This window comes from Pigmentiphaga daeguensis (assembly GCF_039523035.1).
Classification (GTDB): Bacteria; Pseudomonadota; Gammaproteobacteria; order Burkholderiales; family Burkholderiaceae_B; genus Pigmentiphaga; species Pigmentiphaga daeguensis.
The window spans coordinates 1-56,487 of the sequence record NZ_BAAAEN010000010.1 but is presented as its reverse complement, the minus strand read 5'-3'; the positions used below and the strand labels follow the sequence as shown (position 1 = coordinate 56,487).

At 67.3% G+C, this 56,487-nt stretch carries 50 protein-coding genes and 1 pseudogene; 29 read left to right on the top strand and 22 right to left on the bottom strand.

Annotated elements, in window-relative coordinates:
• Positions 1–88 precede the first annotated feature (88 nt).
• Complete coding sequence (locus ABD104_RS14240) at positions 89–1,306, bottom strand: MFS transporter (RefSeq protein ID WP_279817047.1); 1,218 nt, start codon at positions 1,304–1,306, stop codon at positions 89–91.
• 98 nt (positions 1,307–1,404) lie between these two features.
• On the opposite strand from ABD104_RS14240, the gene ABD104_RS14235 reads away from it, so the two are divergent.
• Positions 1,405–2,346: a LysR family transcriptional regulator gene (locus ABD104_RS14235; protein ID WP_087840476.1), complete on the top strand. Its 942-nt coding sequence runs from the start codon at positions 1,405–1,407 to the stop codon at positions 2,344–2,346.
• Positions 2,347–2,408: 62 nt separating this feature from the next.
• Here ABD104_RS14235 and ABD104_RS14230 read toward each other — a convergent pair whose 3' ends face one another.
• From ABD104_RS14230 to ABD104_RS14205, 6 genes and pseudogenes are all read right to left on the bottom strand, one after another.
• A complete protein-coding gene (locus tag ABD104_RS14230) occupies positions 2,409–3,551 on the bottom strand; it encodes a hypothetical protein (protein WP_132980181.1) in 1,143 nt (380 codons plus the stop codon).
• A gap of 808 nt (positions 3,552–4,359) precedes the next feature.
• Complete coding sequence (locus ABD104_RS14225; RefSeq protein ID WP_087840472.1) at positions 4,360–5,325, bottom strand: Bug family tripartite tricarboxylate transporter substrate binding protein; 966 nt, start codon at positions 5,323–5,325, stop codon at positions 4,360–4,362.
• A 32-nt stretch (positions 5,326–5,357) separates the two neighbouring features.
• Positions 5,358–6,401 (bottom strand): CobW family GTP-binding protein, encoded by a 1,044-nt coding sequence (locus tag ABD104_RS14220; RefSeq protein ID WP_087840470.1) that lies wholly within the window; start codon positions 6,399–6,401, stop codon positions 5,358–5,360.
• The gene (locus tag ABD104_RS14215; RefSeq protein ID WP_371695952.1) at positions 6,398–6,724 is read right to left on the bottom strand and encodes a hypothetical protein; all 327 of its coding nucleotides are present in this window, start codon (positions 6,722–6,724) and stop codon (positions 6,398–6,400) included. Before ABD104_RS14215 ends, ABD104_RS14220 begins: the two co-directional genes overlap by 4 nt.
• 18 nt (positions 6,725–6,742) lie before the next feature.
• Positions 6,743–8,519: pseudogene (locus ABD104_RS14210) on the bottom strand (hydantoinase B/oxoprolinase family protein); the annotation flags it as partial.
• Complete coding sequence (locus tag ABD104_RS14205; protein WP_087840464.1) at positions 8,519–10,612, bottom strand: hydantoinase/oxoprolinase family protein; 2,094 nt, start codon at positions 10,610–10,612, stop codon at positions 8,519–8,521. The pseudogene ABD104_RS14210 and the gene ABD104_RS14205, both read right to left, overlap by 1 nt.
• Before the next feature lie 129 nt (positions 10,613–10,741).
• Here ABD104_RS14205 and ABD104_RS14200 point away from each other — a divergent pair, with 129 nt between their 5' ends.
• From ABD104_RS14200 to ABD104_RS14190, 3 genes are all read left to right on the top strand, one after another.
• On the top strand, positions 10,742–11,707 hold the full coding sequence (locus tag ABD104_RS14200; protein ID WP_279817030.1) for a LysR family transcriptional regulator: 966 nt from the start codon (positions 10,742–10,744) through the stop codon (positions 11,705–11,707).
• Between the two features lie 54 nt (positions 11,708–11,761).
• Positions 11,762–13,273 carry a helix-turn-helix transcriptional regulator gene (locus tag ABD104_RS14195; protein WP_343927700.1) on the top strand — a complete coding sequence of 504 codons (1,512 nt, stop codon included), beginning with the start codon at positions 11,762–11,764 and terminating at the stop codon, positions 13,271–13,273.
• 289 nt (positions 13,274–13,562) lie between these two features.
• On the top strand, positions 13,563–14,240 hold the full coding sequence (locus ABD104_RS14190) for a sensor histidine kinase (protein ID WP_087840459.1): 678 nt from the start codon (positions 13,563–13,565) through the stop codon (positions 14,238–14,240).
• On the opposite strand, the gene ABD104_RS14185 is transcribed toward ABD104_RS14190, so the two are convergent.
• The gene (locus ABD104_RS14185; protein ID WP_087840458.1) at positions 14,237–15,157 is read right to left on the bottom strand and encodes a LysR family transcriptional regulator; all 921 of its coding nucleotides are present in this window, start codon (positions 15,155–15,157) and stop codon (positions 14,237–14,239) included. The two genes, ABD104_RS14190 and ABD104_RS14185, sit on opposite strands and share 4 nt — an antisense overlap.
• Before the next feature lie 174 nt (positions 15,158–15,331).
• Here ABD104_RS14185 and ABD104_RS14180 point away from each other — a divergent pair, with 174 nt between their 5' ends.
• Complete coding sequence (locus ABD104_RS14180) at positions 15,332–16,753, top strand: amidohydrolase family protein (RefSeq protein WP_343927699.1); 1,422 nt, start codon at positions 15,332–15,334, stop codon at positions 16,751–16,753.
• Positions 16,750–17,136: a tripartite tricarboxylate transporter substrate-binding protein gene (locus tag ABD104_RS14175; protein WP_279817024.1), complete on the top strand. Its 387-nt coding sequence runs from the start codon at positions 16,750–16,752 to the stop codon at positions 17,134–17,136. The genes ABD104_RS14180 and ABD104_RS14175 overlap by 4 nt, the downstream gene beginning before the upstream one ends.
• A gap of 115 nt (positions 17,137–17,251) precedes the next feature.
• Here the strand turns inward: ABD104_RS14175 and nudC are convergent, their stop codons facing one another.
• The 7 genes from nudC to ABD104_RS14140 form a co-directional block, all read right to left on the bottom strand.
• Positions 17,252–18,199 carry an NAD(+) diphosphatase gene (gene nudC, locus ABD104_RS14170; RefSeq protein ID WP_087840453.1) on the bottom strand — a complete coding sequence of 316 codons (948 nt, stop codon included), beginning with the start codon at positions 18,197–18,199 and terminating at the stop codon, positions 17,252–17,254.
• A gap of 70 nt (positions 18,200–18,269) precedes the next feature.
• Positions 18,270–19,052 carry a sulfate/molybdate ABC transporter ATP-binding protein gene (locus ABD104_RS14165; protein ID WP_087840452.1) on the bottom strand — a complete coding sequence of 261 codons (783 nt, stop codon included), beginning with the start codon at positions 19,050–19,052 and terminating at the stop codon, positions 18,270–18,272.
• On the bottom strand, positions 19,049–19,798 hold the full coding sequence (gene modA / locus ABD104_RS14160) for a molybdate ABC transporter substrate-binding protein (RefSeq protein WP_087840451.1): 750 nt from the start codon (positions 19,796–19,798) through the stop codon (positions 19,049–19,051). Before modA ends, ABD104_RS14165 begins: the two co-directional genes overlap by 4 nt.
• Before the next feature lie 9 nt (positions 19,799–19,807).
• Positions 19,808–20,485: a molybdate ABC transporter permease subunit gene (modB, locus tag ABD104_RS14155; RefSeq protein ID WP_087840450.1), complete on the bottom strand. Its 678-nt coding sequence runs from the start codon at positions 20,483–20,485 to the stop codon at positions 19,808–19,810.
• 71 nt (positions 20,486–20,556) lie between these two features.
• Complete coding sequence (locus tag ABD104_RS14150) at positions 20,557–20,916, bottom strand: winged helix-turn-helix domain-containing protein (RefSeq protein WP_087840449.1); 360 nt, start codon at positions 20,914–20,916, stop codon at positions 20,557–20,559.
• 80 nt (positions 20,917–20,996) lie between these two features.
• Positions 20,997–22,460, bottom strand: coding sequence for a sensor histidine kinase (locus tag ABD104_RS14145; protein ID WP_087840448.1), 1,464 nt, complete (start codon positions 22,458–22,460; stop codon positions 20,997–20,999).
• Complete coding sequence (locus tag ABD104_RS14140; RefSeq protein WP_087840447.1) at positions 22,457–23,185, bottom strand: response regulator transcription factor; 729 nt, start codon at positions 23,183–23,185, stop codon at positions 22,457–22,459. The genes ABD104_RS14145 and ABD104_RS14140 overlap by 4 nt, the downstream gene beginning before the upstream one ends.
• Before the next feature lie 139 nt (positions 23,186–23,324).
• Between ABD104_RS14140 and ABD104_RS14135 the strand changes: the two genes are divergently transcribed.
• The 3 genes from ABD104_RS14135 to ABD104_RS14125 all read left to right on the top strand — a co-directional run bounded on the left by ABD104_RS14135 (position 23,325) and on the right by ABD104_RS14125 (position 25,081).
• Complete coding sequence (locus ABD104_RS14135) at positions 23,325–23,954, top strand: cytochrome b/b6 domain-containing protein (RefSeq protein WP_087840445.1); 630 nt, start codon at positions 23,325–23,327, stop codon at positions 23,952–23,954.
• 9 nt (positions 23,955–23,963) lie between these two features.
• Positions 23,964–24,749: a molybdopterin-dependent oxidoreductase gene (locus ABD104_RS14130; protein ID WP_087840443.1), complete on the top strand. Its 786-nt coding sequence runs from the start codon at positions 23,964–23,966 to the stop codon at positions 24,747–24,749.
• Between the two features lie 65 nt (positions 24,750–24,814).
• Complete coding sequence (locus ABD104_RS14125) at positions 24,815–25,081, top strand: pentapeptide MXKDX repeat protein (RefSeq protein ID WP_087840442.1); 267 nt, start codon at positions 24,815–24,817, stop codon at positions 25,079–25,081.
• Between the two features lie 10 nt (positions 25,082–25,091).
• Here ABD104_RS14125 and ABD104_RS14120 read toward each other — a convergent pair whose 3' ends face one another.
• The gene (locus tag ABD104_RS14120) at positions 25,092–27,020 is read right to left on the bottom strand and encodes an aconitase family protein (protein WP_087840440.1); all 1,929 of its coding nucleotides are present in this window, start codon (positions 27,018–27,020) and stop codon (positions 25,092–25,094) included.
• Positions 27,021–27,213: 193 nt separating this feature from the next.
• On the opposite strand from ABD104_RS14120, the gene leuC reads away from it, so the two are divergent.
• From leuC to ABD104_RS14105, 3 genes are read left to right on the top strand one after another with little or no spacing between them, the layout of a single operon-like run.
• Entirely contained in the window at positions 27,214–28,614 is a 1,401-nt protein-coding gene (gene leuC / locus ABD104_RS14115) for a 3-isopropylmalate dehydratase large subunit (protein ID WP_087840439.1), read from the top strand.
• A gap of 10 nt (positions 28,615–28,624) precedes the next feature.
• Positions 28,625–29,281, top strand: coding sequence for a 3-isopropylmalate dehydratase small subunit (leuD, locus tag ABD104_RS14110; protein ID WP_087840438.1), 657 nt, complete (start codon positions 28,625–28,627; stop codon positions 29,279–29,281).
• 60 nt (positions 29,282–29,341) lie between these two features.
• Entirely contained in the window at positions 29,342–30,241 is a 900-nt protein-coding gene (locus tag ABD104_RS14105; protein WP_087840437.1) for a LysR family transcriptional regulator, read from the top strand.
• A gap of 95 nt (positions 30,242–30,336) precedes the next feature.
• Here the strand turns inward: ABD104_RS14105 and ABD104_RS14100 are convergent, their stop codons facing one another.
• Positions 30,337–31,845 carry a CoA-acylating methylmalonate-semialdehyde dehydrogenase gene (locus ABD104_RS14100; RefSeq protein ID WP_087840490.1) on the bottom strand — a complete coding sequence of 503 codons (1,509 nt, stop codon included), beginning with the start codon at positions 31,843–31,845 and terminating at the stop codon, positions 30,337–30,339.
• A gap of 117 nt (positions 31,846–31,962) precedes the next feature.
• Between ABD104_RS14100 and ABD104_RS14095 the strand changes: the two genes are divergently transcribed.
• Positions 31,963–32,898 carry a LysR family transcriptional regulator gene (locus tag ABD104_RS14095; protein WP_087840435.1) on the top strand — a complete coding sequence of 312 codons (936 nt, stop codon included), beginning with the start codon at positions 31,963–31,965 and terminating at the stop codon, positions 32,896–32,898.
• Positions 32,899–32,909: 11 nt separating this feature from the next.
• On the opposite strand, the gene ABD104_RS14090 is transcribed toward ABD104_RS14095, so the two are convergent.
• Complete coding sequence (locus ABD104_RS14090) at positions 32,910–33,377, bottom strand: winged helix-turn-helix transcriptional regulator (protein ID WP_087840433.1); 468 nt, start codon at positions 33,375–33,377, stop codon at positions 32,910–32,912.
• Between the two features lie 132 nt (positions 33,378–33,509).
• Between ABD104_RS14090 and ABD104_RS14085 the strand changes: the two genes are divergently transcribed.
• Together ABD104_RS14085 and alr are read left to right on the top strand one after the other, a co-directional pair.
• Positions 33,510–34,814: a D-amino acid dehydrogenase gene (locus ABD104_RS14085; protein WP_087840432.1), complete on the top strand. Its 1,305-nt coding sequence runs from the start codon at positions 33,510–33,512 to the stop codon at positions 34,812–34,814.
• The gene (gene alr, locus ABD104_RS14080) at positions 34,811–35,878 is read left to right on the top strand and encodes an alanine racemase (RefSeq protein ID WP_087840431.1); all 1,068 of its coding nucleotides are present in this window, start codon (positions 34,811–34,813) and stop codon (positions 35,876–35,878) included. Before ABD104_RS14085 ends, alr begins: the two co-directional genes overlap by 4 nt.
• 13 nt (positions 35,879–35,891) lie before the next feature.
• Here alr and ABD104_RS14075 read toward each other — a convergent pair whose 3' ends face one another.
• On the bottom strand, positions 35,892–36,728 hold the full coding sequence (locus tag ABD104_RS14075) for an NAD-dependent protein deacetylase (RefSeq protein WP_087840429.1): 837 nt from the start codon (positions 36,726–36,728) through the stop codon (positions 35,892–35,894).
• 432 nt (positions 36,729–37,160) lie between these two features.
• On the opposite strand from ABD104_RS14075, the gene ABD104_RS14070 reads away from it, so the two are divergent.
• The 5 genes from ABD104_RS14070 to ABD104_RS14050 all read left to right on the top strand — a co-directional run bounded on the left by ABD104_RS14070 (position 37,161) and on the right by ABD104_RS14050 (position 42,379).
• Positions 37,161–37,829, top strand: coding sequence for a response regulator (locus ABD104_RS14070; protein WP_087840427.1), 669 nt, complete (start codon positions 37,161–37,163; stop codon positions 37,827–37,829).
• 74 nt (positions 37,830–37,903) lie between these two features.
• Entirely contained in the window at positions 37,904–39,277 is a 1,374-nt protein-coding gene (locus tag ABD104_RS14065) for a sensor histidine kinase (RefSeq protein ID WP_243724607.1), read from the top strand.
• Positions 39,278–39,396: 119 nt separating this feature from the next.
• Positions 39,397–40,392 (top strand): tripartite tricarboxylate transporter substrate binding protein, encoded by a 996-nt coding sequence (locus tag ABD104_RS14060; protein WP_087840425.1) that lies wholly within the window; start codon positions 39,397–39,399, stop codon positions 40,390–40,392.
• Between the two features lie 17 nt (positions 40,393–40,409).
• A complete protein-coding gene (locus ABD104_RS14055) occupies positions 40,410–40,847 on the top strand; it encodes a tripartite tricarboxylate transporter TctB family protein (protein ID WP_087840488.1) in 438 nt (145 codons plus the stop codon).
• Entirely contained in the window at positions 40,844–42,379 is a 1,536-nt protein-coding gene (locus tag ABD104_RS14050) for a tripartite tricarboxylate transporter permease (RefSeq protein WP_087840423.1), read from the top strand. Before ABD104_RS14055 ends, ABD104_RS14050 begins: the two co-directional genes overlap by 4 nt.
• A gap of 38 nt (positions 42,380–42,417) precedes the next feature.
• Here the strand turns inward: ABD104_RS14050 and ABD104_RS14045 are convergent, their stop codons facing one another.
• Positions 42,418–43,584 (bottom strand): methionine aminotransferase, encoded by a 1,167-nt coding sequence (locus ABD104_RS14045; protein WP_087840486.1) that lies wholly within the window; start codon positions 43,582–43,584, stop codon positions 42,418–42,420.
• 96 nt (positions 43,585–43,680) lie between these two features.
• On the opposite strand from ABD104_RS14045, the gene ABD104_RS14040 reads away from it, so the two are divergent.
• Entirely contained in the window at positions 43,681–44,718 is a 1,038-nt protein-coding gene (locus tag ABD104_RS14040; protein WP_087840421.1) for an AbrB family transcriptional regulator, read from the top strand.
• 240 nt (positions 44,719–44,958) lie between these two features.
• Positions 44,959–45,165, top strand: coding sequence for a cold-shock protein (locus ABD104_RS14035; protein ID WP_087840420.1), 207 nt, complete (start codon positions 44,959–44,961; stop codon positions 45,163–45,165).
• A 331-nt stretch (positions 45,166–45,496) separates the two neighbouring features.
• Here the strand turns inward: ABD104_RS14035 and ABD104_RS14030 are convergent, their stop codons facing one another.
• Entirely contained in the window at positions 45,497–46,483 is a 987-nt protein-coding gene (locus ABD104_RS14030; protein ID WP_087840416.1) for a D-2-hydroxyacid dehydrogenase family protein, read from the bottom strand.
• 202 nt (positions 46,484–46,685) lie between these two features.
• On the opposite strand from ABD104_RS14030, the gene ABD104_RS14025 reads away from it, so the two are divergent.
• The 7 genes from ABD104_RS14025 to ABD104_RS13995 all read left to right on the top strand — a co-directional run bounded on the left by ABD104_RS14025 (position 46,686) and on the right by ABD104_RS13995 (position 55,308).
• Positions 46,686–48,551: a phosphoenolpyruvate carboxykinase (GTP) gene (locus ABD104_RS14025; RefSeq protein ID WP_087840414.1), complete on the top strand. Its 1,866-nt coding sequence runs from the start codon at positions 46,686–46,688 to the stop codon at positions 48,549–48,551.
• Positions 48,552–48,776: 225 nt separating this feature from the next.
• Positions 48,777–49,247: a fasciclin domain-containing protein gene (locus ABD104_RS14020; protein WP_087840412.1), complete on the top strand. Its 471-nt coding sequence runs from the start codon at positions 48,777–48,779 to the stop codon at positions 49,245–49,247.
• A gap of 177 nt (positions 49,248–49,424) precedes the next feature.
• Positions 49,425–49,952 (top strand): MarR family winged helix-turn-helix transcriptional regulator, encoded by a 528-nt coding sequence (locus ABD104_RS14015; RefSeq protein ID WP_087840410.1) that lies wholly within the window; start codon positions 49,425–49,427, stop codon positions 49,950–49,952.
• 658 nt (positions 49,953–50,610) lie between these two features.
• A complete protein-coding gene (gene mnmG / locus ABD104_RS14010; RefSeq protein ID WP_087840409.1) occupies positions 50,611–52,551 on the top strand; it encodes a tRNA uridine-5-carboxymethylaminomethyl(34) synthesis enzyme MnmG in 1,941 nt (646 codons plus the stop codon).
• Between the two features lie 184 nt (positions 52,552–52,735).
• Entirely contained in the window at positions 52,736–53,422 is a 687-nt protein-coding gene (rsmG, locus tag ABD104_RS14005; RefSeq protein ID WP_087840407.1) for a 16S rRNA (guanine(527)-N(7))-methyltransferase RsmG, read from the top strand.
• A 57-nt stretch (positions 53,423–53,479) separates the two neighbouring features.
• The gene (locus ABD104_RS14000; RefSeq protein WP_243724594.1) at positions 53,480–54,349 is read left to right on the top strand and encodes a ParA family protein; all 870 of its coding nucleotides are present in this window, start codon (positions 53,480–53,482) and stop codon (positions 54,347–54,349) included.
• A 23-nt stretch (positions 54,350–54,372) separates the two neighbouring features.
• Positions 54,373–55,308, top strand: coding sequence for a ParB/RepB/Spo0J family partition protein (locus ABD104_RS13995; protein ID WP_087840484.1), 936 nt, complete (start codon positions 54,373–54,375; stop codon positions 55,306–55,308).
• A 20-nt stretch (positions 55,309–55,328) separates the two neighbouring features.
• Here ABD104_RS13995 and ABD104_RS13990 read toward each other — a convergent pair whose 3' ends face one another.
• A complete protein-coding gene (locus ABD104_RS13990; RefSeq protein ID WP_087840403.1) occupies positions 55,329–56,363 on the bottom strand; it encodes a CobW family GTP-binding protein in 1,035 nt (344 codons plus the stop codon).
• Positions 56,364–56,487: the final 124 nt, after the last annotated feature.

The window sequence follows — 56,487 nt, the reverse complement described above, 5'->3', positions numbered from 1 at the left end:
AAATAAACTTGCATATGCAAGTTCTTTTACAAGAATATTTTCATTTGATATCGCATAAAAACGGGAGGCCCACAGCCTCCCGCTCCTGCTAGCCCCCCACGCGCGCCATCCTCACCCCCAACGCCCCCAGCGCCGTCGCGGTGGCCAGCCCCACCACGCCCAGCCAGCCCGCATGCGCCCACACCAGGCTGCCCAGCCCCGCGCCGGCGGCCATGCCGATGAACATCCCGGCCACCAGCAGGGCGTTCAGGCGGCTGCGCGCCGCGGGCTCCAGGCCGTAGACCTGGGTCTGGCTGGCAACCAGCGAGGCCTGCACGCCGAAGTCGAAGCCGATGGCGCTGGCCACCAGCAAGGCGAGCTGCGCCTGTGCCGGCAGCACCTCGGTCAGCGCCAGGCTGGCGAACGAGACGGCCGCGATGATGGTGGCGATGCGGGCCACGCCGTCGGAGCCGCGGCGATCGGCCAGCCGGCCCGCGAAGGGCGCGGCCAGGGCGCCCGCCGCGCCGGCCAGGCCGAAGGCGCCGGCGGCCGTGCTGCCCAGGTGGAAGCGGTCGTGCAGCATCACGGCCAGCGTGCACCAGAAGGCGCTGAAGCCCACCGCCAGCAGCCCCTGCGCGTAGACCGCGCGGCGCAACGCGCCGTGGCGGCGCCACAACTGCGCCATGGAAGCCAGCAGCGCGCCGTATCCCAGCTGCGCGGTGGGCGCGAAGCGCGGCAGGCCGCGCGCCGCCACCACGCCCACGCCGGCGATGGACACCGCGGCCACCACGAACATGGCGCGCCAGTTCCAGTATTCGGCCACGAAGCCGCTGATCACGCGCGACAACAGGATGCCCAGCAGCAGGCCGGTCATGACGGTGCCGACGGCCTTCCCGCGCTGCGCATCCGGCGCCAGCGTCGCGGCCGCCGGCACGATGTCCTGGGCCAGCGTGGCCGCCAATCCCACCGCCAGGCTGGCGGCCAGCAGCCAGCCCACGCCCGGCGCCAGGCCGCTCAGCAACAGGGCCAGCGCCAGCACCGCCGACTTGCCGACGATGATGCGGCGGCGGTCGTAGCGGTCGCCCAGCGGCGCCAGCAGCAGGATGCCGGCCGCGTAGCCCAGCTGGGTCAGGGTGGGCACCAGGCCCACCGTGCCTTCACCGGCCCCCAGGTCCTGGCCCAGCAACCCCAGCATGGGCTGGCTGTAGTAGATGGAAGCGACGCTCAGCCCCGCCCCGGCGGCCAGCAGGCCGACCAGCGAGGTGGTCAACCGCGTGGCGGGTGCGGCAGATAGGGACGCACCATGCGCGATTTGTATGGATGACATGCTCGTAAACCCGTAAACAGAAGTGTGGACGGGATTGTGCATGGCGGTAGTTACGTCGTGTAGCCCCTGTAGGCGCAGATTCGTTATACGCTTGACGCATGAAAACCGGCGCCTCCCCGTCCATCGATCGCATCGAACTGATGCAGACCTTCGTTCGCATCGTCGAAGCCGGGAGCCTGTCCGCCGCCGCCGTGCAACTGGGCACCACCCAGCCCACGGTCAGCCGCAGGCTGCAGACGCTGGAACGCCTGCTGGGACTGCGCCTGCTGCAGCGCTCCACCCACGGCATGATGCTGACTAGCGACGGCGAGCGGTGCTACGCCCATGCGAAGGAACTGGGCGAAACCTGGGACGCCATGGAAGCCGACCTGCGCGGCGCCCACGACGAACCGCGCGGCACGCTGCGCGTGCTGGTGCCGCACGCCTTCGGCCAGGACCAGATGATGGCGCCGCTGACCGACTACCTGCGGCGCTATCCCGAGGCCTCGGTCGAATGGCTGCTACAGGACCGCCACGCCGATTTCATCGCCGAAGGGCTGGACTGCGCGATCCAGGTAGGCGCGGTGAACGACCCGGACGTCGTCGCCATCCTGCTGGCCGAGGTACCCCGCATCGTCGTGGCCGCGCCGTCCCTGCTACCGGACGACGCGCCGCCGGACGAGATCACGACCCTGGAAAGGCTGCCCTGGGTCGCGCTGAACATGTACTACCGCAACGAGGTGGTGCTGACGCGCGGCGCGGACGGCCTCAGCCACCGCTTCCCCATCCGCCCGCGCATGAGCACCGACAGCCTGTACGCGCTGCGCGCCGCCATGCTGGACGGCGTGGGCGCCGGCATCACGTCGGCCTGGGTGGTGGCCGACGACCTGCGCCAGGGCCGGCTGCGCCACGTCGCGCCCCAGTGGCGCGCCGCCTCGCTGCCGGTCTACCTGATCTATCCGTACGCCCGCTACTATCCGGCCAAATTGCGCGCGTTCATCGACATGATGCGCGCCGCCATGCCGACCATGGCGGGCGTGGCGCCGGCGGTACCTTCCTAATCCTGGCAGCTGCGCCTTGATGGGTATGGCAGCAACGCTGCCATTTCCTCCCTCATGCCTTGCTATCGCGCCAGCATCTGAACCGCTCGCGCATGCAAGTCATGTTGCCCCACCCCGGGCAGAAGCGAGACCTGCCCGGTGTTGGACAATCGTTGCAACAGTTGCTTGCGCTGGGGCTCCGTGGCCTTCGAAGCAATCGTAGGACCGAACTGCGCCGCCATGACCGCAGCGACCTGCTCTCCGCCGGAAGACGATCCAAGCAACTGGCCGAGCATGAAATCCGGCATGGCGCTATCCGATACGCCAGCCAGGCGCCCCCGGGCCTCCAGCCAATTGTTGTAGTCCACGTAGGGGAATCCTCCGGAGGCCCATCCTGGCGTGCGGCCGGGCTCCTGCGCCAAGAGAAACGCATCGAGCTTCTGCCGGCTGCCTGCGCCGATGGACTCGGTGAACTTTTCGGACTTCAGGTAGGCGCCCAGAAGACGCGTCAGCGTGACGGCTTCCGGTCCATTTGCGCGAAGCCCGCCGAGTACGAGAATGGAATCTATGGTCGCATCCTGGTCGGCAGCAGGCAACGCGGGAATCTGGATGATGGATTCCCGCATGAAATGCTCCGCGCCCAAGGCGCCCCGCTGGTTCGCCTGATGGATCAAAGCCGCCGCGCGCGGCCCGGGAACTGCGCGCGAATAAGCCAGCACCGCTGCGCGGGCAACGTCGCTATCCTGGTCAGCCGCTGCATGTTGGAGAAAAAGTAGGACATCGCTATTCCGGATCTGATCAGCGTCAGTAAGAGCAGGACCGGCCGAGGGCGCACGATAGATGCCAGCGATGGCCTGGACCAACTGTACGCGGTTCTTGCTCGGCGTGTCCTTCCGCGTAAACTCGTCCTTCAGCGCCTGCAGTTGGTCAACTGGCTTGAGAAACCCGATGGCACTTACGGTATAAGCCGCGAGTGTCGGCACTGTGCGATACATCTGATAAGCCTTCCAGAGTGTGTCGAACTTAGCCTGAGTACTCACGCGTTGGTTCTCGATCAAAGCACGCGTCGCGATATCCAGATCACCGATGCTCTGACTCTTGGCCGCCTCGTTTACAGAGCCCAAATAGGTCTCGGCCGGGCTAGCCAAAAGGTCTTGTGCGGCAAGAGCCTGGGACAAGCCGGAAAGGACGATCGCAAGTGCAATATTGCGCATGTTGAATGTCATCTCGGCCTCCCTTACCGAATGCTAAACGCGTAAAACATCGTGTTGGGCAACTGCGTGCCGGGGAAAGAAGCAACGGGGACCGTATTGCCGGTTCTCCACACCTCTCGCACGAAGGTATCGCATCGGAACTGACCCATCGTCGGCCCCTTATAGACCGGCTGGGCCGGGGGACCCCAAGGGGGTGATTCTGGGGTGTACCAGCCTCCAGGTTGTGGATGGGTATAAAACACCGTTGTCGTGTATGTAGCTCCAGCGGCCCACCAGAGGCTTGCCTGCCACTGGAGCGCATAGTCCGGCGCATACGAAATGAGGTTGTCGCAATAGGCAATGTTGTTGCACACCTGAACATTCGGTCGGCTCATTAGCGAGGAGTAATAACTCGCCCCCCAATAGGACGTCCTCGACTTGAAGTTTGCGAGCGTATTCTGTTGAAGCGGTGTCGCTTCATCCAACATCTCAATCACGTAACCAACTGCGCCACTCCAAAGACCGACGTGGCCGATCGAACCAAGCAAAGGCACATTTAGGTCGCGGCCGACCATGTCTGCGTTCTGCCAGGGATCCGCGGCATGAACGAGGGTTGCAGCGCAAGCGATGCTGCAGCTGTGAGCACGCGTTTCATGTTTCCTCCCGCAATATTCTCTGATTGGTGAATAACGAAAATAAGCGATGCTTTTAAATAACGAAACAGGAAAAACCCTAAATAGGTGCTCACATTGGTGAACCCTCGGACCTCCCCCACGTCTGTAATTGAAAATGCGTTGATTCGGGGGCTAGCACTCCAGTCGGTTCGCCACCGCCCCCGCGCTCACTCGACCGTGATGTTCGCCGCCTTGACCAGTCTGCCGTACTTGGCGCTTTCGGCGCGGACATAGTCCGCGAACGCCGGGGGCGACGAGCCCTTGCCGACAAATGCCTGTTCGCTCAGCGTCTGCTTGACCCGCGGCGAGTCGATGGCCTTGCGCACGGCGTCGTGCAGCCTGGCCACCACGTCGGCGGGCAGGCCCGCCGGCCCCCACAGGCCGTACCAGGACACCATCTCGAATCCCTGCAGGCCCGATTCGGCCACGGTGGGCACGTCGGGCAGCGACGGCAGGCGCTGGGCGCTGGTAACGGCCAGGGCCTTGGTGCGGCCGGCCTTGACCGGCGGCAGCGATGACGGCACGGCGTCGATGACGGCGCTGATGTGGCCGCCCATTAGGTCGGTCAGCGCCGGCCCGGTGCCCTTGTACAGCACGACGGGGATGTCGGCCTTGGCCTCGTAGCTGATGGCGGCTTCGGCCAGGTGGCTGGCCGAACCGGCGGCGGACGCGCCGAAGAAGTATTTGCCGGGCGCCTGGTGCGCCAGCGCGATGAACGCCTTGAGGTCTTTGGCAGGCACGCCGGGGTTGGCGGTGACCAGCAGCGGCACCTCGCCCAGGTTGGTGATGGGCGTGAAGTCCTTGTGGATGTCGTAGGGCAGGGACTTGAGCAGCCACGGCCCGGCCGCGAAGGTCGAGGCGTTGACCAGCAGGGTGTAGCCGTCGGCCGGCGCGCGCGCCACGGCTTCGCTGCCTATGGATCCGCTGGCGCCGGCGCGGTTCTCGACCACGAAGGTCTGGCCCAGCTGATGGCCCAGGCTGTCGGCGAACACACGCGCCACCGCGTCCACCGTGCCGCCCGGCGGATAGGGCACGATGACGCGGACGGGCCGCTGGGGATAGGCCTGCGCGCTGGCGGCCATCGTGGCGGCGCAGGCCAGCAGGCCCGCGAGATATCTGATGAAAGGCTTCATGTCGGTCTCCTTGTCGTTGTGATGAGGCGGGGCTAGGGTTGTCGGCGCTCGAAGATCCTGAGCGTGTCGTCGACCAGGTCGCGTTCGACGTCGCGGGTGATGAAGACGATGCGGGTGCGGCGGTCGCCGTCGGGCCAGGCGGGCAGGAAGGAATGGGGATGGAACACGTGCTGCACGCCGTGGATGACCACCGGCGTGCCGGGATGCTCGACCACGTTGAGGATGCCTTTCACACGCAGCAGGTCGGGGCCGCGCAGCGTGGCCAGCATGGCCAGCCAGCGCTGCACGCCGGCCCAAGACACGGGTTCGTCGCGGGTCACCACGTACGAGCGGATGCGGTCGCCGTGGCGGGTGCGGTCGTGATGGTGTTCATGTCCGTGCCCATGATGGGCGAGGTGTCCGTGCGCGTCGCCATGTGCCTCGTGCGCCTCGGCACGCAGCCAGCGCCGCACGTCGCGCGGGCGGCCGTCGGGCGCCGCCAGCCAGTCGCCGTCGTCCTTGCCGGCGCGTACCAGCTCGGCCCCGGGGTTGATCGCCCGCAGCCGGTGCAGCAGGGCCTCGGACTGCGCGGCGGACGCGAGATCGGTCTTGGTCAGCACCAGCAGGTCGGCCACCGCCGCCTGCTTCACGGCTTCCTCCTGCCGGTCCAGCGTATCGATGCCGTTGCAGGCATCGACGGTCGCGGCCACGTGGTCCAGCCGATAACGACGCGCAACCTCCGGCTCGCTCATCAGCGTGTGCAGGATGGGCGCGGGGTCGGCCAGCCCGGTGGTCTCGATCACCACCCGCCGCAGCGGCGCGGCCTGGCCCGCCAGCCGCCGGTCCAGCCGGTCGAAGGCCTCGACCAGGTCGCCGCGTATGGTGCAGCAGATGCAGCCGTTGGCCAGCAGCACCATGTCCTCGGCGCTCTGCTCCAGCAGATGGTGGTCCAGTCCGACCTCGCCGAACTCGTTGATGATGACCGCCGTGTCGCGCAGCGCGGGCCGCGCCAGCAGGCGGTTCAGCAGCGTGGTCTTCCCGCTGCCCAGGAAGCCGGTCAGCACCGTGACCGGTATGCGGTCGTCCGTCTCCGTCATGGCAAGGCTCCGGAACGCGCGCCGCCGTGCAGGCGCGCGAAAGAACTCAGGGTGCGATCCAGGCGGCCCAGCAGCCATGCGGCGCCGGCGGCCGCGGCATCGTTGCCGGGATCGGCCAGCGCCGCCAGCACCGCCGCCACGCCACCCTCCTGCCCGGCCGGGGCGTGGCGTTCGAGCAGGGCATGGGCCTCGGCCTCGCCCAGGCGCCCGGCCTCGTCGCGCAAATAGTCCAGGATGTCGCGCTCGAAATCCTGCAGTCGCAGCGTCACGCCACCCATGCCGCACGCGCAGGCGCCGCCCATGGACACGTGCTGCAGCGCCACGTCGTTCCACAGGCGCAGCAGCGCGGCGGCGCGGGCGGCGGCATCAGGCGGCACGGCGGCCCCGCAGCGCCTCGGTGGCGGCCTGGTCCACCGCGCCTTCCGCGGTCACCGCCACGCCATAGACATCGCGCGCCGCCTGTGCGCTGACATAGCCTTCGCGCACGTCCTCGGCCACGGTCTCGGGATCGCGCCCGCGCGGATCGCCGAAGCCGCCTCCTCCGCCCGACAGCATCTTGTAGGCATCGCCGCGCTCCAGCCGCACGTTGAAGATCTTGGCGTTGGGCATGCCGTCGTCCCATTCGCCCTTGCGGCGGATGGCGATGCCGTTGCCCGCGGCCTCGTGGCCGCCCTCCAGCCCCCAGGGCTTGCAATGCATGCGGTCGATGCGCGTAGTCACCGCGAAGGGGGACAGCGCCTGCACCACCATCTCCGCGCCCAGCCCGCCGCGATAGGTGCCCGCGCCGCCGCTGTCGGTGCGAATGGCGTAGCGTTCGACCAGGACCGGATACTTGGCCTCGAGCTGCTCGGTGGGACTGTTGTGGGTATCGCCGTCGTTGATGCACACCGTGACCGACACGCCGTCCTCGCGCGACTTCGCGCCCCAGCCGCCGCCCAGCGGGCCGATGCCGACGATGAACAGGCGGCCGTCCTCGGGCGAGATGCCGTGGATGTTGGGAAACACCAGGTCGGCATGGTGGCCGGCGATGGCGCGGTCGGGTATGGCCGGCGCCAGCGCCTTGAAGATGGTGTCGATGACGGTCATGGGGAAGGTCATCCAGACCCGCATCGGGAACGGGCGTTCGGCGCTGATGACGGTGCCCATGGGCATGACGACCTTCAGCGGACGGAAGCTGCCGTCGTTGACCGGATAGTCGGTGGGCGTGGTCAGGCACTTGAAGGCCACCTGCGCGCAGGCGATGCCGGTGGTGAAGCCGGAGTTGTAGAAGCCGCGCACCTGCCGGCTCACGTCCGACAGGTCGATGGTCATCTCGTCGCCCTGCTTGATCACCTTGACGCGGATGGGAATGCGCCGTCCCACGTCCACGCCGTCGTCGTCCATGTAGGACTCGGCCTCGTAGACGCCGTCGGGAATGCTGAGCGTGTTCTGCCGCGCCACCGCCTCGGACTGGTCCATGATCTGCGCGATCGAGCCGTGCACGGCGTCGGCGCCGTAGCGCTGGACCAGCTCCAGGAAGCGCCGCTCGCCGGTGGTGATGGCGGTGATCTGCGCGCGCAGGTCGCCCAGCGCGCGCTCGGGCAGGCGCACGTTCATCGCGATGATGTCGACCAGGTCCTGGTTGACCACGCCCGCGCGGCGGTACTTGACGATGGGAATCTGTATCCCTTCGGAGAAGATGTCGGTCGTGACCTGGCCCAGCGTGCCGCCCACGTCCAGCCAGTGCGCCATGCAGCAGGTGAAGGCGACGATGCGGCCTTCGTGGAACACCGGCATGGTGAAGGTGAAATGGTTCAGGTGGCTACCGGTGACATAGGCGTCGTTGGTGACCAGGATGTCGCCGGGATGGATGTTCTCCAACCCGAAGTGGCGGATCTTGGCCTTGACGGTCTCGGACATCCCGCGGATGAACATGGGCAGGCCCAGGCCGATGGACACCGTGTCGCCCTCGGGCGTGAACAGGCCCACGGTGAAATCCAGCGCCTCGTAGATGATGAGGTTGTAGGCGGTCCTCATCAGGTTGGTCTTCATTTCCTCCGTGACGGCCAGGAGGCCGTTGCGGATGATCTCCACCGTGACCGGATCGACGGTGGGCTGGTTCGTTTCTCGCGCGTTCATCAACGTTCGCTCCCGATGGCCACATGCAGGTTGCCGCAGTCGTCCACGGTCAATTCGTCGCCCGGCTGGACGACGGTCGTGGAGGCGTGTTCTTCGATCAGGGCCGGCCCCGGGATACGGTTGCCGGCCAGCAGGGCGTCGCGGCGGTACACCGGCGTCGGCACCTGGCCGTGCGAGCGGAAGTACACCGGCTTGGTGGCGCGCAACGCGTCCTCGGGCGGCGTCTGTCCACCGGCCCGCACCGCGTGGCGCGGCGGCTTGCGCATCACGCCCAGCACGGTCACGCGCAGGCTGACGATGTCGGCCGGCTCGGCCGGCGCGCTGGTGCCGTAGCGGATGGCGTGGACGTCGTCGAAATGGCGCTTGATCGCATCGCGGTCCTGGCGTTCGAAATACACGCGGGGCAGGTCGACGGTGACCGCGTGCTCCTGGCCGACGTAGCGCATGTCGGCCGAGCGCTCGATGACGATATCGTCCGGCCGCACCGCCGAGGCCGCGACGGCCGCGCGCCCTTCTTCTTCCATGGACGCGTACAGCGACTCGATCTCGTCGAACGAGAGATCGTCCAGGTGGCGGAACACCGAGCGCACGTAGTCGTAGCGCAGGTCGCTGAACAGCATGCCGTAGGCCGAGAAGTAGCCCGGCGCGTAGGGAATGAGCACGCGGCGGATGCCGAGCTCGCGCGCGATGGCCGAGGCATGCAGCGGCCCCGCGCCGCCGTAGACCACCATGGTGAAGCTGCCGGCGTCCAGGCCGCGTTCGGTGGTGACGGCCTTGACGGCGTGCGACATCGCCGTCACCGCGATGCGCAGGATGCCGTCCGCAGCCTCGACCGTCTCCAGGCCCAGCGGCGCGGCGATGCGCTCGTGCATGGCGGCGCGCGCGCCTTCCAGGTCCAGCGGCATCTCGCCGCCCAGGAAGTGCCCGGCGTCCAGGCGGCCCAGGACCAGGTTGGCATCGGTCACGGTGGGCTCGGTGCCGCCACGGCCATAGCAGACCGGGCCCGGCATGGAGCCGGCGCTCCGCGGCCCCACCCGCAGCGCATTGCCCAGCTCGACGCGCGCGATGCTGCCGCCGCCGGTGCCGACCTCGAAAATGTCCATCATGGGGATCTGGATCGGCAGGGCCTTCTCGTAGCCGCCGATCAGCGCGCTGCCCGTGGTGAGCGGCCGCCCTTCGCTGATCACGCCGGCCTTGGCCGTGGTGCCGCCCATGTCGAAGGCGATGGCGTCGGGCAGCCCGAGCTGCGCGCAGATCGCCTGGGCGCCGATGACGCCCGCGGCCGGACCCGATTCCAGCATGCGGACGCATTCGCGCCGCGCATGTTCCAGCGGGAACAGGCCGCCGGTGGACTGGACCGCATAGAAGTCGCCGCCGAAGCCGCGCTCGCCCAGGTGCGTCTCCAACTGGCCCAGGTAGGCCGACACGCGCGGACCCACATAGGCGTTGGCGACGGCGGTCGACACGCGTTCGAACTCGCGGTATTCCTGCGACAGTTCGTGCGAGGCGGTCACGAAGGCGTGCGGCAGTTCCTCGAGCAGGATTTCCTTCACGCGTTTCTCGTGGTCGGGCTGGCGATAGGAATGCAGCAACAGCACCGCCGCCGCCTCCACGCCCTGCGCCTTGAGCTCGCGCGCGACCTCGCGCACCCGCGCCTCGTCCAGCGGCTTGTGGACGCTGCCGTCCGCGCGCAGCCGCTCGGCGACTTCATAGCGCAGCGAACGCTTGACCAGCGGCGTGTGCTTGGAGAAGAACAGGTTGTAGGCATCGGGACGGTTGACGCGGCCGATCTCGTAGATGTCGCGGAATCCCTCGGTGATCAGCAGCGCCGTCTTCGCGCCGTTGCGTTCGAGCAGCGTATTGATCGCGATGGTCGAGCCATGCAGGAAGAGATAGCCGTTGCGCAGGTCGATGCCGGCGCCGTCCAGCGTGTGCTGGATGCCCTCGACCAGCCGGCCGTGCGTGGACAAGGCCTTGCCGAAATGCAGGGTGCCGGCGCTTTCGTCGAACGCGGCCATGTCGGTGAACGTGCCGCCGATGTCGACGGCGATGCGCAGGGGCGCCGGTGCGGGCGCCAGATTGGGTGCGGTCATGGTGGTGGGCGCGATGCGCGCGATGTCGTGACGGCTGGCAGTGTAGGAAGCGCGCAGATATCTTCCTAGACTGGTATCCGAGATTTCAGACATGCCAAAATAGAGATGTCTTCACGCAGGCGCCGTCCCATGAACCATGCCGATCTGAAACTGTTCGTCGAAGTGGCCGAAAGCGGCAGCTTCACCAAGGTGGCGGCCGCGCGCATGACCGTGCAGTCGCACGTCAGCCGCCAGATCGGCAACCTGGAACGCGAGTGCGGCGGCAGGCTGTTCCGCCGCACGGGCCGCGGCGTGGTCCTGACCGAACTGGGCGAGCACATCATCGCCCGCGTGCGCACCTGGCTGGCCGACACCGATCAGTTGTTCCGCGAGATCCGCTCCACGTCCACGGTGCCCATGGGCGAGGTCCGCCTGGGCATCCTGCCTTCGGCCGCCCATCCGCTCCTGACCACGCTGTTCGGCCGCGTGCGCGAGCAATACCCCCTGATCCGCCTGAACGTGCGCGAGGGGCAGGGCGGGGAACTCGATGCGCTGCTGGACGCGGGCCTGGTCGACATGGCCGTCCTGTTCCGCTTCCACAAGCCGGCCAGCGCCGAGGAACGGCTGCTGGCCACCGGCCACACCTATCTCGTGGCGCGCCCCGGCGATACGCTCACGCGGGCGCCCTCCGTCGATTTCGCGCGCCTGCAGGACCTGCCCCTGGTGCTGCCCCGGCGGCCCGCCCACTGGCGCGCGATCCTGGACGAGACCGCCCGCAGCAAGGGCTTCGCGCTGCAGGCGGTGATCGAGGCCGACTCGCTGACCGCGCAGAAGGAACTGGCCGCCACCCAGTCGGTATATGCCGTCCTCGGGCCTTATTCGATCATGCACGAACTGCGCCAGGGGTCGCTGCAGGCCACCCGCCTGGTCAATCCGGACCTGCGCCGCTACGTCACGCTGGCCTTGCCCAAATCGGGCGTGATGACCCCGGCCTGCCAGGCGGTTTCAGCGATGTTGCAGGACATCGTCGCGCAATGGGGCGGCGACCTCAGTCCGCCCGACAGGGCGATGGGATACACTGCCCGGCACCATCGCGCCAGGTCCGACTCCAGATGAAGCCCCACCGCGTCATCCGGCGATAGTCGCCACGCAACCCACAGGGGCACCGGGATGAGCAAGAGCACCGACAAGCCACGCGCCGACCGGCGCCTGCTGCAGCAGATCATTTCGGGGCTGGCCGAGGGCGTCGTGCTTCTCGATCCCGACGGCGCGGTCGTCTGGGCGAACGAAACGGCGCTGGCCATCCATGGCGCGGGAAACCTGGCCGCCCTGGGCCGCACGGCCCAGGACTACGTTGCCGCCCATACGCTGAAGTACCGCAACAACCACGTCCTGGCTCCCGCCCAGTATCCCATCATGCGGGTCCTCGCAGGCGAAAGCTTCACGGACGTCGTGGTCGAAGTGACCCGCCCCGCCGACGAATCATTCCGCCGCATTCACCAGGTGCGCGGCCTGGTCCTGACCGGCGCGTCCGAGGAACCCGAGGCCCTGGTGCTCGTGATCCAGGACGCGACGGACCGGTACGGCGCGGAGGAACGCTTCGAGCGCGCCTTCAGTACGAACCCGGCGCCCGCCATCATCTGCGGCCTGACCGATCTGCGCTACCTCAAGGTCAACCAGGGTTTCCTGGACATGACCGGACATGACCGGGAAGAAGTCCTGGGTCGTTCCATGTATGAACTCGACGTGCTCAACGAAGCGGCGCGGCGCGACGAGGCGATACGCCTGCTCCAACAGGGACGCACCATCCCCCAGATGGAAGCCACGCTGCGCCTGAAGGACGGCGGCACCAAGCTGGTGATCGTGGCCGGCCAGCCTCTCGAGGTCTGCGAGGACCCCTGCATGCTCTTCACCTTCATGGACCTGGAGCCCCGCCGCCGCGCCGAGGACGCCCTGCGCCAGACCGAGGAACGCTTCTCGAAGGCCTTCATGCTGGCTCCCGTGCCGATGGCGGTGTGCAATCGCGGCGACTTCGCGCTGATGGCCGTGAACGAGGCCTTCATCGCCGCCACCGGCCACGAGGCTCCGGAAGTCCTGGCCAAGACGCCGGCCGATCTGCACCTGTGGGCCGATGCCGCCGTCCATCGCAAGCTGAAGGACGACCTGGATGCCACCGGCAGCGTGCGCAACGCCGAAGTCGCCTTGCGCACGCGCGGGGGAGACGTGCTGGACTGCCTGCTGTCGGCCGAGACCGCCACCATCAATGGCCAGGCCTGCGTGCTCGTGGCGATCCAGGACATCACCGACCGCAAGCGCGGCGAGGAAGAGCTGGTCGCGGCCATCGACGCGGTCATGCAGGACGCCTCGTGGTTCAGCCGCACCGTCATCGAGAAGCTGGCCCAGATCCGGCGTCCGCAGGACACGCTTGCCAGCACCGCGGCGCTGTCGGAGCTGACGCCGCGCGAATACGAAGTCCTGGGACGCATGTGCCAGGGCGAGAACAACGAGCAGATCGCGGCGGCGATGCGGGTGTCGCCCAATACGGTGCGCAACCACATCGCGATGCTGTACAGCAAGATCGGCGTGCATCGCCGCAGCGACGCCATCGTCTGGGCGCGCCAGCGCGGCGTCACCGGCTACGAAGCGCCGGCCAAGGGAAGACGGCACGCGCGTCCCCGCTAGGCCGCCGTCTTCGGGACAGAAATACTATCGCCGCTGGTACGGACTCATCTAGCCGCTGTCCCGGCTCGACGCTACAGTCTGTTCCTCCCCCAGTCCGGCAACGGACGGCACCCTTACCATCGATGAGGAGTTCGCATGGACAAGGATCGCATCGGCGAAGCCAACGACAAGCTGCGTGGCGACCTGAACGAGAAATGACGCAGCGGTGGCCCCCGGTCCCGGTCCCGGACCCAGCGGCCGCCGTCCCATCCCAACCGGGACCTTCGCATCCGGTCCACCAGCAGCCTACATGACAAGCAAGCGCGTTCCGCAACACGACGCCCCGCCAGCCGATCCGGTCTCCACTCCGTCCTCCGAGGACGCCAGCACCACCCACGAATTGCGGCTGCGCGAACTGCACCATCGCATGCGCAACGGCCTGCATCTTCTTTCCAGCGCCCTGCAGGTCCAGGCCAGGCGCTCCGACAACGAGGACGTGCGCCGCGAACTCGGTATCGCGGTCAGCCGCATCGAAAGCCTGGTGCGGCTGCACGACCATGCCTACCGGCACGAGCCCGAGGCGGCGCCCGACGCCGCCACCTACCTGGCCGACCTGGCCCGGCACCTGCAATCGGCGCTGATCGATCCCCGCTCGGACCGCATGCTGGCCATCGTCTCCAACGGCGCGGTTCCGCTGGATGGCGAAGCCGCGATGTCGCTCGGCTCGGTCCTGATCGAGCTGGCGACCAATGCCGTCAAGTACGGCGCCGGCAACGTCCATCTCGACGTGGAGTACGGCCCCGGCCTGGTCACCGTGATCGTCGAGGACGAAGGCGTGGGCTTTCCTCCGGAATTCGAGCTGCCGGCCGATGCCGGCTTCGGGCTGCGGCTGGCCGGGCGCATCTGCGAACAGCACGGCGGCTCGCTGACCATCGACCGCTCCGTGGCCTTCGGGCGGATCATCGCGGTCATCGGACTGGCGCGCTAGGACGCCAGCCGCCAGCGCGGATCCCGCTCGAAGCACGCCGACACGAATTCGACGAACTCGCGTATCTTCAGCGACGAATGCCGCGGCCGCGGGTGGATCACGTACAGGGTGCGCGACGCCGGCGTCCAGCCGGGCAGCACCGGTACCAGCCGCCCTTCGTCCAGCGCCTGCGCGATCATGAAGGTCGGCAGCATGGCCAGGCCCGAGCCGCCCAGCAGCGCATCCTTGAGCACCTGGCTGTTGTTGCTGCGCAGGCTGCCGCCCACATGCACCATGCGCTCGGTGCGGCCATCCGAGAAATGCCATTCGTCCGGCGCCGGCCCCCGGTCGTAGATCAGGCAGTCGTGCCGCTTCAGGTCCTGCGGCGCAGCGGGCGCCTCGCGCCCCGACAGGTAGCCGGGCGAGGCCGCCACGGTGCGCGTCATGCGGGCGATGGCGCGGGTGGCATGCGTGGGATGGTTGACGTATTTCTGGTTGCTGCCCAGGGCCAGCGCAACGTCGTAGCCTTCGTCGTCCAGGTCGACGAAGCGGTCGTTCAGCGTCATCTCGACCTTGACGGCGGGAAACTGTCGCAGGAACTCGCCCATCATGACGCCGAAGCCCGCGTAGTCCAGCGAAACCGGCGCGCGCACCTTCAACACGCCGCGCGGCATGGTCTGCATCGAGGCGGCCGAACGCTCGACTTCCTCCAGGTCATCCAGCAGCCGCGCGCACTGCGCGTAGTAGCTGCGGCCCGCCTCCGTCACGTTCAGGCGGCGCGTGGTGCGGGCCACCAGCGAGGTGCCCAGGTGCAGCTCCAGCCACGTCAGGTACTTGCTGACCGATCCGACCGACATGCCCAGCTGGCGCGCGGCCAGCGTGAAGCTTTCGTGCTCGACGACCTTGCGGAACACCGACATCGCCACGAACCGGTCCATATTTTTTCCGGATTGGAAAGCAATTTTTTGATCTGACGATGTTTATCGCCGATGTGGAAAATGTCAACATGGCTTCCACACGCAGTCGCGCGCGTCCTGCCTCCGCCCACCCGGCGGCCCACGGCCTGGTGGCCCGGGCCCCGGGGATCTCCGCCATCGCATCCGAGGGGACACATGAGCCGCACGCTGATCAGGAACGCTTCCATTCTTTCCATGGATCCCGCCGTGGGCGACTTCGCCCAGGCCGACATCCTCATCGAAGGCGACAGGATCGCCGCCATCGGCCCCGGCCTGAACGCGGCCGCCGACGAGGTGGTGGACGGCACGCACCGCATCGTCATGCCGGGCATGGTCAACGCCCATATCCATACCTGGGAATTCCAGCTGCGCGGCATCGGCGCCGACTGGGTCGGCAGCCGCGACTACCATGCCAACCTGCACAAGAAACTGGCCACCTACTACACCGCTCGCGACGTCTACCTGGGCAACCTGCTGGGCGCGCTGAACCAGTTGCGCAACGGCACCACCACCATCGTCGACTGGTGCCACATCCTGCGCGACGCCGAGATGACCGACGCCGCCATCGACGCGCTGGAGGAATCGGGCATACGCGCCGTGTTCGCGCGCGGCACGGTCAAGCCGCCCGAGCGCGAGGGCGCCGTCCCCTACTACAAGCAGCCTTTCCCGCGCGACGAGATCCATCGCCTGCGCACCGGCCGGCTGGCCACCGACGACGGGCTCGTCACGCTGGCCATGGCCATCCTGGGCCCGGACTGGGGCGAGTACGACGTGGCCGTCCACGACATCCGCCTGGCGCGCGAATACGGCCTGTTCAACTCCGCCCACACCTATGGCCGCAAGGGCAAGCGCGTGGTCGAGGACGGCTATCCGCGCCTGGCCCGCGAAGGCTTGCTGGGCCCGGACCACAACATCGGCCACGGCAACTGCTTCGACGACACCGAACTGAAGATCGTGCTGGACGCCGGCTGCACCATCACCGCCACCAACCTGACCGAAATGCTGAACTACGAGCAGCCGGCCATGCTGGGACGCCTGGTCAAGCACGGCGCCACGCCCTCGCTGGGAACGGACTGCGATCCCTATTTCAACAGTTCCATGCTGTGGGTCATGCGCCATGCCTTCCTGCACCAGCGCGAACTGGACAACCGCAGCCTGCACGCCGAAGGCAAGTGGCCGGCCAGCACGCAGCACTCCACGCTGACGCGCGACGCCATCTACTGGGCCACCATGGGCGGGGCCAAGGCCTTCGGCCTGGACGGCAAGACCGGCTCGCTGGCGCCGGGCAAGCAGGCCGACCTGATCATGATCGACACGCGCGGCATGAACATCTTTCCCGCCCATGCCGGCGGCAATCCCGCGCACATCGTCGTCATGTACGCGGAAACCTCGGACATCGAGAACGTCATGGTGGCGGGCCGCTTCGTCAAGCGCGACGGCCGCCTCGTCTTCGACGCCGGCCGCCTCGCCCGCGTGACGGACGAACTGCTGGCGTCCCGCCTGCGCCTCTTCCAGGAAGGCTCGTTCAAGAGCGTGCCGGTCGAGCGCGGACCCCAACCCGGGAGGTTCCTGGTATGACACGCCGCCGATTCATCCGCGACCTGGCCACGCTGGCCGGGGCCGCCGCCACCCTGCCCGGCGCCCGCGCGCTGGCCCAGGATGCCTGGCCCGCCAAGCCCGTCCGCCTGATCCACGGTTTCACCGCCGGCGGCGCGGTGGACATCCAGGCGCGCCTGCTGGCGCAGCAACTGACCGAACGCCTGGGCCAGACCGCCTACGTCGAGGGCAAGCCCGGCGCGGGCGGCACGCTGGGCGCGAACTTCGTGGCCAAGGCCCCGCCCGACGGCTACACGCTGTTCTTCATGGCCTCGGGCCATTCGGCGGCGCCGGGGCTGTACAAGTCGCTGCCCTTCGACCCGGCCGGCGACTTCACGCTCGTCCATAAACTTGTTCCGATGTAAACAATTTTGAAACTATATGGAGGGAAGTCCTAATCCGCCGGTCCGGCTCCGGCCCCCCCGCTTCCGGGGATCGTCCCCCCGCGCGCCCCAGGCTCCCAGGCCGCCCGGCCTGCGCTCAACCCAGCGCGGGACCGGTCCCTTCAACGAAGGCCCGCACCAGGTGATGGGCGATGGCGTAGGGCCTGGGCGCGGACAGCCCCTCGGGATGCGTGCCGTCCAGCATCTGGCGGACTTCCTCGCGGGTGAACCAGCGCGCGTCTTCCAGCTCGTTGCGGTCGATCACGATGCCGGTGCCTTGCGCGCGGGCGAAGCAGCCTATCATCAGCGACGACGGGAAGGGCCAGGGCTGCGACGCGAAGTAGGCCACCTCGGCGCAGGCGATGCCCGCTTCCTCTCGGATCTCGCGCCGCACGGCGTCCTCGATGGTCTCGCCCGGCTCCAGGAAACCCGCCAGGGCCGAGTACATGCCCGCCGCGAAGCGCGGCTGGCGGCCCAGCAGGCAGCGGTCGCCGTCCACCGCCAGCATGATCACCACCGGGTCCACGCGCGGAAAGTGCTGGGCGCCGCAGGCCGGACAGTCGCGGCGCCAGCCCGCGCAGGCCACGCGGCTGGGCTCGCCGCAGTTGGCGCAATAGCGATGCCGGTCGTGCCAGCTCAGGATGGCCTTGGCGCCGCCCAGTTCGCCCAGCACGTCGGGCGGGAACAGGCCGCGCATGGCGATGCTGCGCAGGTCCAGCAGTTCCAGCCCGGACCGGGAGGCGGCCGCCTCGGCCAGCCCGCCGTCCAGGGCCACGGCGAACAGCGGGCGGCCCTGCTCGTCCTGCCCCAGGAAGATCTCCTGCCGCGCGGGTCCCAGGCCTATCCAGGCCTCGGCGGTGAACAGGGGGGAAGGCGCGGCGCCGCTCGCATCCAGCAGGGGCACGTCGCCGACGAAAACCATGAACCGGGCCGCCGCATCGTGCCGGCGCGCCCGGACGAACTCGCCGTCGGCGCGCGCCTCGGACATGCGGTCGAGCGGATTGAGGCCGAAGCCCACGGCGGCGGAACGGTCGAAGGGTGGCATGGAATGGCGGGCGGCCGCGCGCAGCGTGCCACCGCAGAGTCGTCTGATCGACGATTCTAACGCCGTGCGTTCAGGACGCGCCCGGGTTCAGCAGCGTGCGCAGGCGCTGGCGCATCGGCGTCTCGGCCGGCGCGTCGTCACCCAGTGCGCGGCGGACGAAATCGCGGCTTTGTCCGCTGCGCAGGTTCACTTTGCGCGTGACCTGCCCGTCCTGGTAAAGAAAGGCGACATTGGCCAGCTCCAGCACGTCGTCGATATCATGCGTGATCATCAGCACGGGGATGCCCCACTGCCGCGCTACCTCGGCCAGCTCCTTGCGCAGTTCGCCGCGCAGCATGGGATTCAACGCGGCGAAGGGTTCGTCCAGCAACAGGGCGCGGGGCTGGCAGGCCAGGGCCCGCGCCAACGCCACGCGTTGTTGCTGGCCGCCCGACAGCACGCCGGGCCGGCTGCCGGCCATGGCGGTCAGCCCGAAGCGGTCGATCAGGGCCTGCACGCGCCGCCCGTCCTCGGGCGACAGGCGACGACGGCGCCACGAGGTCAGGCCGAAGGCGATGTTCTGGCGCACCGACAGATGCGGGAACAGCGCGTAATGCTGGAACAGGTAGCCGATACCGCGCGCGGGCGGCGCGACGTCGATGCCTTGCGCGGCGTCGAACAGGGTCCGGCCGTCCAGCCGGATGTGGCCGGCTCCGGGCCGCAGCAGTCCGGCCACCGCCTGCAGGGTCAGCGACTTGCCCGAGCCCGACGGCCCGTACAGCGCGACGAAGGGCGCATCGGAGGCGAAGCGAGCCGCCAGGTCGAAGCGCCGGCTGCCGTCGCGCACCGTCAGCGCGATGTCGACATCGATCACGGCTTGCCGAATCCGTAGCGGTCCAGCACCTGCTGGCCGGGCGCGGACAGCAGGAAGTCGATGAAGGCCCTGGCCTGCGCCTGGTGCTTGCTGCCGGACAGCACCGCCACGGGATAGGTCACCGGCGTATGGCCGCCGGCGGTCAGCGTGATCCTGACCTTGTCCTGCATGATGGCCGCGTCGGTACGGTAGACGAAGCCGGCGTCCACCTCGCCCCGGCTCACGTAGTCCAGCACCTGGCGCACGCTGTCGGCCTGGATGAACTTGGGTTCGAGCGCGGTCCACAGGCCGGCGCGGTCCAGCGCCTGCCTGGTGTAGTTGCCCACCGGCACCGTGGCGAGCTTGCCGACGGCGATGCGCTTGACCGGCGCGCCGGCCAGGTCCTGCAGCGAGGCGATGGCAGGACCGCCCTGCGCGGGCGTGACCAGCACCAGGCTGTTGGCGGCGAAATCGCGCCGCGTCGGCACGTCGATCAGGTTCTGCGCCACGGCCTTGTCCATCGTGGCCTGGTCGGCGCTGGCGAACACGTCCACCGGCGCGCCCTGGCTCATCTGCTGGAGCAGCGTGCCCGAGGCCGCGAAGTTGAGCCGCACCGTGGTGCCGGGATGCCGTTGCTCGAATTGCTTGCCGAGGTCCTTGAAGGCGTTGGTCAGGCTGGCCGCGGCCGATACGGTGATCTCCTGGGCGCAAGCCTGAAACGGCAGGGCGAAGGCAAGCAACAGGGCGGCATGGCGGATGCGGGACATGGGGTTCCTTCAGCGTAGCGACAGATAGCGGTTGCAGGCCACCAGGATGGCGATGGAAATGGCCGAGGTGATGAGCACCAGCAGCAGGGCCAGGTCGTCCTGCCCCGCCTGCGTGGCGTCGTAGATGGCCATGGAAAGCGTTTGCGTGCGTTGGGGAATCGAGCCCGCCACCATCAGCGAGGCGCCGAACTCGCCCATGGCGCGCGCGAAAGCCAGCAGGGTGCCGGCCAGGATGCCCGGCCAGGCCAGCGGCAGGGTCACGCGCACGAACACCGACCAGCGCGACTGGCCCAGCGTGCTGGCGGCGGCTTCCAGGGTACGGTCGATGCCGCCGAATGCGGCGCTGGCCGACTTCAGGACCAGCGGCAGGGCGACGATGGCCGAGGCCACGACCGCGCCGTGCCAGCTGAAGATGATGGTGTAGTCGAAGTGCTCGTAGATCCAGCGGCCCAGGGGGCTGCGCCGGCCCGCCGCCAGCAGGATGGCGTAGCCGATGACCGTGGGCGGCAGCACCAGCGGCAGCATGAACACGGCCTCGGCCATCGAACTGCCCGGAAACGGCTTGCGCGCGAACAGCCAGCCCAGGCCCACGCCCGCGACCAGGGCCAGCACGGTGGCCAGGGCCGCGACCTTCAGGGACAGGATCAGCGGAAAAGCGTCGAAGGAATCCAGCAGCGCATTCGTCATATTCCGAAGAATACAGCGAATCCTGGCTGGACGGTAGCGCGAGCGAATGCCGGGCGGGGCCCGGACTCGCGTCAGTCGACGAGCATGCTTGCCATGGCGGCGATGTCCTCGGCCGCGGCCGAGCGGGCGGTGGCCTCGATCGAACGGTAGCGCCGTATGAGTTCGCGGCCCGCGTCGGTCACGACCGTGCCGCCGCCGCGCGCCCCGCCGGCGGCGCTCTCGACCGCGGGCTCGCGCAGGGACCGGTTCAACTCGTCCACCAGCAGCCAGGCTCGGCGGTACGACATGCCCATCTGCTGGGCGGCGGCGGTGATGGAGCCCGCCTCGAGAATGGCTTCCAGCAGCGCGATCTTGCCCGGTCCGATCGCGATGGAAGCGTCGCGGTAGACCCGCAGCCGGAACTGGAACCGGGGCTTGGTGGAGGTATCCATGGCACGAGGGGAAGCATCGGTGATGCCGCCGATTGTAGGCGGATAGGGATGCGTGCGGGCCGCCCGGCCCTATCGGCCGTTCAGTCGACTCCCAGCCTGAACCGGAACACGGTCCCGGGTCCGCCGTCTTCGACCAGGCGGATGTCGCTGCCATGCAGCGCGAGCATGCGCTGGACGATCATGAGCCCCAGCCCGCCGCTGTCCTGCGCTTTGCGGCCCCAGGCGGGGATCCGCTTGAACAGGCGGGGCCGCAGCGCCGCGGGGATACCCGCTCCGGTATCACGGACGTCCACCCGCACGCCGTTGCCGGCCGCCGCCAGCCCCACGGTGATCTGCGTGCCGGGTGGATTGTGGCGGATGGCGTTGTCCAGCAGGTTGGTCAGCACGCGCTCGATCATCGCGATGTCGGCATGCACCTGCGGCAATGCCGGCGGGATCTCGGTCTGCAAGCGCTGGCCCCGCGCCTCGGCCGCCAGCTCGAACTTCTGCACGACGTCCTGCACCAGGTCGGGCAGGGCGAAGGTTTCCCGCTCGGGCTGGACCAGGCCCGACTCCAGGCGCGCCAGTTCGAACAGCGCCTGCGCCAGCACGCCGACCTTGCGGCTCTGGTCCAGCGCGATGTCCAGGTAGCGATGGCGCTCGCACCGGGACAACAGACCGTCCTTCACGCGCAGGGTTTCCAGGTAGCCATGCAGCGAGGTCAGGGGGGTGCGCAGGTCGTGCGAGATGTTGGCGACCAGTTCCCGCCGCTGCTGGTCCTGGCGGGTCAGTTCGCGCCACTGCTCGGCGATGCGCCGGCTCATCTGCGCGAAGGCGGCGCGCAGCGTAGCGATCTCGTCGCGCCGGCCGTCGTCGGGCACCGGCTCCGGCGCCACCACGGGCACGTCGCTGGCGGCGTCGAAGTCGCGCACGGTATCGGCCAGTGCGCGCAAGGGGCGGGTAATGAGGCGGAAGGCAACGAGGCCCATGATCAGTCCCAGCAGCGCGACCAGTCCCATGGCCAGACCCGTCATGCGCCACACCGAATGGCGGGCGAGCCCGGCGGCCAGCGCATCGTGCGTCTCGCCCTGCAGGATGACGTAGACGTAGCCGGCTTCCTTGCCGTCGACGCGCACCGGGGCGGCGTTGAACACCTTGCGCGCGTCCGTGCTCCGGGGGTCGTCGCCGAGTATGGGCAATTCGGCGCCGGCCATCAGGCGGCGCACCGGTGCCAGGTCGATGTGATCGCGCACAAGGCGGCCGGGCGGGGCCGCATGGCCGACGATGCGTCCGTCGGGATCGAGCAGGTAGAGCTCGACGGCGGGATTCACCGCCATCAGCTTGTCGAACAGGTCGCGCACGGCATCCGGCTTCCAGCCGCCCGCGTCCATCAACTGCGCGGTACCGGCGATGTGCGCCGCCAGCCCGCTGGACAACTGCTGCACGACCTCCTGTTCGTGGCGCGCCGTGGCCTGGATCTGGAACAGCAGCGAGATCCCGCTGCAGGCCAGCAGCAGCACGGCGAACACCAGGGACAGGCGCTGCGTGAGCGACAGGCGTTTCATGGCGCCGCGGCCTCGTCCCGCACGCCCGAGGCGAACTTGTAGCCTCGGCCCCATACCGTCAGGATGCGCCGCGGCTCGGACGGGTCGTCCTCGATCTTGGTGCGCAGGCGGTTGATGTGCGTATTGACCGTGTGTTCGTAGCCGTCGTGCTGGTAGCCCCACACTTCGTCCAGCAGGTCCATGCGCGAGTACACCTTGTCCGGATGCCGCACGAAGAAGGCCAGCAGGTCGAACTCGCGCGGGGTCAGGTCGATGGCCCTGCCGTTCAGCCGGGCCGTGCGGGCCAGCGGATCCAGGTCCACGCCGTGCAACGACAGCAACCCCGCCTCGATGCGCGCATGGCGCGCCAGGGCGTCCACGCGGCGCAGCAGCGCCTTGACGCGCGCCACCAGCTCCAGCAAGGAGAAGGGCTTGGCGAGGTAGTCGTCGGCGCCCAGTTCCAGTCCGACGATACGATGGACTTCGCTGGAACGCGCACTGGTGATGATGATGGGGGTGTAGCGCGCCATGGCCCGGGCCCGGCGGCAGATTTCCAGTCCGTCCACGCCAGGCAGCATCAGGTCCAGGACCAGCGCATCCCAGGTCCCGCCCTCCAGCATGCGCATGCCCTGCTCGCCGTCGGCCGCATGCTCGACGGCATAGCCCTCGTCGCGCAGGTGCATGCGCAACAGTTCGGCGATATGGGCATCATCCTCGACGATCAGGACGCGCTTGACCCGTTCCATGAGCCTGCCTGTAGAAAACCGTAGACCGCATTCTCGCCAATCCCGGCGCGGGAAATCATCACATTTATTTTAAGTTTGCGTGAGGACTCCGGGATGGCGGGGGGCCAACAATGCGGCAAACCTCGAACGGAGAGCCCGCATGTCCCCGACGGCCACCCCGGCGATTCACCCCCCCGCTTCCCGCCTGCCCCCGGTCCATCCCGCGTGGGTGCGCATGTCGCATGCCCTGAATGCGCTGGCCGTGCTGGTCATGGTGGCGAGCGGATGGCGCATCTACAACGCCTCGCCGCTGTTCGGCTTCACGTTCCCGGAGGCGGTCACCCTGGGCGGATGGCTGGCCGGCGCATTGCAATGGCATTTTGCGGCCATGTGGCTGCTGGCCGGCAACGGCGCGGCCTATCTCGCGCTGAACCTGGCGACCGGGCGCCTGTTCCGTCGCTTCCTGCCGCTTTCGCCCCGCGGCGTGCTGCGCGACCTGGCGGCGGCGCTGCGCGGCCGCCTGGGCCACGACGATCCGCGCCGGTACAACCAGGTACAGCGCCTGGCCTACCTGTTCGTCATGGTCGATGTCGCGCTGCTGGTCGTGTCGGGCCTGGTGCTGTGGAAATCGGTGCAGTTCGGCATGCTGCGCGAGTTGATGGGCGGCTACGAGATGGCGCGCCGCGTGCATTTCGCCGCGATGGCCGCGTTGGTGGGATTCGTGGTCGTGCACCTGGCCATGGTGGCGCTGGTGCCGCGCACCCTGCGCGCCATGGTACTGGGCAGGTAGGGGACGGCCATGGAAAAACGTTCCCGCCTGTCCGCCTCCGATGCCGACCTGGCGTTGCGCGAAGCCCGGCGGCTGCTGGCCCCTCGGATCGAACGGCCCGAGCGGCGGGCCTTCCTGACCCGCACGCTGTCCCTGGGCGGGCTGGCCCTGCTGTCGGGCTGCGAGATCACCGGCCAGGCCGGTGTCGAGCAGGCGCTGTCGGCCGTTTCCCGTTTCAACGACAAGGTGCAGGGCTGGCTTTTCGATCCGGACGCCCTGGCGCCGACCTATCCCGCGTCCATGATCACGCGCCCCTTTCCCTTCAACGCCTATTACGGCGTGGAAGACGCCCCCGAGGTGAACGAGGCGGACTACCGGCTCGAGATTGCCGGCCGCGTGGCCGACCGCCGGCCATGGCGCCTGGCCGACTTGCGGGCCCTGCCCCAGGCCGAGCAGATCACCCGGCACATCTGCGTGGAGGGCTGGAGCGCCATCGGCCGCTGGGGCGGCGTGCGCTTCTCGGACTTCCTGGCCCGCATCGGCGCCGACACCGGCGCCCGATACGTGGGCTTCAAGTGCGCGGACGACTACTACACCAGCATCGACATGGCGACGGCCCTGCATCCGCAGACGCTGCTCACGTTGAGCTACGACGGGCGCACGCTGCCACGCGAATACGGTTTTCCCATGAAGCTGCGCATGCCGACCAAGCTTGGCTACAAGAATCCCAAGCACGTCCAGGCGATTTTCGTCACCAACGCCTATCCGGGCGGGTACTGGGAAGACCAGGGATACAACTGGTTCGGCGGCAGCTGAGCCGAGGTTCCATACGGCGCGGATTCCCCGCGCCCTCTTTCGACCCACGCTTCAAGGAGCGACGCATGAAGAAACTGACCCCTCTCGTTCTTTCCCTGGGCATGGCCCTGGCCGCCGTCACGGCCCACGCCGCCGATAGCATGGGCAAGGACAACATGGCCAAGGACGGCATGGGCAAGGACGCCATGTCCCAAACCGCGCCCGCCAAGGACGCGATGAAGAAGGACGACATGAAGAAAGATGCCATGGCCGGCGACAAGATGAAGCACGACGGCATGAAGAAGGACGACATGAAGAAGGACACCATGTCGAAGGACGGCATGAAGAAATAGGGTTCGGCGTCTATCTCCGCAGCTGTCCATAGTCCACGATCCGGCCCGCCAGCGCGCTGGCGGCCACCGAATACGGACTGGCCAGCCACACGCTCCCGGGCCCCGAGCGGCCCGGGAAATTGCGGTTGATCGCGCTGATCGTGACCTGCGAGGCCGAAGTCGACTGGCCCGGCCCGCAATTGGCGCACGAGCCGCAGCCCGGCATCACCAGTTCCACGCCGGCACGCTCGAAAACGTCCAGGTAGCCGCGCTGCTCGCAATAGCGCTTGACCTCCATCGTGCCGAACTGCAGGTAGAAGCGGGTGTGCGGCGCGATGCGCAGCCCCTGGTCCAGGCCCCATTTCAGGACCTCGTGGTAGGCGTCGAAATCGGCGCGCTTGCCGCCGGTACAGGAACCGCCGTAGGCAATGTCGACCGCCACGTCGCCGTCCAGCTCGGCGATGGCCACGCCGTTGCCAGGATCGCCCGGGCGGGCCGCCATGGGCCGCACGTCCGCGCCGTCGATGTGGATCACGCGGCGGTAGGCGGCGTCCGCATCGCTGGCCATCCAGTCCTCCAGCGCGAAGTCGATGCCGCGCCGTTCCTTCAGGAAGGCCACGGTACGTTCGTCGGGCTCGACGATGCCGGTGAACCCGCCCAGCTCGGCCACCATGTTGGTCAGCGTGGCGCGCTCGTCCACCGACATGGCGCGCACCGCCTCGCCTCCGTATTCGAACACCGCGCCGATGGCCTCGCCGTTGCGCACGGCCTCGGACCGCAGCAGCACCAGCACGATATCCTTGGCCGTGACGCCGGGCGCCAGCGTGCCCGAGACCTCCACGCGCAGGGTCTCCGGCACCTTGCAGCGAACGTAGCCGGTGGCCCAGCTGTTGGCCATGTCGGTCGAGCCCACGCCGAACGCCAGGCAGCCCAGCGCGCCGGCATGCGGCGTATGCGAATCGGTGCCGGCCACGACCTCGCCCGGCAGCGCGTGGCGCTCGGCCATCAACGCATGGCAGATGCCCTCCGACCCGCTGCCGTCGGGCAACTGGCCGTAGTGGCGCACCGGATAATCGTCGATGAAATCATGGTGTCCCTGCACCAGGGTCGCCACGCGCGGCAGGAGGCCACCCTTGACGTGCGGCACGCTTTGCGGCGCCAGGACCAGATGGTCGTGGAAGGCCACGATGCGGTCCGGATCGCGCAGCGGCGCCGGCTTGCCGTAGGCCAGGTGCATCAGGTGCGCGCTCATGCCGGTGAAATAGTCGTGGCTGAAGCGCCAGTCGGCGCGGATGAACACGCCGCTGCCGCGTCCGGCGTCCACGGTGTCCGGGTGCAGGTGCCGGTGGATGATCTTCTCGACCAGCGTCAGCCCCTTGCCCGGGGCGCGCGGCGTGGAAGCCGTGTCGGCCCGCAGCGCCTGCCGGCTGTAGGCCATCAGCCCGCCGCTGCGGATGATGGCCTGGGTCAGCGCGTCGCGGCCCTTCAGGAACAGTTCGATGGGAATGGACTCGCCGGCCTCGATCCGGCGCAGCACGTCGAAGTCCGTCGTGGTCAGGATGCCGATGTTGTCGCAGTTCTGCTGATAGATGCGCTCGAAACTCTCGGCCACGATCAGCCGTATGCCGGCCGACAGCTCGGCCAGCGGGCTGTGCTCGCGCGACGAACCCTTGCCGTAGCGCTTGCCCGCCACCGTGATGCCGAAGCCGCCCCGGCGCACGGCGTCCTCGCCTATGGGCAGCTCGTCGCCGGCCTTCAACCCCACGTAGGGATAGCGGCCCAGGCGCTCGTCGTACACCAGCATGGTCGTGACCGGCGTGATCTCGTCGGTCGACACGTCGTCGCGCAGCGGTCCGGCCTGGGCGAGCGAAACGGATTCGCCGGCCAGCTGGCGGCGGATACAGGACGGATCGCGCGACAGGTAAAGCACGCGGCCCTCGAAACGGATGCTGTCTTGCATGAACGACTCCTTTTCCGCACTGTAGAGAGGTTCGGAACGCTCATGAAGCATCAAATGGGCATGGCTGGCATCTCCATCGGCGAAATCGTTGCAAACCGGTTTCCGCCGCGACGGCAGCCATCTCGATTCATCATCTCTCGAACAACGCGCCACTCCTAGAATGAAGCGGTTCATGATGAAAAGGCTACACCGCATGCCGCGCACGCTCTACGATAAACTCTGGGACACGCACGCCTTCGCCGCCGAACCCGACGGCACCTGCCTCTTGTACATCGACCGGCACCTGATCAACGAGGTGTCGAGCCCGCAGGCCTTCGAGGGCCTGCGGCTGGCCGGCCGCGCGCCGTGGCGCGCCGATTCCTGTCTGGCGATCGCCGACCACAACGTTCCCACCACCGACCGCAGCCAGGGTATCGACGATCCGTTCTCGCGCGCGCAGGTGGGCGCGCTGGAGGACAACGCCCGCACCTTCGGCCTGACCTTCTTCGGCATGCAGGACCGCCGCCAGGGCATCGAGCACGTGGTCGGTCCCGAGCAGGGCGCGACGCTGCCCGGCATGACGGTGGTGTGCGGGGATTCCCACACGAGCACGCACGGGGCCTTCGCCTGCCTGGCGCACGGCATCGGCACCTCGGAAGTCGAGCACGTGCTGGCCACGCAGACGCTGATTGCGCGCAAGATGAAATCCATGCTGGTGCGCGTGGAAGGCATGCTGCAGTCCGGCGTGGTGGCCAAGGACATCGTGCTGGCGCTGATCGGCAGGATAGGCGCCGCGGGCGCCACCGGCCACGCCATCGAATACGCGGGCTCGACCATACGCGCGCTGTCCATGGAAGGCCGCATGACCATCTGCAACATGTCCATCGAGGCCGGCGCGCGGGCCGGCATGATCGCGGTGGACGACACCACCATCGACTACCTGCGCGGCCGGCCGTTCGCGCCGTCGGGCGCGCAGTGGGACCAGGCCGTGGCCTGGTGGCGCACGCTGCGTTCGGACGAGGACGCGGTGTTCGACACGGTGGTGGAGATCGATGCGGCGTCCATCGTGCCGCAGGTGACCTGGGGCACTTCTCCCGAGATGGTCGTGGCCGTGGATGGCAGGGTACCGGACCCCGACGCCGAAGCCGATCCGGTCCGGCGCGAAGGGATGCGCAAGGCGCTGGCCTACATGGGACTGGCGGCCAATACGCCCATCGCCGACATTCCCCTGGACAAGGTGTTCATCGGTTCGTGCACCAACTCGCGCATCGAGGACCTGCGCGCCGCCGCCGCCGTGGTCAAGGGCCGCAGCAAGGCGCCGAACATCCGGCTCGCGATGGTGGTGCCGGGTTCCGGACTGGTGAAGGCGCAGGCGGAACAGGAAGGCCTGGACCGCGTCTTCATCGACGCCGGCTTCGAATGGCGCGAGTCCGGCTGTTCCATGTGCATGGCGATGAACGCCGACCGGCTTTCGCCGGGGGAGCGCTGCGCCTCGACCTCCAACCGCAATTTCGAAGGCCGGCAGGGCGCCGGCGGACGCACGCACCTCGTCAGCCCCGCGATGGCGGCCGCCGCGGCCATCGCCGGCCGCTTCGTCGACGTGCGCGCCCTGTAAGGAGCCCATCATGGAAAAATTCGATCGTCTGCAAGGGCTCGTCGCACCGCTCGACCGCGCCAACGTCGACACCGACGCCATCATTCCCAAGCAGTTCCTGAAGTCCATCCGGCGCACCGGCTTCGGCCCCAATCTGTTCGACGAATGGCGCTACCTGGACCAGGGCGAGCCCGGCCAGGATTGCAGCGGCCGTCCGCTGAATCCGGACTTCGTGCTGAACGAGGCGCGCTACCAGGGCGCGACCATCCTGCTGGCCCGCGCCAACTTCGGCTGCGGTTCGTCGCGCGAACACGCGCCGTGGGCCTTGCAGCAATATGGCTTTCGCGCCGTGATCGCGCCCAGCTTCGGCGACATCTTCTACAACAACGCGATGCAGAACGGTCTCCTGCCCGTCGTGCTGCGCGAGGACGAAGTGGACGCGCTGTTCGCGCTGGCGACGCGGGAAAGGCCGGTTCAACTGCTGGTGGACCTCGAGGCGCAAACCGTGTCCGATCCGAACGGCACGCCGTCGTTCGCCTTCGACATCGCGCCCTTTCGCAAGTACTGCCTGCTGAACGGCCTGGACGACATCGGCCTGACGCTGCGCAAGGCCGACCAGATCCGCGCCTTCGAGGACGCACACCTGCGCGCGTACCCCTGGCTGTCGCCCGCGCGCCGGAGCGCCTGAGCGCGTTGCCCCCTGTCGCCCGCCGTGCCACAATCGGCGCAGCGACAGGAAGGCAAGACCATGAGCAATCTCGTCCGTAAACTCGACCTGACCTCGCTGCGCCTGTTCGTCGCCGTCTGCCAGGAACGCAACATCGCGCGCGCGGCCGAACGCGAGGCCATCGCGCCTTCGGCCGTCAGCCGCCGCATCGCCGAGATCGAAGGCGTGATCGGGCAGCCGGTCATCCACCGCGAATCGCGCGGCATCTCGGTCACGCCCATAGGCGAGGCCGTGTATCGCCACGCGCGGGAAGTCCTGGCCGACATCGAACGCATGGAAGCCGAGCTGTCCCAGTACGCCAGCGGCGCCAAGGGCACGATACGCATCGTCGGCAACATGTCGTCCATCGTGCAGTTCCTGCCCGAGGACATCGCCGCCTTCAAGCGCGTGTTCCCCGACGTGGACATCCAGATCGACGAGCAGACCAGCAGCCAGGTGCTGCGCAGCCTGACCGAAAGCGATTTCGACCTGGGCTTCTCGAACAAGGTCCCGGGCATAGAGCGGCTCGAGCACCTGCCCTACCGCAGCGACCGCCTGGTGCTGGCCGTGCCGCGCCGCCATCGCCTGGCCAAGGCGCCCGTGGTGCGCCTGCGCGACTTCATGGACGAGAACATCGTCGGCATGGGGCAGGGGACGTCGCTGACGCAATTGCTGGTCAAGGAAGCCGGACGTCTGGGCGCCACGCTGCACGTCAAGATCAGCGTCAGCAGCCTGGATGCCCTGTGCCGCATGGTCCACGTCGGCCTGGGCGTGGCGGTGGTGCCGCAGCACAGCGGCGAACTGTACGTGGGCACGCTGGACCTCGCGCTGATCCCCATCGACGAACCCTGGGCCGCGCGCGAACTCTTCGTGGTCTTCCGGCAGCGCGAGGGCCTCTCAGCCCCGGCCGCAGCATTAGTCAACTTCCTGATGAATAGGTAACCCCCCTACGCAGACCCAGGATGCGGTGGATCCGGCTTTGCCGGTCCACCCGCATCGCCCCCTGGGGGGCGCGCGAAGCGCGTAGGGGGGATCCTCTACTTGGCAATGGGCATGGCGAACTCCGCGCCCTTCTCGATGCTGCTCGGCCACCGCTGCATGATGCTCTTCTGCTTGGTGTAGAAGCGCACGCCTTCCTCGCCGTACGCATGCATGTCGCCGAACAGCGAACGCTTCCAGCCGCCGAAGCCGTGCCAGGCCATGGGCACCGGAATGGGCACGTTGATGCCCACCATGCCGACCTGGATGCGGCGGCCGAATTCGCGCGCCACGTTGCCGTCGCTGGTGAAGCAGCTCACGCCGTTGCCGAATTCGTGCGCGTTGATCAGCTCGACCGCCGAGGCGAAGTCGGGCACGCGCACGCAGGACAGCACGGGGCCGAAGATTTCCTCGCGATAGATGCGCATCTCGGGCGTGACATGGTCGAACAGCGTGCCGCCCATCCAGAAGCCGCGCTCGCAACCCGCGCCTGCCGACGCCGGATCGAAGCGGCGGCCGTCCACCAGCAGCTTCGCGCCTTCTTCCACGCCCAGGCCGATGTAGTCGCTGATGCGGCGGTGCGCGCCGGCATGCACGATGGGGCCCATCTCGGCGTCGAGCTCCATGCCGTTCTTGACCTTCAGCGCATGCGCGCGCTCGACCAGGCGCGGCACGATGCGGTCGGCCACCTCGCCCGCCAGCACCGCCACCGAGATGGCCATGCAGCGCTCGCCCGCCGAGCCGTAGCCCGCGCCGACCAGCGCGTCCACGGCCTGGTCCAGGTCGGCGTCGGGCATGACCACCATGTGGTTCTTCGCGCCGCCCAGCGCCTGCACGCGCTTGCCGTTGCGCGCGCCGGTCTCGTAGATGCTCTGCGCGATGGGTGTGGAGCCGACGAAGGACACCGCGGCCACGTCGGGGTGGGCCAGCAGGGCATCCACCGCTTCCTTGTCGCCCTGCACGACGTTGAACACGCCGTCCGGCAGGCCGGCTTCCTTGAGCAGCTCGGCCATCATCAGCGAAGGGGTGGGGTCGATGGGACTGGGCTTGAGCACGAAGCAGTTGCCCGCCGCGATGGCCACGGGGAACATCCACATCGGCACCATTACCGGGAAGTTGAACGGCGTGATGCCCGCCACCACGCCCAGCGGCTGGCGCAGGGTCCAGTTGTCCATGCCGGTGGAAACCTGGTCGGTGAACTGCGTCTTGAGCAGTTGCGGAATGCCGCAGGCGAACTCGACGATGTCGATGCCGCGCGCGACTTCGCCCTGCGCGTCGGTGAACACCTTGCCGTGCTCGGCGGTGATCGCGCGGGCCAGTTCGTCCTTGTGGCGGTTCAAGAGTTCGAGGAAGCGGAACATCACGCGCGCCCGGCGGATGGGCGGCACGTCGGCCCAGGCGGGAAAGGCGCGGCGGGCGCTGGCGACGGCGGCATCGACGTCGGTGGCGCCGGCCAGCGCCACCTGGCCGGAGACGGCGCCGGTGGCGGGATTGAAGACGTCGGCGACGCGCGATCCCTGCGAAGGCATCTTGCGGCCGTCCACCCAATGGACGATGGAAGCGGACATGGCGGTCATCCTGAGAAGAAGAGCAAGGCCTCCAGTCTAGGTCGGCCCGGTCGATTGGATAAGCCGGCCGAAGACGATTAAAGTGTTCAATAAATTGAACAATCTGAACGGAAAAACATGGCTGCCGATATCATCGGGCCCTGGGTGGCCGACATCCACCTGCTGACCGTGCTGGCCGAGACCCGCAGCTTCACCCAGGCGGCCCGGCGCCTGGGCCTGTCCAAGGCTTCGGTCAGCATGCGCATAGTCGCGCTGGAGCGCGCGGCCGGCGTGCCGCTGGTCCAGCGCACGACGCGCTCGGTCGTGCTGACCGACGCCGGCCGGGAACTGGTGGCCGACGCCGCGCCGGCGTTCGAGCGCATCGACGCCGGTTTCACGGCGGTAAAGGACCTGTCCGGCACGCCGCGCGGCACGGTGCGCGTCACCGCGCCGGTGGCGCTGGGCAGGCAACACGTCGCGCCGCGGCTGGCGGCGTTCTTCCGCGACTATCCCCAGGTGCGCATCCACCTCGACCTGACCGACCGCTTCGTCAACCTGGCGCAGGAAGGCTACGACCTGGCCATCCGCCACACGGCCGCCGCACCCGAAAGCTATGTTGCCTGGCCGCTGTGCGAAACCCGCTCGCTGCTGGTCGCCAGCCCCGCCTATCTGCGACGGCGCGGGGCGCCCCGGCACCCGCGCGACCTGGCGGACCACGATTGCGTGCTGTACCTCGGGCCGGGCGCCGATACCTGGACCTTCGTCGCGGCCGACGATGCGCGGGGCGAGACGATGTCGGTGCCCGTGCAGGGCCCCTTGAAGGCCAACAACAGCGAGGTGCTGCGCGACGCGGTGCTGGACGGACTGGGCATCGGCCTCTTGCCCGATTTCAGCGCGGCACCCGCCATGCGCCGGCTCAGGCCGGTACTGCCGGGCTGGCGCGTGCAAGGCTTCTTCGGCAACCAGCTGTATGCGCTGCGCCCCTGGGCGCCGCGCGTGCCGCGCGCGGTGCAATGCTTCGTCGAATACCTGCGCGAGTCGCTGGCGCAGGGCTTTCCCTTGCCGGACCGGTAGAACCAGAATACCTAGCGGTCCATGGGCAGGGCCAGGCTTTCCTTGACCTCTTCCATCACCACGTAGCTGTGCGACTCGGCCGCCACCGGCAGCTTCTTCAGGATGTCCCCCAGCAGCCGGCGGTACTCGCGCATGCCGCCCAGGCGCGCCTTGACCAGATAGTCGAAATTGCCCGACACCAGATGGCACTCCAGCACGTCGGGCACGTGCAGCAATTCCATGCGGACCTTGTCGAAGATCTCGCCCGATTTCGAGGCCAGCTTGATTTCGACGAAGACCAGCAGCGACTTGCCCAGCGCGGTGGGCGACAGGTGCGCGTGATAGCCGGTGATGACCTTCTCGCGCTCCATGCGCCGTACCCGTTCCGAGCAGGGCGAGGCCGACAGGCCGACGCGATCGGCCAGCTCGGTCATGGAAATGCGGCCCTCGCGCTGGAGGATGTCGAGGATTTTCCTGTCGGTGCGATCGAGCTCGTGCATGTCACTTCGTCCCCCCGGTTTGGACGGGGACCTTCCGGTTGAATTCATTGTCCAAGAAGTGAATTTCAGTGAAATTCACTGGATTATCGTTCCTATACTAGCTGAATACATATACGACGCGAGGATTTTTCCATGAAGGTGCTCGTTCTCGGTGGCGGCGTGATCGGGGTCGCCAGTGCCTATTACCTGGCCCGCGCGGGACTGGAAGTCACCGTGCTGGATCGACAGGGCGGTCCCGCGCAGGAAACCAGCTACGCCAACGCCGGCCAGGTCTCGCCGGGCTACTCCACGCCCTGGGCCGCGCCGGGCATCCCGCTGAAGGCGATCAAGTGGATGTTCCAGCGGCATGCCCCGCTTGCCATCCGCCTGGACGGCAGCCTGTTCCAGCTACGCTGGATGGCGCAAATGCTGCGCAACTGCTCGGCCGAACGCTACGCGGTCAACAAGGAGCGCATGATGCGGGTGGCCGAGTACAGCCGCAGCTGCCTGCAACAGCTGCGCGCGGAAACCGGCATCCAGTACGAACAGCGCACCGGCGGCACGCTGCAGCTCTTTCGCACCCAGGCCCAGCTCGACGCCGCCGGCCGCGACATCGCGGTGCTGGAACAATGCGGCGTGCCGTTCGAGCTGCTGGGCCGGGACGAACTGGCCCGCGTCGAACCCGGCCTGGCCGTATCCGCCGGCAAGCTGGCGGGCGGCCTGCGCCTGCCCAAGGACGAGACCGGCGACTGCCATCTGTTCACGCGGGCGCTGGCCGACATCGCCCGCACGCTGGGCGTGGATTTCCGCTACGGGCAGGCGGTGGACGGGCTCGTGGTCGAGGGCGGCCGCATCGCCGGCGTGCGCGCGGGTGGCCGGATCCTGACGGCCGACCGCTACGTGCTGGCCCTGGGCAGCTACTCGCGCGGCATGCTCGAACCGCTGGGCCTGGACCTGCCGGTCTATCCGGTCAAGGGCTATTCGCTGACGGTGCCGCTGGTCGATCCTTCCCGTGCGCCGCAATCCACGGTGCTGGACGAGACCTACAAGATCGCCATCACCCGCTTCGACCATCGCATCCGTGTCGGGGGCATGGCCGAGCTGGGCGGCTACGACCTGCGCCTGGACCCGCGGCGGCGGGCCACGCTCGAGCACGTGGTGAACGACCTGTTCCCCGGCGGCGACCTGGCGCGGGCGACCTTCTGGACCGGGCTGCGTCCCATGACGCCCGACAGCACGCCCATCGTGGGCGCCACGCGCTACCCCAACCTGTACCTCAATACGGGACACGGCACGCTGGGCTGGACCATGGCCTGCGGATCGGGCCGCCTCATCGCCGACCAGCTGAGCGGCCGGCGGCCGGAGATTAGCCTGGACGGGCTGGCCATCGACCGCTACGCCGGCCGCGTCCGCGGCGCGCGCATCGCCCGGCAGCAACCGCTGGCGGCCCGGCCATGACTCGTCCCGCGCGCGCACGCATCGACCTGGATGCGCTGCGACACAACTACGCGCTGGCACGGCGCCTGCACGGGGGCCGGGCACTGGCGGTGCTCAAGGCCAATGCCTACGGCCACGGCGCCATCCCCTGCGCGCGGGCGCTGGCCGATATGGCCGACGGGTTCGCGGTGGCCTTCACCGATGAAGCCCTGGCGCTGCGGGCGGCGGGCATCATCCGGCCCATCCTGGTGCTGGAAGGCGCCTTCGATGCCGACGAACTCCGGCTGGCGAACCGGCATGGTCTCTGGATGGTGGTGCATCACGAGCATCAGGTACGCATGATCGAATATCAACCGGACCTGCGCGGCCTGCACGCATGGCTCAAGGCCGACACCGGCATGCGCCGGGCCGGTTTTTCGACGCAGGCCGAACTGGCCGATGCCCATGCGCGCCTGTCGGCCAGCGGCAAGGTCGCGGACATCACCCTCATGACGCATCTGGCGCGCGCGGATGAACCGGACCAGACCGCCACCACCCGGCAGATTGCAGCCTTCAAGGCGCTGACGGGCGGGCTGCCCGGCGACCGCAGCCTGAGCAATTCCGCCGGCGTGCTGGGCTGGCCCGCGGCGCGCGGCGACTGGTCGCGGCCGGGCATCCTGCTGTACGGCGCCGATCCCATGCCCGGCGCCGGCCACGGACTGATCCCGGTCATGACGCTCGAGAGCCGCATTTTCGCGGTTCGCGGCGTGCAGCCGGGCGATGCCATCGGCTACGGCGGCCGCTACGTCGCGGACCGCCCCATGCGTGTGGGCCTGGTGGCCGTGGGCTATGCCGACGGCTACCCGCGATCGGCGCCATCCGGCACGCCGGTATCGGTCGATGGCCGGCCCAGCCGCCTGGTCGGCCGGATCTCCATGGACATGCTGACGGTGGACATCACCGACCTGGCCGGCGCCGGCGTGGGCAGCCGGGTCGAACTGTGGGGCAGGCAGGTGGACGTGAATGTCGTGGCCCGGGCGGCCGGCACCGTGGCCTACGAGCTGCTGTGCAACGTGAAACGGGTACCGCTGGACTACTCGGGCTGAGCCTGGCGCGGCCTCATGCCGCCGCCCGGTCCTCCAGCAGGAAGGCCAGCGCCTGGGCACAGGACTGCTCCACTTTCAGGGTCAGCAGGTCGTCGGCGCGCGTGCGCCCCAGGTTGACCGCGGCGACCGGCAGGCCGGCCTGCGCGCCGGCCCGCACGTAGCGGTAGCCGGAATGCACCATCAGCGACGAGCCCACCACCAGGATGGCGTCGGCCTCGTCCAGCGCGCGCAGCACCGTCGCCACGCGCGGCGCGGGCACCTGTTCGCCGAAGAAGACGACGTCCGGCTTCAGGATGCCGCCGCAGGCCGGGCAGGAGGGCACGGCGAAACGGGAGAAATCCACCGCCTCCAGGTCCGCGTCGCCATCGGGCGCATCGGCCGCGTCCAGCGCGACCCAGGCGGGATTCACGGCTTCCAGGCGCTGCTGGAACACGGCGCGCGGTTCGCGGTGCGCGCAATGCATGCACCGGACCTCGTCCAGCCTGCCATGCAGATCCACCACCTCGCGGCTGCCCGCCGCCTGATGCAGGCCATCCACATTCTGGGTGACCAGCAGCCGCACGCTTCCACCGGCCTCCAGCCGGGCCAGCGCGCGATGGGTGTCGTTGGGCCCGGCTTTCCCGAAGCGCCGCCACCCGATCATGCTGCGCGCCCAGTAGCGCGCCCGGGCCAGTCCGTCGCGCATGAATACCTGGAAGTCGATGGGCGGCGTGCGTTTCCATTGGCCATCGGCGTCGCGATAGTCCGGGATGCCCGAATCCGTGCTGCATCCGGCGCCGGTCAGGACGAACAGGCGTTCGTAGCGGCCCACGAACGCGGCCAGGGCGGAAGAAGAGGCGGATACATCCATAACGGCTCCAGGCAGGCGACCAGGATACCCGATGCGGCCATTCCAGGGCCTGTGGATAAGCTCTGGGAAGCGGGGTGTGCACACGATGTTGACCCTTTGTGGATAACTTCGCTTTCGCCGCCCGCCGAAAAACTTGTCCAATTTTCGGGTACACCCTGTGGACAAGCTTATCCACATGCCTAAAAATTAGGCATGCCGTTGAATCGAAAAGGTTTTTTCGTACACGCGAAGTTATCCACAGGCTCCTATTACTTACTACGAATTGGATAGATAGTTTTGGGATAAAAGCTCAAACATCTTTTTTCCTACCGCGACGAGGGGCCGCAAGCGGCCCGGGGCGCCGCTGCGCGGACGCGGTTGACCCCAACAGGGCGAACACCTAGCATCCAGGCGTCTCATTCCTATAAGTAAGTACGGAGCACCCGATACGCCATGCGCATCCTGTTGGTCGAGGACGAACCCGAACTGGCCCGGTGGCTGTCAGGCACGCTGGCCAGACATGCCGGCTTCGTCGTGGAATGGGCCGACGATGGGGTGGTCGCCGAAAAGCGCCTGCAGGTAGAGGACTTCGACGCCGTCGTCCTGGACCTGGGACTGCCGGGCCTGGATGGCCGCACATTGCTGGCCAGGCTGCGCGCCCGCGACGACCGCACTCCCGTCCTGATATTGACTGCGCGTGATTCACTGACGGAACGCGTGACCACCCTGCATGAAGGCGCGGACGATTTCCTGCCCAAGCCCTTCAACGTGGCCGAACTGGAAGCCAGGCTGCTCGCGCTGATACGGCGCAGCCGGGGCAGGGAACACCCCCGCCTGTCCTGCGGACCGCTGGTTTTCGACCTGGCCGCCCAGAAGTTCCTGCTCGACAACCAGCCATTGGCCCTGTCGCCGCGGGAACATGCGGTGCTGCGGGCCCTGATCCAGCGCAGCGGCGAACCCATGACCAAGCAGCAGATCCTGGACCGGGTATTCGACGACGACCGCGACGTCGGGCTGGATGCCATCGAAGTCATTGTCCACCGCCTGCGCAAGCGCCTGGGCGATACCGGCGTACACATCGTGACCTTGCGCGGACTGGGGTACAGCCTGGAGCCCGCGTGACGGCGCCTTCGTCCAAGGACGGCATCTCGCATGGCCCGGCGCGGCGCCCACGGCGGCGCAGCCTCAAGTCGACCCTGCTGTGGTGGCTGCTTCCCGTCCTGGCCGTGGTGGCAAGCGGTGGCCTGTGGCTGTCCGTCCGGCTGCTGGACGACCTGGCCAATGCGGCCTACGACCGTTCGCTGGCGGGAGCCCTGCGGGCCATAGACCTGAACATATCGACGGAAAGCGGCGGGTTGGCGGTGGAACTGCCCTACCGGCTGCTGCAATTCTTCGAGCTGACCGCCAGCGGCAACGTGTATTTCCGGGTGTCCACCGAGGACAACCTGACCGAGATCGGCAACCCGGCGCTTCCCATGCCCGAGCATCCGCTGGTATCGGGGCGGGCGGAATTCTTCAACGCCGAATATTTCGGCGAACCCGTGCGCGTGGGCGTGCTGGCGCGGCGGCTGGATCCGCCCCTGTACGGTGCCAAGGAACGCCAGCGGGTGGTCATCCAGGTCGCGGAAAGCATCGAATCGCGGGCGGGCTTCACGCGAACCGTGCTGATGCGCGCGATCGAGCGCGACACGCTGCAGATCCTGTTGAGTGCAATCCTGCTGACAGGCGGGGTGATCATCGCGTTGCGGCCGCTGGTGCGCCTGAGCGAGGAGATCGATGCGCGCGACCCGGACGACCTGCGGCCGGTGGACGACAGCCAGGTGCCGGCCGAAGTCCAGCCGCTGGTGTCCGCGATCAACCGGCACATCGCGCGGCACGATGCCCAGGCCCGCGCGCAGCGCCAGTTCCTGGACGATGCCTCGCACCAGTTGCGCACGCCGCTGACCGTGCTCAAGACCCAGGTGGATTTCGCGCTGCGCGAGACCGATCCGCAGGCGGTCCGCCAGGTCTTGCAGGCCATGCACGCCGGCGTGGACCGCTCCATACGCATGGCGAACCAGATGCTGGCGCTGGCCCGCGTACATGATGCTTCGCTGGCCGAGGGAGGGCTGCCTTTCGTGCAGACCGATCTGGCCGAACTGGCCGGGGAATGCGTGCGCAGCCTGTTGCCGGCCGCGCGCGCCAAGCGCCTGGACTACGGAATCGAGGCGCCCGGGGATGCTTTGTGGATGGCCGGTTCCCCGGTCCTGCTGCGCGAGGCCGTGCTCAATCTGCTGGACAACGCCATCCGCTACAGCCCGGAGGGGGGCATGGTGACCTTGACGCTGCTGCGCGAGCCAGGGCAGATCGTGCTGAAGGTGGAGGACAGCGGTCCGGGCATGCCGGTATCCGACATCGAGCGGGCCGGGGTGCGCTTCCGCCGGGGCGAGTCGGGCAAGGGCAAGCCCGGAGCCGGGCTGGGGCTGGCCATCGCGCAGCGGATCGCCGGCCTGCACAAGGGGCGGCTGGTATTGGAAAACCGGGAACCGGGTCCCGGCCTGCGTGCTGCCCTGATTTTCACCGGGGCCTGAATGCTGCTTCGCAGCACGAAAAGAGGGGGAATTGAAAGCCGGTTGAAAGCGACGCGTTCGTACAGTCGCCTCGGTGCGGCCCAGCCGCGACATCGACAACAACGACAAGGAGGTGACCGATGAAACCCACAGTCCGACTGCGGGCGGCGGCGTGTGCCGCGGCCATGGCATTGGCGGGACTGGCCGCGCAACCGGCCGCTGCCGCTCCCGAACGGCCCGAGTGCATCGCCCCGGCCAAGCCGGGGGGCGGTTTCGACCTGACCTGCAAGATCGCCCAGAGCGGCTTGCAGGAAGGCAAGTACCTGAACGCCGCGATGCGGTCCGTATACATGCCGGGCGGCATCGGCGCGGTGGCCTATAACACCATCATCGCCCAGCGGCCCGCCGAGGCCGGCACCATCGTGGCCTTCTCGGGAGGCTCGCTGCTGAACATCGCCCAGGGCAAGTTCGGGCGCTATACCGAATCCGACGTGCGCTGGGTGGCCGGCATCGGCACCGACTACGGCGCGGTCGTGGTGCGCAAGGACGCCCCCTGGAAGGATCTCAAGAGCCTGATGGCCGCCATCAAGGCCGATCCCACCAAGGTGGTGTTCGGCGCCGGCGGCACCATCGGCAGCCAGGACTGGATGAAGGCCGCGCTGACTGCGCGCGCCGCCGGCATCGACTACAAGACCATGCGCTTCGTGGCCTTCGAAGGCGGTGGCGAGACCCTGACCGCCTTGCAGGGTGGCCACGTGCAGGTGTATTCGGGCGATGCCGGCGAAGTCGCGTCCGTGCTGGATGCCGGCGTGCCCATCCGCATCCTGGCCGTGTTCTCGGAGCAGCGCCTGCCGGGCCGGCTGGCCGACGTGCCCACCGCCAAGGAGCAAGGCTTCGACATCCAGTGGCCCATCATCCGCGGTTTCTACGTGGGGCCGAAGGTCGCCGACGCCGACTACCAGTGGTGGGTGAGCACCTTCGACAAGATGATGGCCACGCCCGAATTCGCGAAGTTGCGCGAGGAACGCGGCCTGTTCCCCTTCAACAAGACCGGCAAGGACCTGGACGGCTACATCAAGCAGCAGGTTGCCGAGTACCGCAAGCTGGCCGACGAGTTCGGACTGGTGCGCAAATGAGCGGCGGCCGTGTCGTGTTGAACGACCGGCTGCTGGGAACGGCGGCGCTAGTGTTCGCCGCCGTGATGGTGTGGCAGGGCTACGGGCTCGAGGCGCCTTTCGCCTACGAGCCGGTGGGTCCGCGCGCCTTTCCCATGCTGCTGTCGCTGGTCATCGGCCTGTGCGGCCTGTGGCTGGCCGCCCGGGGTGGCAATCCGGTCGAACCGGTGGCGGCCGGCGTCAAGGGACGCGTCGTCGCCGTGTCGGTGGCGCTTGCCGCCTACGCCTTCCTGTTCCAGTGGCTGGGCATCGTCCTGGCCACCTTCCTGATGAGCCTGCCGGTGGGCCGCGCGTTCGGCGGATCGTGGCTCAAGACGGGCATCACCGGGCTGGCCCTGGGCGTGGCCGTGTTCCTGCTGTTCGACAAGGTGCTGGACGTGGTGCTGCCCACCGGCCTGCTGGGAGGCCTGCTGTGAACGATATCTTCGGCCACCTGGCCACCGGTTTCTCGGTCGCGCTGACGCCGCTCAACCTGCTCATCGCGGCCATCGGCTCCTTCATCGGCACCATCGTGGGCGTGCTGCCCGGCCTGGGGCCCATCAACGGCGTGGCCATCCTGATGCCGCTGGCCTTCGCGATGCAACTGCCGCCGGAAAGCTCGCTGATCCTGCTGGCCGCGGTCTATATCGGCTGCGAATACGGCGGGCGCATCAGTTCCATCCTGATCAACGTGCCGGGCGAGGCCTCGGCCATCATGACGGCGCTGGACGGCTACCCCATGGCCCGCCAGGGCAAGGCCGGCGTGGCCCTGTCGATCTCGGCCTGGAGCTCCTTCGTCGGATCGGCCGTGGCCACCATCGGCATCGCCATTGCGGCTCCACTGCTGGCCCGGTGGGCGCTGGCCTTCGGGCCGGCGGAGTACTTCGCGCTGATGGTGTTCGCCTTCTGCTGCCTGGCCGGCCTGATGGGCGAGCAACCCGTCAAGGCGCTGCTGGCGGCAGCGGTGGGCCTGGCCCTGTCCACGGTGGGCATAGACGAGAACTCGGGCATCTATCGCTATACCTTCGATTCGCTGCACCTGAGCGACGGCATCCAGTTCGTGGTGGTGGTGATCGGCCTGTTCTCCGTCAGCGAGATGCTGTTGCTGCTGGAACAGTCGGTCACGGGCAACGTCGCGGTCAAGCCGACCGGGCGCACGCTGTTCAACATGCGGGAACTGGCGATGACCTGGTGGGGCACGGTGCGCGGCTCGCTGATCGGCTTCGTGGTGGGCGTGCTGCCGGGCGCGGGCGCCACCGTGGCCTCGGCCATGGCCTACTCGACCGAGAAGCGCCTGGTCGAGCAGTCCGATCCGGAAGGCGCGCATTTCGGCAAGGGCGACATCCGCGGCCTGGCATCGCCCGAGGCGGCCAACAACGCGTCGGCCACGGGTTCGTTCGTGCCCATGCTGACGCTGGGCGTGCCGGGATCGGGCACCACGGCGGTGATGATGGGCGTGCTGGCGCTCTACAACATCACGCCCGGGCCCGCGCTGTTCGAGCAGCGTCCCGAGATCGTCTGGGGCCTGATCGCGTCGCTGTTCATCGGCAACGTCATGCTGTTGGCGATGAACATCCCCATGGTGGGCGTGTTCGCGCGCATGCTGTCGGTGCCGACCTGGGCGCTGGTGCCGTTCATCGTGACCGTGAGCGCGATCGGCGTGTACTCGGTGCACGCGACCACCTTCGACCTCGTGATGATGGTGGCGCTGGGCGTGGTGGGCTATCTGCTGCGCAAGATGTCGGTGCCGATGGCCCCGCTCATACTGGGACTGGTGCTGGGCAACATGATGGAGCAGAACCTGCGCCGGGCGCTTTCCATCACCAACGGCGACACGGCCATCCTGTGGGAAAGCCCCGTCAGCATCGGCCTGTGGCTGTGCGCGGCGGCCGTGCTGGTCGTGCCGGTCACCATGCGCATGCTGGCGCGGCGCCGCGCGGGCGCAACCGAACCCGCCGCGTCGGCCTAGGCGGCCCGAGCATGCGGGCCTTGCGCCCGCATGCCGCTTCAGACCCGCTTGAGGCGCTCCAGCGCCGCGTCCAGCGTGCTGTCCTTCTTGGCGAAGCAGAAGCGCACCAGTTGCCGGTTCGAGGCCGGCGCGTCCGGATCGGCATGGAAGGCCGCGATGGGGATGACCGCCACGCCGTGCTCGGTGGTCAGCCAGCGCGCGAATTCGCTTTCGGGCGCGTCCGATATCGCGCTGTAGTCGGCCAGCAGGAAATAAGTGCCCGGGCAGGGCAGGGTGCGAAAGCGCGTCTGCTTCAGGCCCGCTTCCAGGCGATCGCGCTTGGCCTGGTAGAAGGCGGGCAGCTCGAGGTAATGCCGGGGGTCTTCCAGGAACGTGGACAGCGCGTACTGCATGGGGGTCGAGACCGCGAACACCATGAACTGGTGGATCTTGCGGAATTCCGCGGACAGGGCGGCGGGCGCGCAGCAATAGCCTATCTTCCAGCCGGTGGTGTGGAAGGTCTTGCCGAACGACGAGACCAGGAAGCTGCGGGCCGCCAGCGCCGGCCGGCGCGCGATGGACGCATGCCGGCGGTCGTCGAACACGATGTGCTCGTAGACCTCGTCCGAGATCAGCACGACGCCCGTGTCGGCCAGGATGCGCTCCAGCTCGTCCAGGTCGCTCTCGTCCAGCACGGCGCCGGTGGGGTTGTGCGGGAAATTGATCACGAGGGCGCGGGTGCGCGGCGTGATGGCGCGCCGGACCGCGTCCCAGTCAGGCCGGTAGCCGGGGACCTCGGGCGTGGGCGCGAGCAACTGCACCGCCACCGGTACGGCCCCCGCCAGGCGTATGGCCGGCACGTAGGAGTCGTAGTTGGGCTCCAGCACGATGACCTCGTCGCCCGCGCCGGCCACCGCCAGGATGGCGGTCATCAGGGCCTGGGTGGCACCGCTGGTGACGGTGATTTCCGTTTCGGGATCGTAGGCCGCGCCGTACAGCGCCCGCGTCTTGGCGGCGATGGCGGCGCGCAGCGCCGGGATTCCCGGCATGGGGGCGTACTGGTTGTGGCCCGCGGCCATGGCGGCGTCGACCTGCGCCAGCAGGCCCGCGTCGGGATCGAAATCGGGAAAGCCCTGGCCCAGGTTGATGGCGCGGGTTTCCGTTGCCAGCCGGCTCATGACCGTAAAGATGGTGACGCCGACGTCCGGCAGTTTGGAATTAATCATCAGCTTGCTTGGGCCTTGGATGTACCATTCGTCTTCATCGAAGCAGTCTACCTCCACGCGTCCATCGGCGGCCACGCCCGCCTTGCTTCCTTCCCCATGCCTGCCCGTCTACTGCTAGGTTTCGCCATCGCGCTTTGCGGCTCGCTGATAGCGGTCGCGCTTCACACTCCGCTGCCCTGGATGCTGGGCGCGCTGATCGCCACGGCGGCGACCAAGATCGCCGGAGTGCGGTCCCGGAGCCGCACCGAGCTGCGCTACGCCGGACAATGGGTGATAGGCGTGGGCCTGGGCCTGTATTTCACGCCCATGGTGGTCGACGAGATCGCGAGCAATCTGCTGCCGCTGCTGCTGGGAGCCGTATTCTCGGTCGCCGCGGGGTTGGCCGGCGCATGGTTCCTGCAGCGTGCCGGCGGCGTGGAATTCAGCACGGCCTATTTTTCTTCCACCATAGGCGGCGCGGCGGAAATGGCCAACCTGTCCGACCGCTACGGCGGCAAGGTGGCGCTGGTCGCGTCGGCGCACAGCCTGCGCATCCTGCTGGTCGTCGTCCTGGTGCCGCTGGCTTTCCGCATGTCGGGCGTGACCGGCAGCGGTCTGTTCGCGCCCGCCATGACCGCGGTGGATCCCGCCGGACTGGCGGCGATGTTCGCGCTGGGCGCCGGCGGTGCGCTGCTGGCCCAGCGGCTTCACGTACCCAATGCCTGGGTGCTGGGACCCATGGCGGTCACCATCCTGCTGACGGCCAACGACATGGCCCTGTCGGCAATGCCCACGTTCATGCTGAACGCCGCGCAACTGCTCATAGGGTGGTCGCTGGGCGACCGCTATACCCCCGATTTCTTCCGTACCGCCCCGCGCTTCATGGGATTGATCCTGGCCTATACCCTGGTCGTGATCGTGCTTTCGGTAGGCCTGAGCCTGCTCCTGGCCCCACCCAGCGGCATCGCGCTGCCCACCCTGATCCTCGGGCTGGCGCCCGGCGGCATCGCCGAGATGTGCATCACCGCCAAGGTGCTGCAATTGGGGGTGCCGCTGGTGACGGCATTCCAGGTGTTCCGGCTGGCCTTCGTGCTGCTGATCACGCCGCCGCTCTACCGTGGTTTGCTCATGCGTTTTCCGGCGTTGCGCGACTGATTTTGGCGTCCGTTCCCGGGCCGTTCGAGCCTGTTGCGTGGCGTGTACATCGCATTTGCGATATGCCTGCTAAATGTTATTGATTCGCAAAGTACACGCGGGTATGCTGCCATTCGCAGTTGAATTCAAGCAGCACGCAAGTCCCGTCTGCCATTTGCGGATGTCCGCCATTACCGCATATCAGTTCGTGTCGGCGTTCTTGGTTCCATTGCATTGTTTATTGATTAGAGGACGCCGAACATGGCACAGAAGGGCAAGGTCAAATGGTTTAACGCGGACAAGGGTTTCGGCTTCATCACGCCGGATGCCGGTGGTCCCGATGTGTTCGCTCACTTTTCCGCCATCGTCGGCCGCGGCTACCGCAGCCTGGCCGAAGGGCAGGAAGTCGAGTACGAAGTCAAGGACGGCCCCAAGGGTCCCCAGGCTTCCGACATCAAGCCGCTGTAATCAGCCGCTCATGCGCGGGGCGGCCGCGCCGCCCCGCTTACCCATCCCGCTCCCCAGCGGGGTGGGCTTATTTTTTCTAAAGTATTTGATCCCCCCTACGCCCTTCGGGCGCCCCCCAGGGGGCGATGCGGGTGGACCGGCGGAGCCGGATCCACCGCATCCTGGGTCTTCGTGAGGTATCTCGGTGCGGAGCACCGAGTGCTTGCTTTTACCTTGGGCGCCGCGGATCCGGCTTTGCCGGTCCGCCAGCGCCGCCCCCTTGAGGGGGCCCGCGCAAGCGGGTAGGGGGTGGGCTTTCCTGGCCCGCGCAAGCGGGCAGGGGTGGGCTTTCCTACGGGGTGACCAGATTAGCGGGTTTCCCCGCCGCCCAAGCCAATATGTTCTCGAACGCAACCTTGAAATACAGGTTGTAGCTGTTGATCTCCACGAAACCGATATGCGGCGTGCAGATGACGTTCTCCATCCGTAGCAGCGGATGTCCCTGCAGGATGGGTTCGCTTTCGAAGACGTCGATGGCTGCCAGCCCCGGCCGGCCCCGGTTCAGGGCCAGGACCAGCGCGTCGGGTTCCACCAGCTCCGCCCGCGAGGTGTTCACGAACAGCGCCTCGGGTCCCATGCGCTGCAGGTCGGCCAACGTGACGATGCCGCGGGTTTCCTCGCTCAGTTTCAGCAGCATGCACAGCACGTCGCTGCCTTCGAACAGCGCTTCCTTGCTGTCCGCCGTTTCCAGGCCATCGGCCCGCGCCCGCTCCAGGGTCGATTCCCGGCCCCATACCGTGACCTTCATGCCGAAGGCCTTGCCGTAGCCGGCGACGATCTTGCCGATCTTGCCGTAGCCGAACAGGCCCAATCGGCCTCCGTGCAAGGTCCGGCCCAGGCCGAAATTGGCCGGCATCGACGACGCTTTCATGCCGGATTGCTGCCAAGCCCCATGCTTGAGGTTTGCCGCATATTGAGGAATTCGCCTCATCGCGCTCATAATGAGCGCCCACGTCAGTTCTGCCGGTGCGACAGGCGAGCCGATTCCCTGGGCGACGGCGATCCCGCGCTCGGCGCAGGCTTCCACGTCGATGTGCGACCCGACGCGCCCCGTCTGGGAAATCAGCTTCAACTGAGGCAGTTTGTCCAGCAGGGCACGGGTGATGGGCGTACGTTCACGGATCAATACCAGTGTTTCCGTGTCGCGCAGCCGGACGGCCAATTGGCCCAGCCCCTTGACCGTGTTGTTGTAGACCTTGACTTCGTGGCCATCGAGCAGACTGAAGCAGTCCAGCTTGCGTACCGCGTCTTGATAGTCGTCCAGAATCGTTATGCGCATGGGCTTTCCTTCGATCAGTCGCGATGGTAGTCCAATTGGTCTTGTGAGCGATAGCTGCCAACGGTAACGGACCCTTTCTTCCTGGAAACTTTTGGTGGAAAGGGGTGGGGTATATTAAGTTAAAGTCCAGCCGGGCCAATCGATGCCCGGCTCATTATTTACATCATGATCAGGCGCCCCAGCGTCGAGGAGAATGTCACCAATGAACGCCGTGCCCAAAACATCGGTTCCCAAACAACTTTCGGCGGTGGATGCTCCTGACTGGGTACGTCACGAACGATTGAAGGCCTGGGTGGCCGAAGTCGCGGCGCTGGCGCAGCCCGATCGCATCGAATGGTGCGACGGTTCGCAGGAAGAATACGACCGCCTGTGCGAACAGATGGTCCAGGCCGGCACGCTGCGCCGCTTGAACCCCGCCAAGCGTCCCAATTCCTATCTGGCCTGGTCCGATCCGTCCGACGTCGCCCGTGTCGAAGACCGCACCTTCATCTGTTCCGAGCGCAAGGAAGATGCCGGTCCCACCAACAACTGGGTGGATCCGGCGGAAATGCGCGCCACGCTGGACGGGCTGTTCGCCGGTTCCATGCGCGGCCGCACCATGTACGTCATTCCGTTCTCGATGGGGCCGCTGGGCTCGCCCATCGCGCAGATCGGCGTCGAACTGTCCGACTCGCCCTACGTCGTGGCCAACATGCGCATCATGACCCGCATGGGCCGCAAGGTCTATGACGTGCTGGGCACCGACGGCGTGTTCGTGCCCTGCGTCCATACCGTGGGCAAGCCGCTTGCCCAGGGCGAGGCCGACGTGGCCTGGCCGTGCAACGAAACCAAGTACATCGTGCACTATCCCGAGACCCGCGAGATCTGGTCCTTCGGTTCGGGCTACGGCGGCAATGCGCTGCTGGGCAAGAAGTGCCTGGCGCTGCGCATCGCCTCCAAGATGGGGCGCGACCAGGGCTGGCTGGCCGAGCACATGCTCATCCTGGGCGTCACCTCGCCCGAGGGCAAGAAGATGCACGTCGGCGCGGCCTTCCCCTCGGCCTGCGGCAAGACCAACTTCGCGATGCTGATCCCCCCGGCGTCGCTGCCGGGCTGGAAGGTCACCACCATCGGCGACGACATCGCCTGGATCAAGCCCGGTCCCGATGGCAAGCTGCGCGCCATCAACCCCGAAGCCGGCTACTTCGGCGTCGCGCCGGGCACGAACGAGAAGACCAACTTCAACTGCATGGCGACGCTGCGCGAGAACGTCATCTTCACCAATGTCGCGCTGACCGACGACGGCGACATCTGGTGGGAAGGCATGAGCGAGCCGCCTGCCCACTGCATCGACTGGCAGGGCCAGGACTGGACCCCGGAGATCGGCAAGACCACGGGCCGCAAGGCGGCGCATCCGAATGCCCGCTTCACCGTCGCCGCCGACCAGAACCCGGCCATCGACTCCGAGTGGGACAACCCCGCGGGCGTGACCATCGACGCCTTCGTGTTCGGCGGCCGCCGCTCCACCACGGTGCCGCTGGTGACCGAGGCCCGCAACTGGGTCGAAGGCGTGTACATGGCCGCCACCATGGGTTCGGAAACCACCGCCGCCGCCACCGGCAAGCAGGGCGTGGTGCGCCGCGACCCCTTCGCCATGCTGCCGTTCTGCGGCTACAACATGAGCGATTACTTCAGCCACTGGCTGCAGCTGGGTGCCAAGCTCGAATCGGCCGGCGTACGCCTGCCTGCCATCTTCTGCGTCAACTGGTTCCGTACGGACGAGAACGGCAAATTCGTCTGGCCCGGCTTCGGCGAGAACATGCGCGTGCTGAAGTGGATGCTCGAGCGCATCGATGGCAAGGCGCAGGGCGTGGACCACGTGTTCGGCGTGACGCCTTCCTACGGCGATCTGACCTGGGACGGCCTGAACTTCACCCGCGAACAGTTCGATCGCATCACCGCCATCGACACGCAAGCGTGGAAGGAGGAATTGCGCCTGCATGATGAATTGTTCGAACTGCTCAAGCATGGGCTGCCGAACGAACTGGTGGAAGTCAAGGAGCGCCTGAGCAAGCGCCTGCAAGGCTGATCCGGCGCTTGCCGCGTGGCGCGCGAGCGCCCCGGCCGGCGATGAAAATGGCCCCCACGCTTGCCGCTACGCGGAAGCGTGGGGGCCATTTTTCATGATCTTTCCGCTTCCTGTTGCGGTCCCTTGCGAAGCGACGGCCCTGGTTACAGCGCGGCGGGGGATCATGGAAAACGGCTCGTAGACCGGCCATGTCCCAAGGAGAAACTCGTCGCTCGGGAGAAGCGCATGCCTATCAGGTACACCCTTAGATTGATCGCCATGGCCTTGGCCCTGGGCTTGATGAGCCCGGCGGGTGCCTTGGCGCGCAACATCATCGATACGGCCCAGACGGCCGGGATGTTCAGTTCGTGGATCAACGCGGTACGCGAGGCGGGATTGGAGCAGACCTTGAAAGGGCAGCCCTATACCGTGTTCGCGCCGTCCGACGAAGCCTTCGCCAAGCTGCCCTCCGCGCAGCGCGAGGCGCTGCGGAACAAGGATACGCTGGTGCAAATGGTCAAGCTGCACATGGTGGCCGGCAAGGTCCGCCTGAAGGATGCCAAGGAAGGCACGCAGATCAAGACCGAAGGCGGCAAGACCTTGACGGTCCATCGCAAGGATCGCCGCCTGCTGTTGTCGGACGCGGAGGTGCTGGAGCCGGACGTCGAGGTCGACAACGGCTATATCAATGTGCTGGATGCCGTCTTGCTTCCCTGATTCCGCGTAGTGGCCGTTGGCCGGATTCGTCGTGCTATTAAGATACATGATTGAATCTTGTAAATGATCGTCTATCGTGGCAAATAGCATGACTTGTCCTGTATTTGTGCATGGATAGTCCTTGCGAGGATAATGGCGCCTCTTCCATAACAAGCGCCTTGCCGCAGGCTGCCACCCATGACTATCCAGCCCTCGCCCGAGGAAGAAGAAGCCGCCGCGTCCGTCGACGACATGGAAATTCACCGGCAGGACGGCCTGCTCGCGCCCAAGGTCGCTGCGCTCAGCAAGTCGCTTTCGCGCGCCTCCCAGCTGCAGGCTCGCATGCAGTTCGGGTTTTCTCAGGTGGAGTGGCAGGTGGTCACGCTGCTTGCCACGACCCAGCCTGCCTCGATACGCAAGCTGGCCTACATCGCCATGGTCGATGCGGCACAGATCAGCCGGGCCATCGGGGTCCTGACCCGTCAGGGATTGATTGAAAGGGGAGTCTCTGAACGGGACAGCCGGCAGGCCGAACTGAGGCTGAGCCCGCGGGGAATGGAGGTGGCCGTGACCTTGCGGCGCCTGGCTCGCCAGCGCAATGATCGGCTCTTGGGTGGGTACTCGCCCGAGCGGATAGCGGGTTTGTTCGAGATGCTGGATGTGTTGATCGCTCGGGCCATGCGTGAAGAGACGGACAGCGGCGACGGCACCGGCAGAGAAGAATGAGAGAAAGGATTCACGTGGTGTACTGCCGCCGGAAAAGAAGTCGCAATCACTAGCGGCATTGAGTCAGCATCGCTGCGATTCCCTCAGTCGTTTTGCCCTGTCACGTATTGCCTCCTTGTAGCCATGACAGCACGCGTGGCTAGATCCGCATAGGACTTTTCCCGAGGAGGGTAGGGAGATACATCGGTATCGGCCTGGGATTGGAGAAACATCGACAGCCGGGCAGCCTGCAATATCGGCGCGGTCGCAGGCAACGACCTACCCGTACCACTGCTGTTTTCCGCCGGCGCCGTATTCCCCCGAGCCAAAGAATGCACAAGCAACCGCTGCAATGTTTCACGTGGAACATCGGCACGCTGCTCGGGTGGGTTCACACCCAATCCGTCGAGCTGCTCATCGCGAGCATCCCGCTCGCCATAACTTCACATCAGTTGCCACGCCGAGCTGCCACAATGTACGTCATGAACGGCTTGCCTCGTAGCCAGTGTTTCACGTGAAACACTATGGAGCGGCTTGTCCAGGGTAATGCTCGCGTTGGCAGGGCGGGAATCCTATAATCCCAAGTTACCGTGGCGTTTTCTCTCCAGACCCGGACATCTCCCTGGCCACGAAGGCTGCCAGGTCGCCAGGCCAAGCTTGGCTTTTTGCGGATCCCACCATGCTGTATCCAACCGAATTTGATGTGATTGTTGTAGGCGGCGGCCATGCCGGTACGGAGGCCGCCTTGGCGGCCGCACGCGCTGGCTGCAAGACGCTGCTGCTCACGCATAACATCGAGACCCTGGGGCAGATGTCCTGCAACCCCTCCATAGGCGGGATAGGCAAGGGCCATCTGGTAAAGGAAGTCGATGCGCTGGGCGGGGCCATGGCCCTGGCTACCGACGAAGCAGGGATCCAATTCCGCATCCTGAATGCGTCCAAAGGGCCTGCGGTGCGGGCCACGCGGGCCCAGGCGGACCGTGTGCTCTACCGTAAAGCCATCCGCCATCGCCTGGAAAATCAGCCCAATCTCTGGCTGTTTCAGCAGGCAGTCGATGACTTGATGCTGGAAGGGGATAAGGTAGTTGGCGCGGTCACCCAGATCGGCCTGCGCTTCCGTGCGCGGGCGGTGGTGTTGACCGCTGGCACCTTCCTGAATGGGTTGGTTCACGTGGGACTGCAAAACTACTCGGCAGGCCGGGCGGGTGATCCGCCCGCCATTTTGCTGGGCAAACGCCTGCAGGAACTCAAGCTGGGACAAGGCCGCCTGAAGACCGGTACGCCGCCCCGTATCGACGGCCGTTCCATCGACTTCAGCGTGCTGGAGGAACAGCCCGGCGACCTGGATCCGGTACCGGTGTTCTCCTATCTGGGCGATGCCTCCATGCATCCGCGCCAACTGCCGTGCTGGATCACGCACACGAATGCGCGCACGCACGAGATCATTCGCGGCGGCCTGGACCGTTCGCCCATGTACACCGGCGTTATCGAAGGGGTGGGGCCGCGCTATTGCCCGTCCATCGAAGACAAGATCCACCGCTTCGCCGACAAGACCTCGCACCAGGTTTTCCTGGAACCGGAAGGGCTGACGACCCACGAGTTCTACCCGAACGGGGTGTCGACCAGCCTGCCTTTCGATGTGCAGCTGGACCTGATCCATTCGCTGCCCGGGCTGGAAAATGCCCATATCCTGCGGCCCGGCTACGCCATCGAGTATGACTATTTCGATCCACGTGGACTGAAAACGTCGCTGGAGACCCGCGCCATATCGGGGCTGTTCTTCGCCGGACAGATCAACGGCACGACGGGCTACGAGGAAGCAGCAGCGCAAGGACTGCTGGCGGGCATCAATGCCGCCCTGAAGGTGAAGGGCGAGGAAGCCTGGGTGCCGCGCCGCGACCAGGCCTACTTGGGCGTGCTGGCCGACGACCTGGTGACGCGCGGGGTGACCGAGCCCTATCGCATGTTTACGTCGCGAGCCGAATATCGCCTGAGCCTGCGCGAGGACAACGCCGATTGGCGCCTGACGGAAACCGGCCGCCGGCTCGGACTGGTGGACGATGTGCGGTGGGATGCTTTCAACCGCAAGCGGGACGCGGTGGCGAGCGAGGTCGAGCGCCTGCGTTCCACGTGGATCAATCCCCGGATTTTCCCGGCCCACGCGGCCGAGCCGCTATTGGGCAAGGCGATCGAGCGTGAGTACACACTATTCGACTTGCTCAAGCGCCCCAACGTTTCCTATGATGCGCTTATGCAAGCGAAGAACGCGGACGAGGAATTGCTGGCGGGTCCGGGCGTAACCGACCAGATCGTTGCCGAACAGGTCGAGATCCAGGTCAAATACGCGGGTTACATCGCGCGCCAGCAGAACGAGATCGACAAGCAGGCCGGGCACGAGAACCAGCGTATACCCGACGACATCGACTACGACTCGGTACGCAGCCTGTCCTTCGAAGTCCGCCAGAAGCTCAAGACTCATCGGCCGCAAACCATCGGCCAGGCTGCCCGTATCTCGGGCATCACGCCTGCCGCCATCTCGCTCCTGCTGATACACCTGAAGCGCCGGCAATACGGACGGCTGGATGCCGATTCCGCCGCCGACGCCAACCGGGCGGCATGAGCGTGTCCCACGGCCATTCGACAACCATACGCCTTCTCCTGGGAGAAAAGCCGCGCCACGACGAGACGGGAGGCTCGTCGGCATCGATGCGCGGCTTGCGGCGAAGCGCGTCCGCTTCCCCGGCAAGGGGAGCTCCCGGCCGCCGGAGGGTCGTCCCATGAACATGTCCCGGAAACCGATCCCGATGCAGGAACCTTTCAATGGCGCGGTATTCGCCGCCCAGCTCGAGTCGGACTGCGCGGCGTTGCGCCTGCCGCTCGATCACGCGCGCATCGACCTGCTGCTGAACTACCTGGCGCAGATGCTGCGCTGGAATCGCACCTACAACCTCACGGCCATACGAGAGCCGGAGCAGATGCTTTTGCATCACATCACGGACAGCCTGGCGGTGGTGCCGGAGCTGGCCCAGCGGCTTGCGGGCCAGCCGGCCAGCATCCTGGATGTGGGCTCGGGCGGAGGATTGCCCGGCGTGGTCCTGGCCATCTGCCGTCCGGAGTGGCAGGTGCGCTGCGTGGACGCGGTGGAAAAGAAGACCGCGTTCATCAAGCACGTGGCCGGGGTGCTGCGGCTGTCCAACCTGGAGGCGACGCACGCCCGGGTCGAGGAGCTGGAACCCGCCGAGTGCGACATCGTCGTCTCGCGCGCGTTCGCGTCGCTGCACGATTTCGCCGCGCTGGCCGGGCGCCACGTCAAGCCTGGAGGACGGTTGGCCGCCATGAAGGGCCATCCGCCCGAAGACGAGATGCAGGCGCTGAAGGACCAGGGAGCATGGCAGGTGGAAGGCGTCACGACGCTTTATGTGCCAAGATTGTCCGCTCGCCGCTGCCTGGTCTGGATGGACCGCGTCGAGGGCGGGGCAAACGAGGGTTAGCAGAACGCGGCGCCGGCCACCGGCGCGTCAGATTCACCCATAATCAGGTTGTATTCGATGTCTTCCAATTCCAGCATGGTCAACGAGGCGGCACCGTCCGGAGAAGAAGCCGGCGAGCTGGAGGCGATCAGCGGCGCCGAGCCGCTGGCCGCCAAGCGCACCGCCCGCATCTTCTGCATCGCGAACCAGAAGGGCGGGGTCGGCAAGACCACCACCGCGGTCAATCTGGCGGCGGCCCTGGTGGCCCAGGAGCAGCGCGTGCTGCTGGTCGATCTCGATCCGCAGGGCAACGCCACCATGGGCAGCGGCATCGACAAGCGCGAGCTGCAGGCGACGCTCTACCAGGTCCTGATCGGCGAAGCCGGCATCGCCGAAGCCGCGAAGGCATCCGAGAGCGGCTATGACGTCCTGCCCTCCAACCGCGAGCTGGCGGGCGCCGAGATCGACCTGGTGGAACTCGAGGAGCGCGAGCGCCAGTTGAAGCACGCCATCGCGGCCGTGGCCGACCGCTACGATTTCGTGCTGATCGATTGCCCGCCCACCTTGTCGCTGCTGACGCTCAACGGCCTGGCCGCCGCGCATGGCGTGATCATTCCCATGCAGTGCGAGTACTTCGCGCTGGAGGGACTGTCGGACCTGGTCAACACCATCAAGCGGGTCCATGCCAACCTGAATCCCGACCTGCGCGTGATCGGCCTCTTGCGCGTGATGTTCGATCCGCGCGTGACGCTGCAGCAGCAGGTGTCGGCGCAGCTCGAGAGCCACTTCGGCGACAAGGTATTCAAGAGCATCATCCCGCGCAACGTCAGGCTGGCCGAGGCGCCCAGCTATGGCCTGCCGGGCGTGGTGTTCGACCCCGCGTCCAAGGGGGCGCAGGCCTACGTGGCCTTCGGGGCGGAAATGATAGAGCGTATGAAGACGCTATAGCTTTGGGGAAGCACATCATGGAAATGAAAGCAGGATCTAAGGGTGTGAAGAAACCCAAAGGACTCGGACGCGGACTGGACGCGCTGCTGGGCGCCGACATGCCGGCGGTCAGCACGTTGGGCACCAAGTCCACGGCCCAGCCGGAACAGAAGGAAGGCCCGCCCAATACGCTGCCGGTGTCCAGCATGCAGGCCGGCCGCTACCAGCCGCGCTCGCGCATGGATGAAGGCGCGCTGGGCGAACTGGCCGAATCGATACGCACCCAGGGGGTGATGCAGCCCATCCTGGTCCGCGCGATCGAAGGCGGCCGCTACGAGATCATCGCCGGCGAACGCCGCTTCCGTGCCGCACAACTGGCCGGCCTGACCGAGGTACCGGTGCTGGTGCGCGAGGTCAGCGACGAGAACGCCGCGGTCATGGCGCTGATCGAGAACATCCAGCGCGAAGACCTGAACCCGCTGGAAGAAGCGCAGGGCGTGCAGCGATTGATCGGCGAATTCGGCATGACGCACGAGCAGGCGGCCCAGGCCATTGGCCGCTCGCGTTCGGCCACGAGCAACCTGCTGCGCCTGTTGAACCTGGCTGCTCCGGTGCAGACCATGCTGTTGGCCGGCGACCTCGACATGGGCCATGCGCGCGCGCTGCTGGCGGTGGATGCCGCCACGCAGATCCAGCTCGCCACGCAGATCGTGGCCAAGCGGCTGTCGGTGCGCGAGGCCGAAAAGCTCGTCGCTCAGACACTGCAGGAAGCCGCGCAGAAGTCCAGCCGCAAGCCCGCGGCCAAGTCACGCGACGTGCTGCGCCTGGAAGAAGCGCTGTCCGATCGCCTGGGCACGCAGGTGGCGTTCAAGATCGGCGCGAAGGAACGCGGCCAGATCATCATCGATTTCCACGGCTGGGAACACCTGTCGTCGCTGCTGGAAAAGCAGGGCCTGGCGGACGTGCTGGAAAACAGCTGAACGGCGGCGGCGCGCGTCCGCTATGCCGACGCGCCTCCGAAGAAGGCTGCCGCGATGCGCGCGACACTCGCATGCGCGGCGATGACGGTCAAGCCGGCCGTGGGCGTGGCGGCATCGGCCGCCACGGGCAGGGGGCGCACGTCGAAGCGCCTGTCGTCGGGCGCGAACTGCACCACTCGCCGCTGGCCGTCGGCCAGCATCACGATGCCCTTGAGGCGCAGCAGGTCGTCACCCAGCGCATCGGCCAGCGCGTGCAGACGGACCAGCAGCGCATCGCGCGCGATGGCCTCGGGCAACGGAAGAAAATACGCCTGCGCGTCATGATGATGATGAGCGTGTTCATCATCGTGTTCGTGGGCATGCGCGGGATCATGAGGGTCGTGCGCCACGCCGGTCGCCGACTGTCGATCCGCGTCATCGCCTGCCTGCGCGGCCCGGGGCGCGACGGCCTGACATACGTGCTCCCATGACAGGTCGGCCTGGTTGGAGACCAGCACGGGCGCCGCGGGATTCAAGGCCGCCAGGCGACAGGCCAGCGCTTGCGTCGATTCCTCCGGCGCATCCGATGTCTTGGTCATGATCAGCGCCTGCGCCGCGCGTACCTGCGCCCGCGCTTCCGGATGGCGATCGAGCAATGCCGCGCCGGCCGGCGCGCCCGCTACCGTCACGACGGCCCGCAGGCGATAGCGTTCGCGCAGCAGCGGGTGATCGTGCAAGGCCTGGAGAATGGGCGCGGGATCGGCCATGCCCGTGGTCTCGATCGCCACGGCGGGAAACGCCGGCATGCGGCGTTGCAGCCGTGCCCAGAACAAGTCCTCCAGCGCCTGTTCCAGGCCCGGCAGGCCCATGCAGCACACGCACGAACCCGATACCAGCGAGGCCTGTTCGGTCACGCCCAGCAAGGCGCCGTCGAGCCCGACCTCGCCCAGCTCGTTGACGATCACCGCCGCGCCTTGCAGGCCCGGTTGTTCCAGCCAGGCCGAAAGCAGCGTCGTCTTGCCGCTGCCCAGGAAGCCAGTCAGCAGATAGACGGGGATGGGGGACGAGGCAGCCATGGACGAACTCAGCTCATGATTGGTAGCCTAGGTCGTGTTAACACTAATGGTGTTAATCATGAAAATTAAGAGATACTTCGGTGATGGAAATCAGCGAAGCCCAATTCAAGCAGATAGAGCATTG

Bases quoted from the DNA above. Each gene is read 5' to 3' on its own strand.
- ABD104_RS14240 (WP_279817047.1), bottom strand. From the start codon at position 1,306: ATGTCATCCATACAAATCGCGCATGGTGCGTCCCTATCTGCCGCACCC.
- ABD104_RS14235 (WP_087840476.1), top strand. From the start codon at position 1,405: ATGAAAACCGGCGCCTCCCCGTCCATCGATCGCATCGAACTGATGCAG.
- ABD104_RS14230 (WP_132980181.1), bottom strand. From the start codon at position 3,551: ATGACATTCAACATGCGCAATATTGCACTTGCGATCGTCCTTTCCGGC.
- ABD104_RS14225 (WP_087840472.1), bottom strand. From the start codon at position 5,325: ATGAAGCCTTTCATCAGATATCTCGCGGGCCTGCTGGCCTGCGCCGCC.
- ABD104_RS14220 (WP_087840470.1), bottom strand. From the start codon at position 6,401: ATGACGGAGACGGACGACCGCATACCGGTCACGGTGCTGACCGGCTTC.
- ABD104_RS14205 (WP_087840464.1), bottom strand. From the start codon at position 10,612: ATGACCGCACCCAATCTGGCGCCCGCACCGGCGCCCCTGCGCATCGCC.
- ABD104_RS14200 (WP_279817030.1), top strand. From the start codon at position 10,742: ATGAACCATGCCGATCTGAAACTGTTCGTCGAAGTGGCCGAAAGCGGC.
- ABD104_RS14195 (WP_343927700.1), top strand. From the start codon at position 11,762: ATGAGCAAGAGCACCGACAAGCCACGCGCCGACCGGCGCCTGCTGCAG.
- ABD104_RS14190 (WP_087840459.1), top strand. From the start codon at position 13,563: ATGACAAGCAAGCGCGTTCCGCAACACGACGCCCCGCCAGCCGATCCG.
- ABD104_RS14185 (WP_087840458.1), bottom strand. From the start codon at position 15,157: ATGGACCGGTTCGTGGCGATGTCGGTGTTCCGCAAGGTCGTCGAGCAC.
- ABD104_RS14180 (WP_343927699.1), top strand. From the start codon at position 15,332: ATGAGCCGCACGCTGATCAGGAACGCTTCCATTCTTTCCATGGATCCC.
- ABD104_RS14175 (WP_279817024.1), top strand. From the start codon at position 16,750: ATGACACGCCGCCGATTCATCCGCGACCTGGCCACGCTGGCCGGGGCC.
- nudC (WP_087840453.1), bottom strand. From the start codon at position 18,199: ATGCCACCCTTCGACCGTTCCGCCGCCGTGGGCTTCGGCCTCAATCCG.
- modA (WP_087840451.1), bottom strand. From the start codon at position 19,798: ATGTCCCGCATCCGCCATGCCGCCCTGTTGCTTGCCTTCGCCCTGCCG.
- modB (WP_087840450.1), bottom strand. From the start codon at position 20,485: ATGACGAATGCGCTGCTGGATTCCTTCGACGCTTTTCCGCTGATCCTG.
- ABD104_RS14150 (WP_087840449.1), bottom strand. From the start codon at position 20,916: ATGGATACCTCCACCAAGCCCCGGTTCCAGTTCCGGCTGCGGGTCTAC.
- ABD104_RS14145 (WP_087840448.1), bottom strand. From the start codon at position 22,460: ATGAAACGCCTGTCGCTCACGCAGCGCCTGTCCCTGGTGTTCGCCGTG.
- ABD104_RS14140 (WP_087840447.1), bottom strand. From the start codon at position 23,185: ATGGAACGGGTCAAGCGCGTCCTGATCGTCGAGGATGATGCCCATATC.
- ABD104_RS14135 (WP_087840445.1), top strand. From the start codon at position 23,325: ATGTCCCCGACGGCCACCCCGGCGATTCACCCCCCCGCTTCCCGCCTG.
- ABD104_RS14130 (WP_087840443.1), top strand. From the start codon at position 23,964: ATGGAAAAACGTTCCCGCCTGTCCGCCTCCGATGCCGACCTGGCGTTG.
- ABD104_RS14125 (WP_087840442.1), top strand. From the start codon at position 24,815: ATGAAGAAACTGACCCCTCTCGTTCTTTCCCTGGGCATGGCCCTGGCC.
- ABD104_RS14120 (WP_087840440.1), bottom strand. From the start codon at position 27,020: ATGCAAGACAGCATCCGTTTCGAGGGCCGCGTGCTTTACCTGTCGCGC.
- leuC (WP_087840439.1), top strand. From the start codon at position 27,214: ATGCCGCGCACGCTCTACGATAAACTCTGGGACACGCACGCCTTCGCC.
- leuD (WP_087840438.1), top strand. From the start codon at position 28,625: ATGGAAAAATTCGATCGTCTGCAAGGGCTCGTCGCACCGCTCGACCGC.
- ABD104_RS14105 (WP_087840437.1), top strand. From the start codon at position 29,342: ATGAGCAATCTCGTCCGTAAACTCGACCTGACCTCGCTGCGCCTGTTC.
- ABD104_RS14100 (WP_087840490.1), bottom strand. From the start codon at position 31,845: ATGTCCGCTTCCATCGTCCATTGGGTGGACGGCCGCAAGATGCCTTCG.
- ABD104_RS14095 (WP_087840435.1), top strand. From the start codon at position 31,963: ATGGCTGCCGATATCATCGGGCCCTGGGTGGCCGACATCCACCTGCTG.
- ABD104_RS14090 (WP_087840433.1), bottom strand. From the start codon at position 33,377: ATGCACGAGCTCGATCGCACCGACAGGAAAATCCTCGACATCCTCCAG.
- ABD104_RS14085 (WP_087840432.1), top strand. From the start codon at position 33,510: ATGAAGGTGCTCGTTCTCGGTGGCGGCGTGATCGGGGTCGCCAGTGCC.
- alr (WP_087840431.1), top strand. From the start codon at position 34,811: ATGACTCGTCCCGCGCGCGCACGCATCGACCTGGATGCGCTGCGACAC.
- ABD104_RS14075 (WP_087840429.1), bottom strand. From the start codon at position 36,728: ATGGATGTATCCGCCTCTTCTTCCGCCCTGGCCGCGTTCGTGGGCCGC.
- ABD104_RS14070 (WP_087840427.1), top strand. From the start codon at position 37,161: ATGCGCATCCTGTTGGTCGAGGACGAACCCGAACTGGCCCGGTGGCTG.
- ABD104_RS14060 (WP_087840425.1), top strand. From the start codon at position 39,397: ATGAAACCCACAGTCCGACTGCGGGCGGCGGCGTGTGCCGCGGCCATG.
- ABD104_RS14045 (WP_087840486.1), bottom strand. From the start codon at position 43,584: ATGATTAATTCCAAACTGCCGGACGTCGGCGTCACCATCTTTACGGTC.
- ABD104_RS14040 (WP_087840421.1), top strand. From the start codon at position 43,681: ATGCCTGCCCGTCTACTGCTAGGTTTCGCCATCGCGCTTTGCGGCTCG.
- ABD104_RS14035 (WP_087840420.1), top strand. From the start codon at position 44,959: ATGGCACAGAAGGGCAAGGTCAAATGGTTTAACGCGGACAAGGGTTTC.
- ABD104_RS14030 (WP_087840416.1), bottom strand. From the start codon at position 46,483: ATGCGCATAACGATTCTGGACGACTATCAAGACGCGGTACGCAAGCTG.
- ABD104_RS14025 (WP_087840414.1), top strand. From the start codon at position 46,686: ATGAACGCCGTGCCCAAAACATCGGTTCCCAAACAACTTTCGGCGGTG.
- ABD104_RS14020 (WP_087840412.1), top strand. From the start codon at position 48,777: ATGCCTATCAGGTACACCCTTAGATTGATCGCCATGGCCTTGGCCCTG.
- ABD104_RS14015 (WP_087840410.1), top strand. From the start codon at position 49,425: ATGACTATCCAGCCCTCGCCCGAGGAAGAAGAAGCCGCCGCGTCCGTC.
- mnmG (WP_087840409.1), top strand. From the start codon at position 50,611: ATGCTGTATCCAACCGAATTTGATGTGATTGTTGTAGGCGGCGGCCAT.
- rsmG (WP_087840407.1), top strand. From the start codon at position 52,736: ATGCAGGAACCTTTCAATGGCGCGGTATTCGCCGCCCAGCTCGAGTCG.
- ABD104_RS14000 (WP_243724594.1), top strand. From the start codon at position 53,480: ATGTCTTCCAATTCCAGCATGGTCAACGAGGCGGCACCGTCCGGAGAA.
- ABD104_RS13995 (WP_087840484.1), top strand. From the start codon at position 54,373: ATGAAAGCAGGATCTAAGGGTGTGAAGAAACCCAAAGGACTCGGACGC.
- ABD104_RS13990 (WP_087840403.1), bottom strand. From the start codon at position 56,363: ATGGCTGCCTCGTCCCCCATCCCCGTCTATCTGCTGACTGGCTTCCTG.